The organism is Streptomyces sp. NBC_00223 (genome assembly GCF_036199905.1).
Lineage (GTDB): Bacteria > Actinomycetota > Actinomycetes > Streptomycetales > Streptomycetaceae > Actinacidiphila.
This window is the reverse complement of sequence record NZ_CP108109.1, coordinates 4,325,979-4,383,649: the sequence shown is the minus strand read 5'-3', so window position 1 is coordinate 4,383,649 and position 57,671 is coordinate 4,325,979. Positions and strand designations below refer to the sequence as shown.

The following is a 57,671-nucleotide window of genomic DNA, read 5'->3' as shown; positions in this document are numbered from 1 at the left end:
GCGCCGCAGCCGCAATCTGCTGCTGTTGCGGGCCCTGCGCGAACGGGCCCGCGCGGCGGAGCCGGACGGTGGCGGCGGGCGGGTGCCGGCGTATCTGGAGGACGGCCTCGATCTGCTGCGGACCGTACAGGCGCACGCGCCCGCGGTGTTCGACGCGGTCATGGACGACCCGATGACCGGTGCCTGGCTGGGCTGTTGGGCGCGGGGCGGCCCGTCGGCGGAGACCGCCGCGGAGGCGGCGTCGCTGGCCGCCGCGGCCGCGCACCGGGCGGGGCTGCGCTTCCGGATCGAAGTCCCCGTACGTTCCGGCGCGGTGATGCTGCCCGGACTGGGGCTGGCGCTCCCGCCGGGCGCGGTGGACACGGCCGAGGTGACCGGCGACGGCGCGCACTGCCGGGTGGACGGTCCGGCTGGCGGCGTACGCGTACCGGAAGGGGACCTTGCGACCCGGGACGGCGACGGCTGGTACGGGCTGCGCCGGGTGCGCTGTGTCGCGGAAGGTCGGACCTGGACGTTCCGTCTTGACTCGCTGAACCCCTTCCGGCTCGGCCACGATCCGGTGGAGCCCCGCCCGCTGGACGCCGAGGAGGCCGCCCGGTGGGAAGCCGAACTCGGCGCGGCCTGGCGGTTGTTGGTCAGCCGTCACCCGGCGCGGGCCGACGAGGTCCGGGAGGTGGTGAGTTCGGTGGTGCCGCTGCGCGGGGAGGGTCCTGCGGTCGACGGGCGCGGCGGCTGGCTGAGCGCGACCCTCGGCGACGCGGTGGGTCTGGTCGCGCTGGCCCCGCACCCCGGCACCCGGACGCTGGCGGCGGGGCTGGTGCACGAGGTCCAGCACTCCAAGCTGTGCGCGCTTCTGGACCTCGTCGACCTGCTGGAATCCCCGCCCGGTACGCGCTGTTACTCGCCCTGGCGCGAGGAACCGCGCCCGCCCTCGGCCCTTCTCCAGGGCGCGTACGCCTTCATGGCGGTGGCCGCGTTCTGGCGGGACGAGACGGCGGCCGTACGGGCCGGGGTGGCGCCGGTCTCCGGTACGGCGCCGGGCCCGCTGCCGGCGGCCACGCAGGAGAAGGCTCCCGACGACCCGGCCTCAGCGACGAGCGCGCCGATCGGGCTCCCGCCGCAGGCCGGGCCCGGGGCTCCGCTGGTCGCGGCGGCCGAAGCCCCGGCCGACGCGTCGCCGGAGACGCGGTTCGCGCACCGGTACCGGCAGGCACGCGCGGCCGTCGCCGAACTCGACGCGTCCGACTGGCCGACCGGGGACGGCCGACGGTTCCTGACGGCGATGCGGCGCACTCTCGACTCCTGGAAGGACACCGCGCCGGGCCCTCGGCACCTGAACCGGGCGGTGGTCGGCGCGGCGGAGCACCGGGTGCGCTGGCGGCTGCGCCATCTGCCGCAGCCCCGGCCGGCGGTGGAACTCCTCGTCTCGGCACGGGCGGCGGGCCGGCCGGCCCCGGTGGCGGCGGCCGCGCTGCTGCGGGCGCCCGGCACTCTCCCCCCGGACTGCTGGGAACTCCCCGCCGCGCCGCCGCCCCCGGACACCGCGGGGACTGCGGCGGAGCTCGAAGCCCTGCTGAGCGTGCCGGACGCGGGCGGCCCCGAGCAGTGGGCAAGGCTGGCCGCCGCCGCGCTGCTGCTGGCCGACGACCGCGCTCCGGCGCTGGCGGCGATGCCCGAACTCGTCCGGGCCGTGCACACCGCGCTCGGGCCCGCAGCGGGTCAACCGGCGCCGGGGGCGCGGGGATCGGGGCCGGTGGGAGCGGGGACGGCCTGGTCGCCGCTGGACCTCGCGCACTGGCTCCTGCCGGTCGTGGCGGCCTACCCGAGCGCGCCGGGCGCCTGACGTCGGCGTCGGGGCGGCGCCGACAGCAAGGCCCCGGGTACCGAGCCGGCAGCACGGCGCCGGGCCGTTCCCGCGCCGACCCCGTAACCCTGCCGGGACAGCCCCGCGCCGCCGCCCCGCGCCGAACGCGTAACCCTGCCAGGACAGCCCCCCGCCGCCGCCCCGCGCCAAACGCGTAACCCTGCCAGGACAGCCCCCCGCCGCCACGCCGCGCCGACCGCCCAGCGGCGCCCGGCCCCCGACGCCCGGCCGAAGCCGCGCCGAACGCGTAACCCTGCCGAGACGGCCCCGCGCCGCCGCGCCGCGCCGAACGCGTAACCCTGCCGGGACAGCCCCGCGCCGACCGCCCAGCGGCGCCGGCCCCCGACGCCCGGCCGAAGCCGCGCCGACCGGTAATCCGCCCGCCGCGAGGCACCCGGCCCCCGCCCCTCAGATCGGCGGCGGCTCCAGGTCGCACTCCGCGCGCAGCCCCGCCAGCGCGTTCCGCGTCTCCGGGTGCTGGTCGCCGAGCGTCGTCCGGTAGCGGCGGCGTACCTTCATCAGCAGGTCCTCGGACCCCTCCTGGTCGCCGGTCTCCTCCAGGTCGAGGGCGAGATTGCGCAGGGCCGCGAGCGTGTGCGGGTGGCTGTTGCCGTACTGGGCCTCCAGGACTTCCGCCGCCCGCCTGCCGAGGACCGCCGCCGCGGCCGGATCACCGGACGCGGACAGGCCCGTGGCGAGGTTGATCCGGGCGATCTGCACCCACACGTGCTCGTCCCACAGCGAGCCGACCAGGCCCGCCACCGTCTCCTCGTCCAGCCGCTTGGCCTCCAGGAACTCCCCCGACGCCCGCAGCGCCGCGGCCTGGTTGACGGCCGCGATATACGTGAAGGGGTGCGTCGGGCCCAGGACCGAGCGGTAGGCCCGGAGCGCGTCGGCGCCGGCCTCCCGGGCGCCGTCGGGATCGCCGGTGAGCCGCAGGTCGTTGGCGATGTTGGCGCGGGCGGCGAGGGTGTCCATGTGGTCCTCGCCCAGCACCGCGCGGTAGTTCGCCAGGGCCTCCCGCTCCAGCTCCAGTCCGCGCTCGCGGTCGCCGGCCTTACGGCAGCTCACCGAGAGGTTCTTGATCGCCCGCAGGGTGTGCGGATGGGTGTCGCCGTAGAACTGCCGGTACAGCGCGACCGTACCCTCCTGGAGTTCCACCGACTCCGTGAACCGGCCCAGCTCCCGCAGATCGCGCGCGACGTTGTTGACGGCCAGCAGCGTCAGTTGCGACGCCGGCCCGAGCGAGCGCAGATAGATCTCGTTGGTCTTGCGGTCGAGTTCGTAGGCCTCGGCGAACCGGCCGTTCATCCGCAGGCTGACCGAGTAGTTGTGGCCGGAGGTCAGGCTGGCGGGGTCGTCCCTGCCGTAGAGCCGGACGCTGTGCTCGAAGACATTGCGGTCCAGCTCCAGCGACTCGCGGAACTCGCCGGTCACCCGCAGGTCCGCGGCCACCAGCCCGGCCAGGGCAAGGGACTCCTCGTGGTCCTCGCCGACCGTGCGACGGAGGCGGTCCAGGGTGGTCCGGTTGAGGGCGCGGGCCTCCTCGTACGAACCCTGCGCCCACAGGGCCGCCGCGAGCCGGCGGTTGGCGCCGAGGGTCTGGAGGTGGTCCTCGCCCAGGCGCGCGGTCCAGGTGCGGACGATCTCCTGGCACAGCTCGATATTGCTCTGGAAGTCGCCCTTGGCGAAGAGGTACCTGGCGACGTTGAGCACCGTCCAGCGGGCCTCCTGGTCGTCGCTCTCCAGCATGCCGGAGGGCCGGATGTGCGGCAGCAGGTCCTGGTACTTCTCCCAGTTGCCTGCGGCCTGCGGGTCGCCGGGGTCGTGGGCGACGAGCGCCTGGTGCACCCGGAACCGCATCTCGGCGGCCTCTTCCGCCGTCAACTCGTCCTGGAGCACGCTGCGCAGCAGGCGGTGGAGCTGTACGGTCCCGACGTCGGTGGTCAGCAGCGAGTAGCGGCCGGTCTCGGCGATGGCACGGCTGCGGGCGATCCGGTCCCGCAGCAGTGACGCCAGCGGCTCCGGGAAGCCCAGCAGCCGCGCGTCGTGCAGGAAGGACTGCTGCACCGGGTCGGGGCCGAAGAAGGCCAGCAGCCGCAGGAGTTCCAGTGCGCCGGGGTTGCGCTCCTGGAGGTCGCGCATGGAGACCTTCCACACCGCCGCCACGGACTGGGTGCCGGGTGCGGTGCTGGCGTTCTCCCGGCGCACCCGGGCGCCCTGGGTCTCCAGGAGGTCCAGATACTCGTCGACCGTCAGGCCGCTCTTGACCTTCATGGCCGCCGCCTGCTCCAGGGCGAGCGGCAGGTCGCCGAGGGCGAGCGCCATCCGCGCGGCCTCCGTGTCGGAGATCCCCGGGGCGCGGCGGCGCAGGAACTCCACGCTCTCGCCCCGCGGGAAGACGTCGACGCGCAGAGACGGGACGGAGTCGGCCCAGCCGGAGTTCCTTGACGTGACGATCACATGGCCCAGGCCGTCCGGGACCCCCGCCATGTACGGGAGGTAGCGCTCCACTTCCTCCGGGGAGCCCGCGTTGTCGAAGACCAGCAGCCAGCGCTTCACCGGCCGGCCGGACTCCAGTGCCGCGATCACCTGGTCGACCGCGGTCCGCGCGTCGGCGTTCGGGATGCCCAGGCGCGGGGCGAGGGCGGCGAGCGATCCGCGGATGACGGCGGGCTGCTCGGCCTGCACCCACCAGACCAGCTCGTAGTCGCCCGCGTACCGGCGTACGTACTCCAGCGCCAGCTGGGTCTTGCCCACGCCGCCGAGTCCGTAGAGGGCCTGCGGCAGCAGCGCGGCGCGGACGCCTTCCTTGAGCGCGGCGCGCAGTCGGCTCAGCTCCTCCTCGCGCCCGGTGAAGTACGCGCCCGGCCGCGGCACCCGTCCCGGCTCGGGAAGGTCGCCCGGGGCGGACGGCGGCGGCACCGAACTCCCCGGCCCGGCGGGGGAACCGCTGTCCGGTCCGGCCCCGGGGCCGGACCGGCCGGTGTCCGTGCCGACCGGTTCCGGGCCCGGCTCCGCCGTGTCCGCGTCGGGGCCGGCGGTCTCCGGCGAGAGCTGACGGGGGGCGGCGCCGTCCATGGCGGGTGTCCTCTCCGGGGAGGTGTCCGTGCCGCCCGCGGTCACGGGGTCCGCTTCCGTGGCGGCCGGGTCCAACAGGTCGGTGTCGGCGGCGTGTTCCGGCCGGGCGGGGACGACCCGTTGCCGGTCCCCAGTGTCCTCTGCCCGTGCCACGCTCCGGGCACGCTCGGCCATATGGGTGTACGCCGAACCGAGGGCGGCGAGCGCGGGCTGCATGGCGCCGATCAGACGGCGTTCCGGCGACGACAGGCCCGCGCTGTGCACCTCGTCCGGCGCGCTCAGCAGCCGGCCGGCCAGGTCGTCCCGCACGCCGAGCACCTTCGCGGCGACGGCGGAGGCGACCGGCAGCGCGCGGAATATCTCGGTGCGGCCGAGCCCGCCGAGCAGATGGGCGCGTACGCCGTCGACGAACTCGAAGACCGGTCCGCGCTCGCCCTTCCGGTCGCCCGAGGCGGGACCCGGCGCGGGGCCGACCTGCTCCAGCAGGCCGCCCAGCATGATCTCGGCGAGCGGCAGGAGTCCGGCGTCGGGCAGCAGACTCGTCCGCTCGGCCTGCATCACCCGGAGGGTGAGCGGCACCATGGCGAGCCGGGTGGCCAGCCGCTGTGCGGCGGGCGAGGCACCCGTGAGGAACCGCCGCACCAGCTCCGCGGGCGTACCCGGCGCGGTCTGCTCACGGCGCTCGGCCGGCCAGGGCATCCGCAGCCCGTCGTGGTCGACGAGCAGGACCGAGGCGGGCGTCCACCCGGCCGACGCGCCGGCCACCATCCGGGCCCAGCCGGTCAGCCACTCGGGGTCGATCTCCAGGACGGGGACGGGTACGGGTCCTTCGCCCGCGCCCGTACCGGTGTACGGGGGGCCGCCGCGCATGTCGAGCCGCGCGTTGGGCAGTCCGCCGGCCCCGGCGCGCAGCCCCACGTCCACCGGGACGCTCTCGGTGTCGTTCCACAGCCGGCTGGGCAGCGGGTTGAGCACGGCGACCGGCTGGTGCCTGGCCCAGGTGCGCAGCATCCGGGGAACGGCTCCGCCGGCCCAGGAGTCGGCGACGCAGTCGCTCAGCACCAGCACCAGCCGCCGGTGTTCGGGGTGCAGCAGCTCCGCCGGGTCGTGCACGGCGGTGCCCTGCTCGGAGTACAGGACGGCTTCCTTCGACCCCCAGGTGTCCAGCCGCCACACCCGTACGTCGCGGAAGGCGCCCTGCCGGTCCAGGAGTTCGGCCAGGGAACGGCCCACGCCGCGCCACAGCAGCATGGAGGCGCTGTGCTCCACCACCAGGGCGACATCGAGCCAGTGACCGGGGACCTGGTGCATCACCGGGTCCCAGCGGCCCAGTTCCACCGAGCGGACGGCCGTGGCCTCCTCGTCGAAGGCGCGCTCGTGGGGGTGATACCAGCGGCGGTTGAACGGCCGCAGCGCCCGGCCCAGCGCGAGGGTGTCCCGTAACCCCGGGTGGTCCGTGGGGACTTCGGCGGTGCCGGCCCTGACGGTGGCCGGGTCCCGGCGGGCGGGCGGCGTCCGCGCGCCCGCGTCCGGCGTCCCGGCGGCCACCCGGGCCGGTGGCTGGGAGGGTACGTCGGCCGGTTCGCGGGCGGCGGGCGGCCGGTCGTCGGCGGGTACGGGCGTCGGCTGTCCGGAGTCGTCGGGCGCGGGCGTCGGCCGCTCCGGAGCGGCGTCCGGCCGGCCGACGTCGGGCGGGTCGGCGTCCGGCGGGTCGGCGGCGTCCGCGCCCATCCGCCGGCGCAGCAGTAACGCCTCCGCCCACTCCCGCGCTGTCGGGTCGCCCGGCGGCTCGTGGTGGCGCGCGCCGGCGCTCATGCCGACGGGTCCTGGGCCGCGGAGTGCCACAGCGCGTCGCACAGCCGGTCCCAGGACTCCCGGTCCGGCATGGCCTCGCGGTTGGACAGCATGTGCACGGTGTTGAGCAGCCGGTCGGCCGCGAGCGTCCCGCCGTCCCTGCCGCGGACCAGGAACGACCTGATCAGCTCGGCGGTCTGCTCGTCGCGGCGGCCGAAGTGGGCCTCCACCATGGCCGCCAGCCGCTCCGGCCCCGGATCGGGCATCCGCACCTCAAGGCAGCGGCGCCGGAACGCGGGCGGGAACTCCCGCTCGCCGTTGCTGGTGATCACGACGATCGGGAACTCGCGGCAGCGCACATGCCCCTTGGCGACCGTGACCGGCTCGCCGTGGTCGGCCGTCAGGACCGGCACCTCGGGCTGCCGGCCCGCCACCCGTTCGAGTTCGCGGATCCGGAACTCGCCCTCCTCGAAGACGTGCAGAAGGTCGTTCGGGAGGTCGATGTCGCTCTTGTCGAGTTCGTCGATGAGCAGGACCCGGGGCCGCCGCCAGGGCAGCAGCGCCGTACCCAGCGGACCCAGCGTCAGATACGCCCCCACGTCCGGGAGCGGGCCGACCGGCGCGTCGGGGCCGCCGCCGGGCGCGTCCTGCACCCTGCCGATGGCGTCGTAGTCGTAGAGGCCGTCCCGCAGGGTCGTACGGCTGACCACCGGCCACCACAGCACCGGGCCCAGCCGCAGTTCCGCCGCGATCTGGTGGGCGAGGCTGGACTTCCCGGTGCCGGGGGAACCGGTCACCAGCAGCGGCCGGCGCAGATGGACGGCCGCGTTGACGATCTCGACGACCGAACGGTCCAGCGTCCGCCCGTGTGCGGCTCCGAGCCGCCGTGCGCCGTCCGGGGCCGTACCGTCCACCGGCGGCTCCAACGGCTCACCGGCCGCGCCGCCGCCGAAGGCCCGCCACGGCGGCGGAGGCGGCAGTTCCGGCTCGGGCCCCTCCGGCCCCGGCGGCGCCCCGCTGTCGCGGAAGACCCACCAACGGGGGGCTTCCGGCTCATCGGCCGGGCCGGACCGCCCGTCATCCGACTGACTGTCCATCAGGCTCCAACCCCCAGCTCTTCGGCTGCCTGAGCGCTGCCTTGGTCCGTTTCAAGCCCTCCGGGCTGTCCCACAACAGGGAGACATGCCGATCGAGGTCGAGGGTGTCGGTCCGGTGACCGTTCGACTCCCTGACCCGTGTTTCCCGTCGCAGGGCCCATACCCGCTCCGGAAGATCCTTGAGCGCGCCGCGCAGACAAGTTTCCATTCTCCGCCGCACCTCGTCCTCGGCGGCGGGGCCGCGCACCGCGAGCACCACCGGGATCCCCGTCTCCATCAGTACGGGGAAGTAGTCCACCAGGGCGTTCCAGGTGTGGCGCGGAGGTTCGAGCAGGACGTAGACCACCGGTGTCTCGGCGGTCCCGTTGAGTTCGTAGAACAGCTCGGCGGGCTCGATCCGCTGCTGTGGGCTCACCCATACGACGGCTCCCTCGTGGTCCTCCACGGCGTGGTTCTTCAGCCAGTTCCAGCGCTTCTGGAGCGCCGCGTGCCACTCGGGGAGGCGCTGCCGCTCGGCGCTGCGCACCACGACGTTGCGGTGGCTGCCCAGGGTCCGGCCGATCGCGCCGTGCGGCTCGATCACGGTCTGGTCCACGGGCAGCCAGATCAGGTGCCACGGCAGCAGGAACTCCACCCGCATACCGGGGGCGAGCGCGGCCAGGGCTTCGGACGCCTGGTCGTGCAGGGCGTTGACGCACCGGTCGAGCTCGGCCTGTCCACGCGCCCGCAGGGCGGCCTGGAGCCGGCTGGGCTCGCGGCCGCCGCGGCAGAGCCAGGCGTCGATGTCGTAGACGTCGGGGGCAGGGGCGCGTGAGTGGATCTCGATGAGCAGACAGCTCTCCTCCGGAGCCCGGCCCACCTCCATCGCCGCCCGCGAACGGGCCTCACGCATCAGGTCCACCGGCCAATTCTGACGCATGGTCAGCTTGCCGTTCCACCAATGGAGTTTTTCGCGCAGATATGTGTCCTCGGGCGCGGCGGCCGACTCGACGAAGGCCGTCAGCGGATGGATCTGCCCCGGCACCTCTGGCGAGTCCTCCAGCACCGCGACCAGCGCCGTCAGATCGGTCTCCGCCCGGCGGAACCGGGCGCGCCGCCGGGCCAGGCGCTCGCCGAAGCCCTCGTCGTGCTCGACCGCGAACCTCAGCAGGTCCTCGATGTTCGAACGCGCGAGATTCCGCATCAGTTCGAAGAGCCGGTCCCGTTCGCCCGGAGTGAGCAGGGGCTCGGGGTAGTTCTCCCGCAGAAAGCGCTCGGCGGCCAGCCACGGCCTCGATCCGCGGTAGTCACCGCCGACCGCGTCGAGGAGCTGGTGCAGTCCTCCCGTGAATTCGGCGGCGGCCTGGACCATGCCGAGCACGTCGAGCAGCATGCGGTCGCTGCGGGGCGCCGAGGCCAGGATGTTGGGCTGTCTCCTGGCCAGCGATCTGACGACGGCCTGCCGCCCGGCCGGCTCGCGCATGTGGTCGAACCGGGTCAGGAGTTCGGCGAGCCGGCGCTCCAGCGCGTCGTCGGGGCCGGGGTCGTAGCCGTAGGGCTGGGGGTCGAGGCGGTACGCGTCCTGGGCGTCGCCGTATCCCTGGCTCCGGGATGCGACGCGGTACTCGTCGGGGCCGTCGCCGTATCCGCGGCTCCGGGGGACGATGCCGTACGCGTCCGGGCCCGGGCCGTCGCCGTACCGGTCGCGCTCGACGCCGTGACCGGTCTGACCGCCGTACCCGCTGTACCCGCCGTGTCCGTCCCGGTCGTACCCGCTGTACCCCTCGCGCTCGCGCTCGTCCATGTCAGCCGCCGTCCGGGCGTAAGGAGAGCCAGACGGCGTCGAATTCGGCCATGGGACGCGAGCCGCGTTCGTACCAGCGGGCCGCCGCGGCCAGGCGGTCGATGCCGTCGTCGTACTGGAGGCAGAGCGAGACCAGGGCCCGTACGTCCTGGAGCAGTACGCCCGAGCGCTCGGTCAGCAGGGCGATGTCCTCGCCGGTGTCGCGGATGACGCTGTTGCGGCGCTGCGGGTCCTGGATGCTGGGCAGTCGTACGAGGGCGTCGGCGAGGCGCTGTTCGGCCCGCGACGGCCACTCGGGGAAGGGGTCGGGGGTACGGGCGGCCCTGTCGGCGGCGTCGGTGGTGACCGCGTCGGCGAGGAGCGGGCAGTAGCGCAGGACGGCCTCGACCGGGATCATCCACGCGGTGCCGGGGCCCTCGCCCCGCGCGGCGGCGACCACGATGCCGCGCACCGAGCCGTCGGCCGCGTCCACCACGCCGGCCCCGCTGTAGCCCCGGCGGACGCGCTCGCCCGATACGGTCAGGAGGTCCATCTGCACCCAGTCCGGGCTCAGGCCACCCGGTCCGACCAGCACGGTCCTGGCCCAGGCGCCCGTCCCGGCGGCGGCCTCGCCGTAGACCCGCACCTGGCGGTCGGCGGCCGGCCCGCAGCGGCGGAGCGTGGCCGGTGCGGTGTCCGCGGGCGGCGCGGAGTCCAGCTCCAGTACGGCGACGTCGGCGCGTTCACCGGTCCGCGGGGCCCAGCCGCCCGGTACGACCCCGGCCGTACGGGTGCCTCCGGCGAGCGAACCGGGGAAGTCGACCGTGACCGACGCGCCCTCGGTGACCTGGCCGGCGTCGTCGCCGAGCGCGCTCTCGACCACGTGCGCGCAGGTCAGCACTCGGTGACCGGTCAGCAGCACCCCCGCGCCCACTGGCCCGTCCGGCCCGTCAGGTCCCAGCACACGGACCCGCCAGGGGTCCTCAAGACGTTCCCGCACCCCCACCCACACCCCCGTTGTGCCGCGGCCCGACACCGTCGGCGGGACGAGCGACACGGCTCACTTCATTCACCGTGTCGAACCACACGGTACCTACGGTGTACCCCTCCGCGGGCGGACTGCACAGGCAGACACCCCATAGCCCCGAAGACGTCACGACCCACGGAACGGTTGCCGTTTTTCGCCCGGGGGCGGCGCGGCAGCGGACAGCGCCGGCCCGTTCCGGGCCCACCGCCGCCCGACGGTGACGAGCGGGCGCCGGCCCAGCCGTTCGTACCGCGCGGGCGGCCTGGCGCCCGCGGAGCTTCCTCGGTGCTCGTGCCGAGAGCGCGACCATCACGACTTAAAGCACCCGTCCGACTCCGAAAAGTCACCAAGCTTGGCCCACTGTGCTAAATTCGCACACATGGAGATCGGTGCGCGCGTCGCTGAGGCCAGGTCGGAACGCGGAGCCACCCAGGCTCAGCTGGCGGCCACCATTGGGATGGACCGCACGGCCTTGGCGAAGATCGAGTCGGGCAGCCGCGGTGTGTCCGCCCTGGAACTCGTCGCGATCGCACGCGCGCTGGGGCGCCGCGTGGAGTGGTTCGTCGACGAGACCCCACCCGCGCTGGCCTCGTACCGCGGGGCGCATCCAGGGGTGGCCGTTCAGGCCATCGACACCGAGCTCGACTCGCTGGTCCGCGAGGTCGAGTTCGTCACCTCTCACTGCCCGGAACTGGTGACGGGACAGCCGGAGCCTTTGCCGCACCCGGCCACGCCGGAGGATGCGGAGGATCTGGCCGCCACTGCCCGCCGGCTTCTCGGGCTGAAGCCGGGGCAACCGGTACACGAACTCTCGAGACTGGCCGCCGCCATAGGACTGTTGGTGTTCAGCGTGGACCTCGGGGAAGGTGCGGACGCCGGCACGGTTCTGTTGAGGCGTGGCGGTGTCGCACTCATCAACGGGCACTGGCGGGTGGGCCGCCGCCGCCTCGCCGCCGCCCATGAACTGGGGCATTACCTCGTGGCCGACGAATTCGCTCTTGACTGGCGGGTGGCCGCGACAGAGGCGAGGGGAATCGAAGCCAGACTGGATCGCTTTGCACGAGCCCTGCTCCTGCCCGTTGAAGACCTCCGGCAGCGCTGGGCGCAGTGGCTGACCATTCCGGACGAGACGTGGCGTGATGCCGCAGTGCGTGCCGCCAGTCATTACGGAACGGACATGGCGACCCTGGCACGCAGACTGGTGGAAATCGACTTGGTGGACAGGAGCCGTTCGGACGAGATCCGCCGGGTGCAGACCAAGCAGGCCGACATCGTGGAGAAGAACCTCGTCGTCCGGGATGAAATGGCGCCGGTGGCACTGCCACGCCCCTACGAGCAGGCTGTACTGAAGTTGTACCGACGCGAAGTGATCACCGCCGATCGGGCCCTCGGGCTGCTCCGTGGCAATTTCGACCTCGACGCTCTTCCCACCCTGCCTCCGGCGCCGGAGGCAGAGATGTGGGAAGTGACGTCGTGACCGAGACGCAGACCACGTACGTACTGGACACAGGTCCGCTGAGTCATTTCGCACACGCTCAATGGCTGGGGGTTCTCAAAGTCGTTCTGAAGGACTGCCGAGTACTGATCCCCGATGTGGTCGCGGAGGAGTTGCGCAACGGAACCGAGCAACACCACCACTTGCGTCACGTGCTCGAGGCCGACTGGATAGAAACCGTTCCTCTCAGAACTTCGGCACAATTAGCGGCGTTTGTCCATTACGAGCGTCGACTGGTCGGTCCGGACGGACGCAACATCGGCGAGTGCGGCGTACTCGCCTTGGCGGAGTCACTGCCGCATGCCGTGGCGGTCGTCGATGATCGGGTGGCCGTGGAAGCGTCCCGAGGGCGCCCGGTCACACTGCGCCGCACCTTGGGTCTGCTGTGCGACGCCATTCGCGCCGGACTCCTCACGGTACCGCTGGTGTCCGCGCTCGCGGACGATCTTCTCCAGAGTCACTATCGGCTCCCCTTCAAGCCGGGGGGATTCGCCGAATGGTGCGCCAGGGAGGGACTCTTCTGAGCCGCGAGCAGTTCCAGCGCCTCTTCCCAGCGAATTCGGTCCGCACCGCCGCCTGCTTCGGGGAGCCGGTCGCCTCGCGCGGACGTGGGCGGTCTGTGGCGCGTTCGGAGTTCTCCGACGTGGCCCGGACGGCGTCGGGCGTCTCGCTGGAGGCCCTTCGGTCCGGCCAGGGCGTCACCGCCGAGCGGGAGACGGACGTCCCGTACGTCCGCTGAGTGCGGTCGCGCGGCGGCAATTCCGGGGCGGGCGTTGGGGATTTGCGGGGGCGTTCTACCAGGTCGTGGCGAGCCAGGCGGTTGTCGCCGCGAGGGCGATGAGCGTGACGTTGAGGCCCGTTTCCTTGACCTCACCCCGGGACAGGTGCAGGCCGGTCGCCAGGAGTTGGAGCACGACGAAGCCCGGGAATCTCGCAGCGCATGCTGACCCGTACGGTCCGGCACCTTGAGCGCGACGGGCTCGTGGCCCGCACGGTGTACCCCGAGGTCCCGCCACGGGTCGAGTACGAACTCACCGCGACGGGACGCACCTTGATCGAACCCGCCGTCGCGCTCGCCGAGTGGGCCGTCGACAACAACCCCGGCACCGACCGCAGCCAGGCGGCGTACGACTCTCAGCGCCCCTGAGCCTGAGCCACCGCCGGAGCGGCGCCGCCCCCGGCGACGGCCTCAGACCGTCGCCGTACGGAACGGGCGGAAGAACGCGCGCAGTTCCTCCGCGTACAACTCGGGCTCCTCGAACGCCGCGAAGTGCCCGCCGCGCGGCGGCTCGCTCACGTACACGACGTTGGCCGTACGCTCCAGCCACGCGCGCGGCGGGCGGACGATGTCGCCGGGGAAGAGCGAGAAACCGGACGGCACCTCGACCCGGCGGGCGTGCTGCGCGGGCGGGATCGCGGCGTTCGCGCCGTACATGCGCATCGAGGAGCCGATCGTCCCGGTGAGCCAGTAGAGCGTGACGTTCGTGAGGATCTCGTCCTTGGTGAAGCTCCGCTCGACGTCGCCGCCGCAGTCGCTCCACGCCCGAAGCTTCTCGACGATCCACGCGGCGAGCCCGGCCGGCGAGTCGTTGAGCCCGAAGGCGGCCGTCTGGGGCTTCGTACGGTGCACGGCGGCGTACGCGCCCTCGCTCGCGCCCCAGGCCGCGGCGCCCTCGATCCACGCGCGCTCCTCGGGCGCGAGGTCGGCCGGATCGCCGGGGAAGACGGGTACGCCCGCGTCGGTGCGGTGGACGCCCACGACCCGGTCGGGGTGGTCGAGCCCGAGGTAGCGGCTCACGTGGCTGCCGATGTCCCCGCCCACCCCCGAATCCGCCCTCTGCCCTGCCTGCTTCGACCGTTACGCACCGACCAGCGTGCGGCGCGGGTCCGCGTGGCGGCGCGGGCGACCCTGTCGCGGCCCGGGAACGGGCCCAGCGACTGCCGCTCAGCGCGTAACAGGGCGTTCGGCGCCCGTGGTTGGTGTGGCCGCCGACATACGGGTACGAGACGCCGTGCACGCCGCACCCACCTGGGCGCCCGACCGACGGTCAGGCCCCGGCCGTACCCCGCCCGGCCCGGCTGTCCGGGGGAACCGCGTTCCTCAATCGCCCAGTTGGAGCTGGTCGAGGGCGAGGAGTGCGTCCGCCGCGGTGCTGGAGGCGGGGTGGCGTACGCCGTACGCCGTGACGCGGTCGCGCTGGGACGGCAGCCAGCGGACGATCATCCGGGGGTCGCCGTCGAACCACCAGTCGAAGTCGAGTTCGTCGCGCAACACGTCCGTGGCCCAACCGAGGACCAGGCGGACGACGCCCGCGTCCGCCCCGGGGCCGCGCAGCGCGCCCACGTGGTCGAGCCACCGCTCCAGGCCGCCCGTCGCGTGCGCGATCCCCTCCACGAGTTCGGTGACCTCCCACGCCGGCCGGCCATCGGTCACCGCCACCGTCAGCAGCGCCCCGAAAGCCCGCTCGACCGCGACGTGTTCGGCCGTCGGCCACTGCTCCAACCGCGCCCCGAAACGGCCGAGACGGCCCATCTCCAGCGACGTTGTCCCGCCGGACCCGCCTTCCGGCCCCCACGAACGCAACGCCCGGGGCAGGAGCCGGCGCCACAGTACGGCGTACTGGTCCGCGTCCCAGTGGGCGACGGCCTTGCGCATGAAGGACCCGAAGAGATCGTCCGACACCGCGGCAGGGTCACCGCTGAGAGCGAGCAGGTCCGATTCCGCGAAGCAATGCGTGCATCCCTTCACCGGACGGTCCGGCCCGGGAATCCGGGCGAAGACCCGGTCCGCCTCGGCGAGCGCGTCACACCACACGGCCGAGGGATCGGCGGCGTCAGAGCCGGACATCACAGTGCCTCCGGGGGTTCGTGATCGGACGGGGACCCTCCGCCGGGCCGCCGTCGCGGGGGTGAACCGACGTGCACCCCCGTTGCCGCCGCGACGGCGGTTGGCGGGGGTGGTGAACGGGCCGGGTCGGTCGGGGCGACATCGCCGGGGCGAGGGTACCTCCGGACGGACGGCCGGCGCGCATACGCTGGGGTCCGTGCCCGGATCCCGTCTGCATCGCGTCGCCGTCCTCGTGCTCGAAGGTGCGAAGCCGCTCGACGTAGGGATTCCCGCGCAGGTGTTCACCACGCGCGCGAGCATGCCGTACGAGGTGCGGGTGTGCGGCGCGGCGCCCGGTCTCGTGACGGGCGGCGACGGCCTGTCGTACCACGTCGCCCACGGACTCGACGCGCTCGCGTGGGCCGACGTCGTCTTCATCCCCGGCTACCGCTTCCCGGACCGCGACGTCCCGCCGCCGGCCGTCATCGACGCGCTGATCGCCGCCCACGCCGGGGGCGCGCGGCTCGCGGCCATCTCGACGGGCGCCTTCGCGCTCGCCGCCACGGGCCTGCTCGACGGCAAGCGCGCCACGACGCACTGGCACTACACGCGGGCGCTCGCGGCGGAGCACCCGCTCGTCCGGGTGGACGAGAACGTCCTGTTCGTCGACGAGGGCAGCGTGCTGACGTCGGCGGGCGCGGCCTCGGGCATCGACCTGTGTCTGCACATCCTGCGCGGCGACCTCGGGGTGGCCGCGTCGAACCACGCGGCCCGGCGCCTGGTCGCGGCCCCCTACCGCAGCGGCGGCCAGGCGCAGTACGTACCGCGCAGCGTGCCCGAGCCGCTGGGCGAACGGTTCTCCGCCACCCGCGAATGGGCGCTGCACCGGCTCGGCGAGCCCCTCACCCTCAAGGCGCTCGCCCGGCACGCGGCGGTGTCGCCGCGCACCTTCTCGCGGCGCTTCGTCGAGGACACCGGGTACACGCCGATGCAGTGGGTGATGCGCGCCCGTATCGACGTGGCCCGTGAGCTGCTGGAACGTTCGGAGCGCGGCGTCGAGCAGATCGCCGCCGACGTCGGCCTGGGCACCGGTACGAATCTGCGGCTGCACTTCCAGCACATCCTGGGGACCACGCCGAGCGAGTACCGGCGCACCTTCGCCCAGGGGGAGTAGCACGCCGACCCCGAGTCACCCGCGCCCACCGACAGCGACCACCCAAAAACCACCCGACGGCGACCGCCGGTGCCCCCGCACCGTGGCGCGATCCTTTCGAACCCAGGCGCTCACGCCGCTGCCACCGTCGAACGCCGCGCGCGAACCTGGGAAGCGAACCGAAGGGACAGGGACACCACCATGACTCGTATAGCCATCAATGGATTCGGCCGCATCGGACGCAATGTGCTGCGCGCGCTGCTCGAACGCGACAGCGACCTCGATGTCGTCGCCGTCAATGACCTCACGGAGCCCGCCGGCCTCGCGCGGCTGCTCGCCTTCGACACGACGGCCGGCCGGCTCGGCCGCCCGGTGAGCGTCGACGGGGACGTCCTCGTCGTCGACGGCCGTCGTATCAAGGTGCTCGCCGAGCGCGAGCCGGAGCGGCTGCCGTGGGCCGATCTCGACGTCGACATCGTGCTGGAGGCGACCGGCCGCTTCACCTCGGCCGCCGCCGCACGGGCCCACCTCACCGCGGGCGCCAAGAAGGTGCTGGTCGGCGCGCCGTCGGACGGCGCCGACGTCACGCTCGCGTTCGGGGTCAACAGCGACGCGTACGACCCGGCCGCGCACACAATCGTCTCGAACGCCTCCTGCACGACGAACGCGCTCGCGCCGCTGGCCGCGGTGCTGGACGAGCTGGCGGGCATCGAGCACGGCTTCATGACGACCGTGCACGCGTACACCCAGGAGCAGAACCTCCAGGACGGTCCGCACCGCGACGCCCGCCGGGCCCGCGCCGCCGCCGTCAACATCGTGCCGACCACGACGGGCGCCGCCAAGGCGATCGGCCTGGTGCTGCCGAACCTCGAAGGCAGGCTGTCGGGCGACTCGATCCGCGTGCCGGTCCCGGTGGGCTCGATCGTCGAGCTGAACACGACCGTCGCCCGCGACGTGACGCGCGACGACGTGCTGGCGGCGTACCGCGCCGCGGCGGAGGGCCCGCTCGCGGGCGTACTCGAATACTCGGAGGACGCGCTCGTGTCGTCCGACATCACGGGCAATCCGGCCTCGGCGATCTTCGACTCGGCCCTCACCCGCGTCGACGGCCGCCACGTCAAGGTGGTCGCCTGGTACGACAACGAGTGGGGCTTCTCGAACCGCGTGATCGACACGCTCCAGCTGCTCGCCACCCGCTGACCGGCCACCGGGGCGGCCCCCACCTCGGGAGGCCGCCCTTTCTCATTGCGCCGACCCGGAGCCGGTGACGGATCCGCGCGCTGATCAGCCCGCCGGCACCGGCCGCCGCAGCAGATACCCGGCCACCGCGCCCGACATGACGATCACGCACGCCACGAAGATCACGCCCGAGCTGCGCAGGCCCACGGCCAACGCCAGCGCGCCGATGCCGACCACCGGCAGCGAGATGCCGACGTAGGCGGCGACGAAGAAGGCGGAGATCGTCGCGCCGCGCTGCTCCGCGGGGGCGAACCGGCTCACCGTGGCCATGGCGCCGCGGAAGCCCAGGCCCTGGCCGAGGCCGCTGACCACCGCGCCCACCACGAGCAGGGCCATCGACTCCACCAGGAGCGAGCAGCCGAGCAGGACCAGCCCCACCATCAGGACCAGGCAGCCGAGGGGCAGTGCGCGCGCGTGGCCGAACCGGCCCATCAGCGACTGCCCGACCGTCGAGGCGATGAAGACGGACAGGACGACCGCCCCTGAAACGGCGAGATTGTCCACGTGCAGGTACTGGGCGACGAAGGACGGCGCCACCGCGGTGAACAGGCCCAGGACCGAGAACCCGGCGAAGGCGGCGAGCGCGGCGGGGACGAAGACACCCCGCACCTCGGCGGGCACGACCATGCCCTGCGGGCGCAGCGGCGGCCGAGGGTCGGGGCGGGTCACCGTCTCCGGCAGCAGCCAGGTGATGACGCAGGAGACGACGAGCAGCCCCAGGTGCACCAGGTACGGCAGCCGCAGGGGGTGGGGCGCGTACTGCGCCAGCAGTCCCGAGAGCAGCGGACCGCAGCCGAGGCCGCCCATGTTGGCCACCGTCGCCGTGAGGGCGGCACGGCCGCGTTGCCCGGGAGTGGCCAGCTCCATGACGGCTGCCGTGGCGGTGCCGCTGAAGAGCCCGGCCGAGAAGCCCGACAGCAGACGTCCCACGAACAGCAGCGGCAGCCCGTGCTCGAACACGAAGCAGACCGCGCTCAGCATGGACAGGCCCAAGCCGAACAGCAGGATCGGGCGGCGGCCGAGCAGGTCGGAGAAGTTGCCGGCGATCAGCAGCGCGGCGATCACCCCGCACGCGTAGACGGCGAAGACCACCGTCACCATGAACTCGGAGAACCCGATCTCCTGGCGGTAGAGCCCGTACAGCGGTGTCGGCAGCGTGGTCCCGGCCATGCCCACCGCGAACACCACGGCGGCCAGGGCGTACCAGGGCACGGCCCGGCGCTCTCCCGCGCCTGGAAACGTCATGATCACACCGTAGGCCGACATTTGGTATGGAAGCCGTCATGACTCCCCCTTGTCGCACCTCGCTTCGCCCGCACCCCCCGATCCTGGCCTCGGCCCACCCGAACAAGCCGCGAGCCCGAGCCGCGGACGTCGTACAACCCTTGCCTCAATGTCCGATTTCATACACTACGTGATAAATAGGCTTTTTAGCTGATCTGGACCGATATTCAGACGATTGACTCACGACATCAGAACCCGCCGCGGACAGCGCCGCCACGAAGCCGTCCATTGCTCCGCGCGGCCCCTTTCAGGGCTGTCCCGCGTGATGCGCGACATAGGACGTAAATCACCTACGAAGCCGGGTAGTGCATGGGCCGGACGCCGTAAGTCCACTTTTCGGTCCGGGTGCGACAGGACACAATCACGTCTACTAAGCGGCTTAGCACAAAGGGCAATTGTCGATCAATTTCCCTGCTGCTAACAATGTGCTCGCCGCAGCACACCGCTAATCGAAATGCGGGTCGGGACAGACGAGGGGGGCCGGCAACTGCGGGCAAGCAATCCTGGAAGAGGTCCGCACCATGCCCAAACACGCCTTCAACCGCTCGATCGGATCGCGTCTGCTCTCCGCGCGCGGCGCCGTCGTCGTCGGCACCTTCGCCGCCCTCACATGTGGGGGAGTCATGTCCGGGACGGCCCAGGCCGCCGACTCCTCCTCGGCCTCCACCACCACCGAGAAGACGCCGGGCCAGTCCGTCGGCAAGACCACGTACACCGTCAAGTCCGGCGACACCCTGATCGGCATCGCCGGGTCCCAGAACGTGACGGCCGGCTGGCAGGCCATCGCGTCGGCCAACAAGATCTCCAGCCCGTACATCATCTACCCGGGCGAGGCCCTGACGCTGCCGACCGGGTCGGCCTCCTCGACCTCCTCGACCTCCTCGTCCACGGCGACCGCGGTGACGGCGTCGGCGACCACGGCGACGGCCTCGACGACCACCGGCAGCCAGACCTACGCCGACAACCTGGACGGGTGGATCAACCACTCGCTGGCGATCATGAAGCAGAACGGAATTCCGGGAAGCTACGACGGAATTCACCGCAACATCATCCGTGAGTCCTCGGGCAACCCGAACGCGATCAACCTGTGGGACTCCAACGCCGCCGCCGGTCACCCCTCCATCGGCCTGCTCCAGGTAATTCAGCCGACGTTCACCGCCTACCACGTGACGGGCACCTCGACGAACATTTACGACCCGGTCGCCAACATCACCGCCGCGTGCAATTACGCGTACCACGTGTACGGCTCGATCGACAATGTCAACGGCCCCTACTGATCCCTCCCGGCCGCTTTTCTGATCCAACCCGTGTCCCGAGCAGGGGCAGTTGACCCACGGTCCGACCGTGGGCCTTCCGTACGGGCGCGAGCGAGTTCCCCGGGCCGATTCCCGGCGCGGGGAACCGCTCGTTTTCCGCTTCCGGCCAACGCTCCCCGGTTTACCGGGCTTTCGGCCCACCGAGTGCGCCGAGTGCGGGCCGAGTGCTCCGACGCCGACCGTGCCCGCCCGAGCGGAGCCGACCGGAACGTACGGCCTGCGGCAGCCGCGTACCGTCCGCGCGAGGCGCCGAAATCCGTCCTCCGCCGAGGGCGGCGGTCCTATCATCGCCTGCTACACGCCTCGGACATCGGTGTGCGCGGCGGACGAGCGGTGGGGGAGGGCGTGCCGACGATGACGGCGCACGCGGGGAACTGGTCACTGGCGATCGACTTGGGCGCGCGCCACGTCGCGGCGGCCACGTCGACATCCGCACGCGAGGGGGGCAGCCCGACCGCCACGGTCCTTCCGCCGGCGAGCGGTGGGACGTCCATGCCCTCCCTGGTCTGTCTGGACGACAAAGGTCTGATCCTCACCGGCGAAGCCGCCCGGAAGGCCGCGGACCGATCGCCGGAGCGCACCGAACGGGCCGTCGTGCGGGCGCTGGTGGAGCAGGAGCGGACGCTGCTCGGGGGCCGTACGGTGTCCACCGTCGACCTGGCGGCCGCGGTGCTCTCCGACGTGCTCGCGCGGGCCAGGTCCCGGCACGGCGGCGCCCTGCCGGGCCGGACCGTGCTCACCCATCCCGCCGACTGGGCGCCTACGCGGCTGGCACGGCTGGGCGCCGCCGCCGAGGCGGCCGGGATCACCCGGCCCGCATTCCTGGCCGAACCGGTCGCCGCGGCCCGCCATTACGCGGCCGACCCGGGCCCGGGGGGTCTGCGCGACCTTCCCCAGGGCGCCCGGTGCGCGGTGTACGACGTCGGCGCTGCCCTCAAGGTGTCCGTTCTCGCCTGGGACGGCGCGGAGTTCACCGTCGTGCGCACGGCGGGCGACCCCGATCTGGGCGGTGACCAACTGGACGACTGCCTGCGCGAGTTGCTGGCCGAACGAGTGCTGGACCGTGACCCGGGACCGTGGCAGGAGCTGTGGGAGGGCGACTCCCCGGACGCGGCCCGGCAACGGGCTTCCCTGAGCCGCGCGTTGGTCGCGGCCCGGGAGGCACTGTCCGGCAGCGCGAGCGTCGACGTACGGGTGCCCGGCTACCCGGAGCCGTTCCTGATCCGCGCCCATGAGTTCCGTACCGCCGCGCGGCCGGTCGTCGAGCGCGGCTACGAACTGCTCGCCGACACCGTGCGGTTGGACGGCCGGGAACCCGCCGATCTGCCCGCCGTACTCATCGCGGGCGGCGCGGGCCGTACGCCCCTGGTCTCCGACCTGATCGTGGAACGCACCCATCGGCTGCCGCTGTTGGCCGCCGCCCCGGAGTCGGCGGTGGCGCTGGGGGCGCTGACGACACCGAGGGCCGTTCCCCACCGGCCGCAGCCGGCCGACGAGCAGCCCGTCCCGCCGCCCGAGGCCAAGTCCCCCGGTAGGCCGGCCGGTTACTTCATCCCGGACGACCTGGGCTTCGAGTTCTGAGACCACCGAGGCCACCGGGACCGCTGTTCCCCGCCGTTGCCGCCCCGCGAGTGATTTCGCTCCGGGGCGGCACAGTCCGGCCCCCGCCGCCGTCCAACGTGGGTGCCCGTGTGTTCGGCACGAGGCTTTCCGTACGTCACGAGGAACCCCATGGACATAGTGATGCTCGGCCACAGCGCGGCAGGCAAAACGACCTATGTCTCCCTCATGTACGCCGCCATGCGCGAGGGCGTCGAGGGGCTGAGTCTGCGGGCGGAGGACCCGTACGCCCACCGGTCCCTCATGCGCGCCGCCGAAGCGGTGCTGCGGGGCCACTACCCCCCGGCCAGCGACCAGCGGGCGGTGTTCGACCTCGTGCTCCAGCACAACGGACGCGATGTCTTTCCGTTCCGCTGGCGCGACTACCGGGGCGGGACGCTGCTGGAGCGGGCCGGCACCAGTCCCCAGGCGGCGCAACTGCACGAGGATCTGACCCAGGCCCAGGGCATCATCCTGTTCGCCGACGCGCCACGGCTACTCAACCACGCCAGTGCGGCCGGCGAAGTACGGCGCATGACGGTGCATGTGCTGCGGGCGTTGCAGGCTCGCGGGGAGGCCCTGACCCCCGTCGTGCTGACCCTCACCAAGTGCGATCTGGTCGACATGGACGACGAGGGCGTACTGGCCCGACTCATCGAGCCCTTCCAGCAGTTGATCGACGGCATCGCGGCCACCGAGCACCTTTTCGGCGCCCTGGTCCCGGTGTCCTGCGGTCCCTCCCCGGTCAACGTGGCCGTCCCGGTGCTCTGGAGTCTGCACTTCGGCGTCGTCGGACGGGCGATGCAGCTCAGGGCGTCGGCCGACGAGCGGTTCACGGCGGCGCGGCAGGCGGCGGCCAAGGACACCCTGGGCGACCGGATCAGCAGCTGGTGGAAGAGCGAGCCGTCGTGGGCGGCGATCAGCGCCCGGCACCAACTGGAAGCACAGGCGGAGCTGGCCCGGCTGGAGCCGCTGGCGGAGCCGGCCGAACGGCTCGGGTCGCTCCTGGAGGACGTGGCCAGCTTCTGACGCCACGTCACTCCCGCTAAATCCAGAGCCAGTTCCGCACCCAGGACGCCAGTCCCCGAGAGGAGAGGAAGCACCACGATGGACATCCCCCGGATCACCATGACCATGCTGGGAGCATCGGGCTCCGGCAAGACCACCTTTCTGCACGGCATGTACGCCGTACTGTCGTCGGGAATCAGGGGTTACTTCATGTACACCTCGGACCCCGACGCCGATCTCGACCTGTCCGACGCGTGGCGGGACCTGTGCCTGAAGGGCACGCTGCCCCTGCCCACCGCCGAAGTCCCCACCGGCCACGAGTTCCGCTTTCTGCACGGGGTGCTTCCGCTGCTGGAGATCGACTGCGTGGACTTCCGGGGCGGCGCGGGCACCGAACGCGGCAACCGTGAGGACTCGCCCGCCGATGTGGCGCAACTGCGGGCACGTATCGCCGTCTCGGACTCGGTCTTTCTCGTCCTCGACGGCGAGCACGTCGCCCAGTGGATCGCCGACGGCGCCCTCCCCCACCGCAACCCGGCCACCGACCCGATGCGGATCGCCCACTTCTCCCGGGCCATCAACGGCGTCATCGGCGACCGGCTGGCGGCCGACGAGCCCGCTCCCTCGCTTGTCATCCTGATCACCAAGGCCGATGTGATCAGCGGGATCACCGGTATGACGACCCGGGACGCCCTGGCCACCGCCGCGAAGAACCTCGGCAATCTGGTGCCGGTGGCCATGGCCCAGGGGGTCGACGCCATGCTCTGCCCCGTTCAGCTGGGCTCTTTCGGCCAGACGAAGAGCAAGACCGTCGATCCCGGCAGTGTCAGTCCCAAGAATCTGCACAACCCGGTCATCTTCGCGCTACTGCATTACCTCACCGAGGGCATCGACCGCAATGAGCGGCAGATCCGGCAGATCACCGGACAGATCGGCACACAGAGCCAGGAGTTGGCCGGGCTGAGCGCCGGGGGTCTCAGCAGGATCTTCACCGGCGGCCGCAGGCGGGAGGGGACCCAGAAGCTCCGGGACCTGGAGGACCAGGCCCGTTTCGTCGAGGAGCACGTGGCGGAGGCGCGCAGGCGCGCGGAGTTGCTGGCGGAGGAACTCCGCGGCCTGGCCATCTACCGCTCCGGGAAGCTACAGGAAGGCTGACAGGCGACATGGACATCGGCGAGGCGAAGTACGGCGGCTGGTCCGCCGTCGTGTACGGACGCACCTACTACGTGGACCGCTGGTGGCGTGCCCACCCGGACGGACTGGGCGAGAAGAGCCCGGTGGGACAGGCCGTCCGGGCCACGGTGGCCGGGGGGAAGCGGCTGGACGCGGGCCCGCGCTTCGTCCTGAGCCGAGGGTCCCATGGACTGCTGGTGGGCGCGGCCTGTGCGCTGTCGGCGGTGACCGACACCATGAACGAGGACGAGCACCACCGCCCGCTGTACGGGTTCGTCGGGTGGCACATCCCTGATCCGTACGCCGCTGTGCCGTCGCTGGACGCCCTGCGTACGGGGTTCGCGGCCTGGGCCGGGCCGGTCTACCGCGAGTGGGCGGAGCCGGCGTGGGAGGAGTTGTCGGAGGACGCGGCGGCCGCGCGGACGAGCCGGCCCGGCCCGGCGCCGTGGGAGGCGCCGGCCGCTGACCCGGCCGAGGCCGTCGGCGAACAGCCCCGTCCGGTCGGGGAGTTCGCCGCCCCGACCTCACCGCCCGACCCGGACCGCGCCTCCTTCCAGTCGGCTCCGCCGCCCGGCGCCGGATCCTCCTGGCTGCCCGCCGAGCACTACACCGTCCACCTGCTGCCATCCGACGCCGCGGACCACCTGTGGGCGGCGGCCGCAGCGCACCCGCACAGCCGGGTCGTCCTGGTCACCGGCTGGCGCGAGACCCGCGACGCGGACCTCACCGCGCTGACCCACCTGTGCGGGGACGACATCCGGGCGTACCGCCGGGAGCAGTTGCCCCTTCCGCCTCCGCCGCCGCGCCCTCCGCACCGGACGACCAGGACGTCGTCGGAGTCCCACCGCTGGCGCCCGGGCGCGCGCCGACCCGAGAAGGACAAGGACAAGGAGAAGGAGAAGCCCCCGTCCGGTCCGTCCGGGTCGTGGCTGCGGAGGTCCCTCATCTCCCCGATCGTGGACCAACTGCGGGACGTCGGCGAAGAGTTCGTCAAGGGCTTCGAGGGCCCGCCGCCGACGCCGCCGTCCCCTCCCTTGAGCGGATTGCGCGGGCAGCGCGCCTACGACGAGGAGCCGTCCGACGGGCGCCGCGGGTCCGGCGAGGCGCGGGGACGCGGGGACGAGCGGGGACGCGGGGACGAGCGGTACGGAGCGGCCGGGTGGGCGGCCCCGCGACGCGAGGAGCCCACCGGCCCGGCCGACCCCAGACGGCGCGAGACGCGGTACGACGACGCCGAGCCGGGTACGGGCCCGGCGTCGACGGAGAACGGTGCCTGGTCGCGTACCCCGGCGGCCGCGCCGCCCCCGCCGCTGTTCGGGCACAAGCGCGAGGTCGACGCCGCGAGCGCTTCGTACGACGGCTACTTCGGCGGGTTCGACGACGATCCGCCGCCGCCGAGCCGTACGGAGCCACCGGCCGACGAGGCCGCTCCTGCGGCTCCGGTGGGGAACGCCCAGGACCGTACCGGCGGCCACCGGACCGACGAGGAGGGCGACGCTCAGGCGACCCCCGACACCGGCGGGGCCGACCCGATCCGCGACACCCGCGCCCCCGCCGACCCCCGCGCGAGCGCCGACCCCCGGGAACCCCGCGACCCCCGTACTCCCCTGGACGACGACCGCCCCGACCCCCCGGCAGGAGTGGACCGATGACCACACAACCCGTACCGCCCGGGCAGCGGTCCCGGCATCCGCTCGAATCCGCGGTGCTGCGGCTCGCCGAGGACGCCGCCGGGGTGCTCGAAGCCGCCGCCCGCGCCACGGGCGGCGGACGTGGACCGGGCGCCCCGGACGACCCGACCCCCGAAAGCGGCCCCGCGCCCGTAGGCGACTCCGCGCCCGAGAACGCCGCGGTCTCCCCGGAACTCGCGGCGGCCGTCCGCGCCGAGGCCGCCCGGGTACGCGCCGGGGCCGCCGTACTTGTCGTCGTCGGTGAGAAGAAGCGCGGCAAGAGTTCGCTGATCAACGCCCTGGTCGGCCACCCGGGGCTGCTGCCCGTCGAGGTCGATGTCGCCACCGGGGTGCACCTGGTGGTCCGTCACGCCGACCGGGCGCAGGCCATGGCCTTCCTGGAGGGCCGGGCCCAGGGACATCCGATCCCGGTCGCGGAGATCAGGGAGTACGCGGCCCTGGACCCGGTCTCCCAGCAGGCGTACCGCGACGACGTGCGGTACGTGGAGGTGGGGGTGCCGTCGCCGCTGCTCGCCTCGGGTCTCGTCCTCATCGACACGCCCGGCGTCGGCGGTCTGGTGTCCGGCCACGCCCGGATCACCATGGCCGCCCTGGCCCGCGCCGACGCCCTGGTCTTCGTGGTCAACGGCCAGAGCGAGTTCACCGCGTCGGAGCTGCGCTTCCTGGAGCAGGCGACCGAGCGCGTCGAGGAGGTGATCTTCGTCCTCACCCAGACCGACAAGTACGGCGGCTGGAAGGAGGTGCTGGAACGCAACCGGGGGCTGCTGGCGGAACACGCGCCGCGCTATGTGGGCGCGCCCTGGTTCGCGGTCAGCAGCCGGGCGAAGGAGGACGCCGACCTGGCCGTGGCTGAGGGCCCGACCGAGAACGCCGCCCCGGAACGGCTGTCCGCGAGCGGCTTTCCCCCGCTCCTGGCCGCCCTGGACGAGCGCGTCGCGGGTCGCGCCACGGAACTGCGCCTGGCGAACTGCCTGCGCGCGGTCACCTCGGCGGTGGCACCGCTCGCCACCGCCGAGGAACGCGCACTGCGCTCCCTGCGGCAGGACCCGACGCTGCGCGAGGAGGTACGCGAGCGCCGTGACGCGCTGCGGGCCCTGCAAGGCGAGGACGCGACCTGGCGCAGGACCCTCACCCGGTCCGGCCGTGAGCTGGAGCGCCGGCTGCGGCTGGGCTTCCAGCGCAATGTCAACGACCTGCGGCAGATGGCCGAGGAGAAGATGGCGTCCTCGCCGCCCGACGTGCTGGCCGCCGAACTGCCCCGCGATCTCCAGGCCGGGGCCGAGGCGATCTGGCTCGACCTGGACACCGCCGCCCGCCAGGGGACCGCCGAGCTGATGGCCACGATGGAGCAGGCGTGCGGCGCGGACGCGGGCGGCACCGCCGGTGCCGAACTCGTCCTCGCGCGGCCGCCGCGGCTGGAGGCGCTGCCCGAGGTGGTGCACACCGACGACCTGAACGGCGGGTGGCTCGGCGTCGTCGAGCGGATCATGCCCGCCTGGGGGGCGGGGGGTCTGGTCGCGGGCATCACGGTGCTGTTCACCAGCAGTGTCGTGGCCCCGCTCGCCGCGGGCTTCGGCATGGTGGCCCTGCTGTCCGGCCGCCGCAAGCGGCGTCAGGAGACGGTACGGGCGCGCGCGGACGCGGCCCGCTACACCAACCGGCTGGTGGCCGAACTCACCACCGAGATCCCGCCGCAGATCAGCAGTTCCGTCGAAGCGGTCACCGACCGGCTCGCGGAGCAGCTGACCGAGCGGCTCACCGCCCAGCGGGCCGCCCTGGAGGACGAACTCGCCGTCCTCCAGCGGAATCTGACCACTGCGTCCGAGCAGCTCGTCCGCGCACGCGAGCGCAGTCGGCGCCGACTGGACACGCTCGAATCCCTCCTTGCGCGCGGCCGCGAGCTGACCGCCCGGCTGGACCCGCCCGCCGCACTGGAACCCTGATGAAGATCGTGATGCTGGGCCACAGCAACGCCGGCAAGACCACGTACATCGCGACGATGTACGGGCTGATGCGCTCGGGGTACCGGGGCTTCCGGGTCCGCGCCACGGACGAGGCACAGGACCGGGATCTGGCCGCCAGCGCCCGCGCCATCCGCAGCGGCCGCTACCCGCCGCCGTCCTCGCGCCGGGACGAGCACTCCTTCGAACTGACCTACCGGGGACGGCGGATCGCCGACTTCACCTGGACCGACTACCGGGGCGGCGCGCTCGGCGAGCGGGCGAGCGACGCGGAGACGGCGGCCGTCCTCGCCGAACTCGGCCGCGCCGACGGGCTCGTGCTCTTCGTCGACGCCGCCCGCCTCGCCGCGGCCACGGCCGGCGACCACGAGGTGCGGCGGCTGACCGTACTGCTGCAACGGGCGATCGGCGCGCGTTCCCGTACCGTCCCGGTCGTCCTCGCCTGCACCAAGGCGGATCTGGTGTCCGGGGCCGACGCGTGGAGCCGCGCGGTCGCCCCCATCAGGGAGTTGGCGGGCGCGATCACCGGTTCGCCCCGGGTGGCGGGCGTCACGGTGGCCGTCTCCTGCGGACGGACCCCGCAGGCGGTGCATGTCCCGGTGCTGTGGTGTGTGTTGCAGCATCTGTCGGCGCGGGTCGCCGAGTTGCGCGCCGAGGTCGAGCGCTCCCGGCGGCTCAGTCTGGCCGCCGGGAGCGGGGCCGGGCTGTGGAACAGCCTGGTGTCCACGCTGGACGGCTCGGAGAGCGAGCACCGCCGCCATGTGCGTCTCGCGCGGGAGGCGCGGGAGCGGCTGGGGGAGCTGGAGCCGCTGGAGGAGCCGGCCGGAAAGCTGATCACCGCGCTGCGAGGATCGCGGGCGACCCTTGTACCGCCCTTCACCGCGGGGCTGCGATGAGCGCCGGCGCCGGCCCGGCCGACGGGGAGCTGTGCGGCCGGGTGCTGCGGCTGTGCGAGTCGGCGCAGCCACTGCTGCCGCCCGGGCCGGCGGCCGACGCCGTCGCGGCCGTACGGGAGCGGCTGGGCGAGCGGACCTTGCGGATCGCGGTCGGCGGCCGGATGAACGCCGGGAAGTCCACGCTGGTCAACGCGCTGTTGGGGCGCCGGCTCGCGGCCACGGCGGCCACCGAGTGCACCATGCTGGTCGCCTGGTTCCGGCGCGGTGTGCAGAACCGTGTCGAGGTGCGCCGTACCGACGGGCGCGTCTACCACGTGGGCGGCGCTCCCGGCGGGGGCATTCCGCGTGATCCGGCGCTCCTGAAGTCCCCCCGTGAGGAGATCGAGGAGATCGTCGTCGAGGTCACCGACAGTCTGGGGGCCGACGATTACGTCCTCGTGGACACCCCGGGCATGGACACGTTGAGCGGCCTGGACGACGTGGCGATGCGCGCGCTCGGGCAGGCCGACGCGCTGCTGTACGTGATGCCCCACCCGGGCGCGGGGGACGCGGAGGCGTTGCAGGCGCTGCGGATGAAGGCGGACGCCCGGATGACCGCCCTCAACGTCGTCGGTGTGCTCAGCCGGATCGACGAACTCGGCAGCGGGGTCGGCGATCCCTGGCCGGGCGCGCGACGGCTGGCCGCGACGTACACCCGCCGGCTGACCGGCATGGTCACCGAAGTCGTCCCCGTCGCGGGGCTGTTGGCGCAGACCGCGCTCGGCGACGACTTCACCGAGCGGGACGCCGTGCTCGTACGGCGGCTCGCGGACGCGGACCCCATGGAGCTGGACCGGGCGCTGTACTCCCCGGACGACTTCCTTCGCTGGGAGAACGGCCCGCTGTCCGCGGACCAACGGCGGCGCGTCTTCGAACTGCTGGGACGGTACGGGATCGCGACCGCCGTGGCGGCGGTCGCGGAGGGTACGACCGGCGCCCGCGCACTCCTCGACGAACTGCGGCGGGCCTCGGGCATCGACCCGCTGCTCGACCACATCGGGCGGCGCTTCGTCGACGCGGCGGACCGGCTGCGCGCCTCGGCGGCGCTCGGCGCGCTGGAGAGCGCGGCGGCGCAAGGGGTCGCGGCTGCCCAAGAGGGCGCGGCGCAGGGGGTGGTGGACGAGTTGCGGGCCGGGATCGAGGCGATCCGGCGGCATCCGCTGATGCGGCAGCAGGAACTGGCGGGCGCCCTTGCCGACTTGGCCGGCGGACGCCTGGACCTGCCCCAGCCGGACAGCGCCGCGCTGATCGCGCTGGCCACGGGCACGACGGCGGCGGCCTGCCTGGCCCTTCCGCCCGACGCGCGCCCCGCCGCGTTGGCGGCGGCCGCCGCCCAACAGGCCGCGCACTGGCGCCGTTTGGAGTCCACGGCCCCTTCCCGCCCTGCCCGCACCCACGCCCGCACAGCCCGCGAACTCTGCGAGGCGTTCCTCTTCGACTCCGCCCAGTAACGCCTGCGACGCGCCCCCCGCCCACCACCGCCCGCAGCCCTCGGCCCCCTTCCCTGCGGCAACCCGCCCCCGTCGGCGAGCAGAACCGCCCGGCCGCCCGCACCCCCCGGCCGCCAGGCCCGGCCCGGCCGACCGCCACCGACGCCCTCGCGGAGACCACAACGACCGCCGCTGACTACCACTCACGCGGCACGGACGCCGGTCCGCCGCCGCGGGCCCGATGCTCGACGCCGTATGGCGTCCCAATAGGGCGTTGATCAGGGCGGACCTCCCGGTGTCCACCCGCCCGCCCACGCGCAACCCGCTGCCCGGCCCCGCGACACGGGATCGGCGGCCCCCGCCCACACCGACCCCCCCGCCCGCCCGTCGCGAAGCGCCCGGCGTTCGCCGTCGCAAGGGCCGACGCGCATCGCCGCTCGTCACCGCCGACGCGGTAGTCCACGCCCGTTGGGCGTGCCCGACCGAACCGCCCCACGTAACCCGGTGTCCGCCCGCCGCCGGGCGGAACCCGCCGGGCGCCGCGCGGGGTGCGGGCCGACACCGGGCGGCCCCGGGCTACTCGTTCAGGCTGCGGCGCAGGTCGCGGCCCTCCGACAGCAGGCCGCCCACGTCCTCGCGGGTGGCGCGGACTTCCTGGCGTTCGGGGACGAGTTCCGCGTCGCGGCGGGCGCGGTTCTCCCGGAGGGCCGTCAGGGCGTGTTCGACCTCGTCGCGGCGGTCGGCGATCTCCCCGTCCGCCTGGCGGACGAGATCCGCCTCGACGTCGCGCAGCATCTCCGTCACCATCGGCATCAGTTCGTCCGCGCAGGACTCCAGCAGCCGTACCGCCTCGCCCCGCGCCTGGTGCCGGGCGATGTCCGTCCGCTGCTGGGTGCGCACCTTCCACACCGTCGCCCCCAGGGCGACCACCCCGGCGGCCAGTCCCAGCGGCACCGCCACCCTGGTCAGGCGGTTCGCCGCCTGGTATGCCGTCCTGGCCTCGCCCAACGCCCGCCACACCATTTGCGCGGGCGTCCTCGGCGCGGACTGCCGTCCGGTGATCCGGTCCAGCCAGTTCGTCGGCGCGGCGGGCACCGGCAGGTTGTCCGGCGTCCGCGTCAGCGCGTCCATCACCTTCCTGGCCCGCTCACCGACCCGGCTGAGGTCGATCTCCGTGCCGACCACCCGGCCCTCCAGCGGCTCCTTGCGCCAACTGTCCAGCCCCGGCGCGGGCGTCAGCACCTCCAGCCCCTGGACGGCACAGTCCTCGGTGAGTTGGGCGGCCAGCTGACCGCACTCCCGGTACACCTCGTTCTCCAGTTCCAGCCGCAGCCCGTCCAGCCCGTCCCGTACGGTCCTGGCCACCGTCTGCGGAAGCTCCTGACCGCCTTCGGCGACCTGCGTCTCCACCGTACGCCGCAGGTCCCGCAGCGAACGGCCGACCGTGCCGCGCAGCCGGTGGTCCGCGGCCTCCACCCGGGTGGTGAGCCGGCGCCGCCAGCGGGCCTCCGGAGCGGCCAGCCGTTCCAACGCCCGCTGCCGCTCACGCAGTTGCTCGTCGTCGGCCGCTTCTGCGGAGAGCTCCTTCTCCCGCAGTTCGAGCGCGCGGTCGCGCTCGCCGAGCGCGGCCTGCGCCAGATCCAGCACGACGGCCAGCCGGTCACGTTCGGCACGCCGGACGATGTCCCCGCCCAACTCCTTCGCCAGCGGCCGGAAGCCGCTGCGCGCGTGCAACTCGTCGGCCCACGCCTGATCCCCGCGCTCCCGGGCCCGGATCCCGTCGATCCGGTAGCGGTTGCTGACGGGATACCAGGGCGCGCGCGAGAAGGCCGGGGCGTGCCGGGCCAGCAGGGCGTGGTTACGGGCGAGGACCGACTTCCACTGCGGGTAGGTGTCGATCTGGGTCAGTACGAACACCACCGTGACGACCTGCCGGGCGGCCTCCTCCAGGAACGCCAGCTCGGACTTGGTGAGTTCGCTGGAGCCGTCGACCACGAACAGCAGCGCGTCGGCCCTCGCCAGCGTGGCCATGGTGATCGTCGCGTGGCCCGAGACCAGGCCGCCGACGCCGGGTGTGTCGATCAGCGTGAGCCCGTCCTCCAGCAGGGCGGCCGGAACGCCGATCGCCACACCGGTCACCTCCGGGTGCAGGCTGCCGCGGGTCTCCGGATCGACGGCGGCGTACTCCGCCAGCCGGTCCAGGGGTATCTCCACGCCGCCCGGCCGGTCGTCGCTCAACGCCCGCGCGCTGTCGGCGGCCTCGTACCGTACGGACAGATGGACCGCGGTGGCCACGTCCGCGTCCACCGGCAACAGATCCGGCCGCTCCAGCAGGGCGTTGATCAGCGAACTCTTGCCGCGCTTCTTCTCGCCCACCACGACGACGGCCGACGGGGCCAGCCCGGCGCCCGCGGCCTCGGCGCGCAGCGCCTCCGCCCTTGGGGCCGCGCCGAGTTGTTCGACGGTGTCGGCGCACCGATGGACGTACTGGATGACGGCGGGGGCCAGTGGATGCCTTTCGGCGCTGCTCATGCGACGGTCCCTTCGTCCTGCCGGTGTGTCTTCCGCGGCGCTCACGGACGCCGCCGCGGACGCGCTGCCACCGCCGTCACCAGGCACTGTCGTGGTCGCCGCCGCTCACGGGGTCGGGCTCGTAGCCGTCGTCGCCCGCGATGTAGTCGGAGACGGAGGTGTAGCCGGTGTGGTCTGCGGCCTCGATCACGTCGTCCTCGGCGAGACGGCCGTCGTCCCAGGTCTGCCCGGTGTCGTCGGCGTAGCTCATGGGGAGGTCTCCTTCGTCCGGGAGGTGGTGTTCCTGGTGGTGCTCCTCCTCGATTGGACGTTCGTCAGGGCCCATGTGTGCCACGCCGGCGTCGTCGTGAGCCGGCCAGTCGGTGACGGGGTCGTGGTGAACGGGGTCGTGGTGAACGGGCGGGTGGGTCACGGCGTCGTGGTGGACCGGCGGGTCGGTCACGGTGTCCGCGACCGGTACGTCACCGCCCGCCCACGCGTGACCGCCCGCCGCCTCGCCCGGCGCGTCCCCCAGCAGGACACCGCCCAGGGAACCGTCTCCCAGCAGCACGTCAGCGGCCACCAGGGCGCCGCCGACCAGAAGGACTTCGCCGACCAGCCGCGAGACCCGCCCGCCGCCGAACCGGCGCCCGGACGACGGCTTTTCGGGTGCTCCGAGCGGTACGGGGACCCCGTGCGTCGGCGCGCTGATCCACGCGTCGGCGGTGAACCGCTTCTTCGGTATGGCGATCCGTACCCGCCGGAACTCGTTCGCGGGGATTCCCCCGGTGCCGGTCGCGAAGATGTCCGCGTAGAGGTCCGCCGACACGATCAGCGCCATGTCGCTGCGCTTGGCCTTCGCCAACTCCTTGCGCAGGCTGGCGGAATCCAGCAGCCGGCAGCCCAGCTCCACCGACCAGGCGACGTAGCCCAGCGGGGCGCGCTGCACCGAGCCCTGCGTCAGCGCGACCCGCAGCCGGATGCCCTCGCCGACGGCGGCACTGGCGTTGAGGGTGAACAGCGCGTCCCTGAGCCCGAGTACCAGCCCCGGGACCGCGCGCTCCTCGTTGACGTCCGTCGGAAGCAGCAGCAACTGACCGTCGCCGCGGTCCTGGAGTTCGCACGACGCGCGGGCGACTCCGGCGCGCTCGCAGGCGTGGTCCAGGGCCCGCGCCAGCGCGGTCTGCGCCCGCTGCTGCACCGGGTAGGGCTTTCCGCTGTACGCCTCGATGTCCACCACCAGGCACAACCTGCGCTGCCGCGGACCCGTTTCCTCGGTCATGACGCCATCCCCGGGGCCTCCCCGCCGACGTGCCCCGCCGCCACGGCCCGCAGCAGGGAGACGTCCCGGACCACGACCGAGCGGTACTCGGTCGCCACCGCGCCCGACGCCCGCAGCACCCGCAGCGCGCGCTGCACACTCGCCGGGGACAGTCCCGCCAGGGCGGCCAGGTCGGCGTTGCTGAGCGGTACATCGATCCGCAGGCCCTGCGGCGTCGGGCGCCCGTAGGACCGTACGAGGGTGTCGAGCGCGCGGGCCATCCGGACCGGCACCGTCCCGCCGACCGCGTCGATGCGGTAGCGGATCGCCGCGCGCAGCTTGCCGACGACGAAGCGCTGCATCTCGGCTGCCGCGTCCGGGCGTTCGCGCAGGAAGGCGCGGAAGGTTGTACCGCTGATGACCCGGGTGGACGTTCCCCGGGCGGCGACCACCGTCGCGGAGCGCGGCCTGCCGTCCAGCACCGCCAGTTCCCCGACGACGTCGCCGGGGGCCCGTATCGCCAGCAGCACCGAGCTTCCGTCCTCGGCCCCGACCGTCACCTTGACGCAGCCCTCGAGCAGGAGCACGACCACGGTGTCCAGGCCGCCTTCCACCATCAGCGCCTCGCCCGGCTCGTATCTGCGGAAGCTGCCGAGCCTCAGCAACGCCTCGCGGTCCGGCCCGCTGAGACTGGACATGAGACTGCCTCTCGGCCATCTCCGGGCGGGAATCTGCTGGCCGAACATGCGGCGCTCCTCTGCCGAGGACGGTGCTGGCAAGGGGAAAGTAGCGCAACGGGCGGGCCGGGTCAGGAGGATACGTACATCCTGCGGTTTGTCGCACCTCACGTCCGACGTCCGTCGCCGTCGCCTGTGGATCATTCGGCGGAGGAGGGGTGCCGAAGCGGCGCGAGCGGGCGGGATGGGGGGCGCCCGCTTGGTTCGCCGCGGGCTCGCGTGCTCGCGTGCTCGACGGCGGGGGCCGCCCCCTCAGTGCTCCGGGTGCTCCCGGCCCGTGTTCGTCATCAGCTCGCGCAACCGGCGCCGGCCGCGGCTGAGTCGGCTGCGTACGGTCGGCTCGCCGACCCCGCAGACCGAGGCCGCCTCCGCCGTGGTGCAGCCGATCAGATCGATCAGCGTGACGATCACCCGTTGCTGGTCCGGCAGACAGGCCAACGCCCTTGCCAGATCGACCGAGGCGACGACCGTGCGTTCCGGGCCGGTGAGCGCGGAGGCCGGCACCCTGCCGACGTCGACCGTCGCCAACCGGGTCTCCTGCGGCCAGCGCGCCCTGCGACGGGCCTCGTCGGTGGCGGCGTTGACGACGATCCGGTACAGCCAGGTGCGTACGTCGGAGTTCCCCAGGAACCTCTCCGCGCCGCGCCAGGCCCTCAGCAGCGTCTCCTGCCGCAGGTCCTCCGCCTCGACGGCGGTACGGGTCCGCGACGCGCACCACCTCGTCAACGTGGCCCGGTGCCTGGACTCCAGCAGCGCGAAGGCGCGTTCGTCGCCCCGCCCGGACCGGCGGACCAATTCCGCGTCGCTCAGCTGCGACGTCGCGGTTTCTCTTGTGGTTTCACGGTATTCCGTGGCTGTGGACACAGTCGGACTCCCCCCAGACTCCGCGCGGACATGATGGACAAATGCGGTCCATTTCCCGGCGCGGTTTCAGGGTAAAAGCGCAGTGCGTCACAAGACCTGATCACCGGATCAGATCTCGGCAACCCACCCGACTCAGGGGGCGCGTGGCCCCCTGTCGCCCCTGGTGAGCCGCAAGTCGACCCCCGGGTGGGCCTGTTCGGGGGCGGTTCGTCTAGGGCGGCCGACTGCGGGAGACGTAGGTTGGTTCGTTCATGAACGGGGGAATGGGGCGGGGAATAACGTGCCCGGCATGAAACGCAGTCACAGCCGAAGTCGCATAGCAGGGGCACTCGTCGCGGGGATCGCCGCGCTCGTATTGGTGGGATGCGGGTCGGCGGCGCCGGGTACGCCCGTGGACACGCCGACAGTGGGGACGACGTCACCGAGCGCGGCCCCGACGACCACGGAGGCGACGGCGGCGGCCGAGGTCGAGGCCACGGCGGCGGTGACGGCGGAGGCGCCCACAACCACGCCGCCGACCACACCGCCCACCAAGCCGCCCACCAAGCCGCCGACGACGCGTCCGCACACGACGCCGCCGACCACCCCCGCCGTCCACCACACCACCAGCGCCCCGGTCGTCCGGCGAACCACTCCCCCGCCCCCGCCGACAACGCGGGCGAGCGTGACGAAGCTGTGCAGCATCAGGTCCAACGCCGGCAACTGCTACCGCGCGGGCCAGTTCTGCCGCAACAGCGACCTCGGCAGGTCAACGACGGACGCGTCCGGCCGCTCCATCACCTGCGTCATGCAATCGGGCCGCCCCCACTGGCACTACTGACCCCCGGGGTGCGGACGGGCGCGTGGTCGGGGCGGCCGCGTGCCCGCCCGCGCGTCAAGGACGTGCCGAGCCGCCGTTGTCCGTGCGGTGGTGGGCTACTGGGCCGCGTGCGGGCTGTTGAAGGCGGCGCCGAAGCCCCACTGGCCGGCGCTGATCGAGGTCGCGCCCGCGGTCCCGCCGCCGAGGTTGACGGAACCCTTGGTGACGGGAGTGGCGGCGCCGCGGGCGATCCAGACGCAGCCGCTGTTGCCCTCGCCGGGGACACCGACGAAGACATCGGCCTTGCCGTCCTTGTTGACGTCCCTCAGGTCCACCGCGCCGCCGAAAGAGTCGTCGGTCTCGGCGGCGCCGGGCACATTCGCGGTGTTCTGGTTGTACGCCACGGACTTGTTGCCCGTCAGGCCGGAGGCGGAGCCGAACAGGAGGGTGGCCTGCCCGGCCCACCGGGCCCGGCCGATCCCCTCGAAGGGCGCGCCGACCAGGACGTCGGCGTAGTGGTCGCCGTTGGTGTCGCCCACGCTGAGCGCGTAGCCGAATCCGTCGCCCTTCTCCCCGGCGCCCGGGACCTTCGCGGTGTCCTGGGAGTAGATGTGCGGGGCCTGACTCGCGGTGATGCCGTTCTTGCCGCCGTACAGCACTTCGATCTCGCCGCCGATGTGGGCGTCGTTGGGACCGGTCGGTCCGAACTCGTCGTCCGGGGCACCGGTCACCAGGTCGCCGTAGCCGTCGCCGTTGATGTCGCCGACCTGGCCCTCGTAGCCGTGGCCGAGCGGCAGGTGGATGCCAGTGCTGATGATGACGTCGCCCGTGAGCGGCGCGTTGTCGATGTAGATGTCGCCGCGGGAGTTGCCGTACGTGTTCCCCGGCAGCCAGAACAGCTCGGCCTTGTGGTCGCCGTTGACGTCGCCCATCACCGCGCCCCGCGACTCGCCCGTGGAGAACTCGCTGCGGACGGCCGCCGCCTTGCCCGCCCGGGTGAACGGGCCGGTGTAGAGCACGCCCTCGCAACGGGAACCGACGGCGAGTTCCGGGTGGCCGTCGCCGTTCATGTCGCCGACCGCCAGCGAACCGCCGAATCCGCAGTCGTCGCGGCCCCGGCTGTAGCCCGCCGGTACGGAGATCGTCGCGGCGCCCTTGAGACCGGACGGGCCGCCCCAGATCACCGTGACCGTGCCCCGGCCCGCCGCTGCGCCGACCGCCTCGTCCGGTACGCCGACGACGAGGTCCGCGTAGCCGTCGCCGTCGAGGTCCGCGCTCGCCGTGGTGGCGCCGAAGCCGTCCCACGCCTCGGCGGCTCCGGGGACGCCCGAGGTCTGCTGGGTGATCACCGTCCGCTTGGACGAAGCGCGCACGCCCGACGCGGAGCCGTACAGGACGACCGCCGCGCCCGCGCCCTCCACCTTGCCGTTGGCCGCGCTGGGCGCGCCCACGGCGAGGTCGCGGTAGCCGTCGCCGTTGAAGTCGTCCTGCACCGCGGCGGTGTTGGCGCCCCGGTAGTGCGGGGCCGAGGCGGCCGAGGCCGACACCGGAGCCATCACCGCGGCGAACGTACCGAGCACGACCACGGTCGCGAAGGATCTGCGCACGAATTCTCCTGGTCCCCCGGGGCGACGGCATCGCCCATAAATTGAGCAGATCATACGACCGAGAGGGGCCCCTGCCGACGCGCAGAACCGCGGCCCTGGACGGGGGCGGCGGGCGATACGGCGCCGCCCCGACCACGCGGCCGACGCGGCGCGGCCCGGCAGGCCCGCCCGGGTACGGGCGCGGTGGCCGCGCGCCGGACGAGCCCACCGTGCCACACCCGCTCCGACCAGGGGGAACGGCCGGGCCGCCACCCGGCCGGACCGGCGCAGAGCCGAACCCGCGCGGAGCCGAACCCGCGCGGAGCCGAACCCGCGCGGAGCCGGACCGGCGCAGAGCCGGACCGGCGCAGAGCCGGACCGGCGCGGAGCCCCGCGCCGCGAGCCGCACCCCCGCACGCATGGCCATCGTGCGGCGGGCACGCGGACGCGGCGGTGTGCCGGCACCCGAGGCGGACATCCAGCGGCCACGCCGCCCCCGCGCTGTGGGATCGGTCACGTAGGGCGCGGACGGCCGGCGCCGACGGCGGGGCGGATCGGCGGGCGGGGCGGCGGACTTGGGCCGACGGGACGCCCCGGGACGGCTCCCGGAGGCAGCAGCCCATTTTCGACCGGCCATAGGGAGATGTGCCCCTCCTGTCGTACTTTTCCAGGATGTGGGCGAAGGGCCGCGCAGCGACCCCGCGCCCACACCGGCGAGCAGCGCCCCGAAGCGCGCCGCACGCCACGCGAAGAGCCTGGTCGGACCGGGCCGCGAACGGACAGGCACCGCAAGGGCGTCACCGTACGCACCCGACCCGACACCAGGCGTGAAACACGTCACTCGGGTTCTCACTGGAGGGGATGGACATGTCGGAGCGGAACCTTCCGGGCTCTCCGGATCTTCCGGACTCCCCGGACCGTCCGCGCTCCCAGGACCGTCCGGACGCCTCGAACGCCCAGCACGCCCAGGACCGTCCGGACGCCTCGGACGCCTCGGACTCCCCGGACGCCCGGGACCACCGCCCGGCGCCCGCCTCGCCGCGCCGCCTGGACCGCCGCGCGCTGCTGCAAGCGGCCGGCGTGGGCGCGGGAGTCTTCGCCGCCGGCGCCATCACGGCCGGCCGCGTGGCCATGGCGACCGGCACGCACGGCGCCAAGGCGAACGCCGCAGCGAGCGCCGACCTGCCCCTGACCGGTGGCCGGGACTTCCCGATCGGCCTGTACTGGCCGCCGCACCCCTTCGAGACCACCCTCTCCCGCTACCGGGAGATCACCGACGCCGGCTTCACCTTCCTGCTCACCGGCAACTACCAGCTCGACGAGGCCAGCGCGAACCAGGCACTGGGCATGGCCGACCAGGTGGGCCTGAAGGTGCTGGTCGCGGGGGACCCGCGGGTGGCGGCGATCGCGCAGCACATGACGGTCACGGACGACCGCAAGGTCCCGTCCTCGATCACCACCGCCGACGCCGCCGCGTGGGTGCGCTCCTCGGTGGCCGGCTACACCCGGCACCCGTCGTTCGCCGGGTTCAGCCTCTACGACGAGCCCGGCTCCGCGCGTTTCCCGAACCTCGGCGCCCTCACCGAGATCGTCCGGGAGACCGCCCCCGCCCTGCTGCCGTACGTGAACCTCAACCGGGGGAACGGCGCTCGTTACGCCAAATTCCTGCGCGCCTATCTCGATACGGTCCAGCCCTCGCTGCTCTCCTTCGACCGTTACCCGATCCTCACCGACCGTATCGACACGGACTACTTCGACACGTGGGCGATCGTCCGCGCGGAGGCGCTCAAGGCGGGGGTGCCGGCGTGGACGTACATCCAGTCCACCGGCTTCAACGGGCACGCGACCCCGACGGCGTCCCAGCTCGCGTGGCAGGTCAACGTCAGCCTCGCCTACGGCTGCAAGGGCATCCAGTACTTCACCTACTGGACCCCCGACCCCGCCCGTGGCGAGGGTTATACGGAGGCGCTGATCACCACCGACGGTCGGCAGACCCCGCTGTACGCCGCCGCGCGCACGCTCAACCGCACATGGCTGCAACCCGTCGGCCGCCAACTCAAGCCGCTGGTCTCGGAGTCCGTCCAGCACGCCAACGACACACCGCTGCCCACCGGCACGACGCCCTTCACGCCCGGCCGCCACCTCACGACGGCGACCGGCGACCCCGCCGTCCTCGCCCTCTTCAAGGGCGCGCCCGACAACGGCACCCGGCATCTGCTCGTCACCAATCGGGACCCCGACCGGCCCGCCACTCTGCGGATCGGTCTCAACCGGGCGACGGTGAAGGCCGTTTCGCGCTTCGAGCCGGCCGACGGCACGTATCCGCGGGCGGACCCGCCGACCACGCTGACCGTCGAACTCGCCGCAGGGGCAGCGGCCCTCTACCGTCTGACGCCCAACTGACGCCACACGCAGGTCAGTTGGGCGAACCGCCCGTTCGCCGGAGTACCCGCACCGCCCGGACCGGCCACGACAGCCGACCCGGGCGCATCCGGGCCACCCCGCCAACTCGGGTGACCCGTCAAGCGGTTACGCCGTCCCCACCTTGCTCTCGAAGATCCCGTCGAAGTAGTTCTCGGACTCGTCGATCTGGGCCTTCGTGTATTTGTTGATGAAGTTGTCGACCTCTTCCCTGAACCAGTCCTCGTCCCGCCAGGTCTCCAGTTTGAAGGGGGTCACGAACTTCTCCACCCGGAAGGCGAAGTGGAATTGCTGCGCGCTGGCGCAGCCGACGCTGATGTTCCAGGTCTCCTTGGTGAAGGAGGTGAAATACGCCCGGATCTTGGGAACGTACACCCATTCACCGTCCTCGACCTGGAACATCTCGTGCACGATGCCGACGCACGCGTACTGGTAGCTCTCGGTCGAACTCCCGCCGTAGATCCGCATGGTCTCGCCCTGCGAGGTCAGGAAGCTCTTGAAAGCGGCGAGTTGACCGCCCTCGCCGGAGACCGCGTCGATCAGGATGTTGAGGAACTGGGTCGCGATGTCGAGTCCGCGCACCGTCCGGTCGTAGGTGGTGATTTCGGAGGTGAAGCCGCCCATGAAGGGCGCGAACCCCTTCTCCATCGGCGTCGTCCACAGATCCGGCTTGTGCTTGGCCGCGTCGTCCGAGCCGGCCGCCTTGAGCACGGCCGCGGCGACGATCCCGGTCAGCCCCTCCAGCACACGGGACATCGCCACCCGGTCCTTGACCAGCTCCGGAGGCGGGTTGTTGGTGGTGGCGTTGATGTACGTGACGAGGCCGTCGCTGTCGTTGATGTTCGGGTCGTACGGGTCGTTGCCGAGCCCGAGCGAGTCCCAGTACGACTGCGCCTCGGACAACTGCTGGTAGAACTGCTCCTTCGTGACAGGGGGTGCGGAGGAGCCCGTCGGGGTGGGCGTGGGACTCGCCGTCCCGGTACCGCCGCTTCCGGTCGGGGTCGGCGTCGGGCTTCCGGTGCCGGTGGGGCCCCCGCTGCCCGTGGGGGTGGCGTCGGGGTGCGCGGCCGCGCCGGCGGAGGCGGTGGAGGCCGCGGCCAGTCCGGCGCTCAGAAGCGCGGCGGTGCCACCGAGGGCGGTGGCGGTCTTGAGGACTTTTCTACGGGTGAGCGATCGGTCGTCCGTCGGTTCCGGCATGGGGGTCCCCTCGGGTGGTCGGGTGGGGGGTGGACGTGGACCATGCGCACGAAAAACTGCGTGAAAAGCTGCACGAAGGCCGCGCCAAAAACTGACTGTGCGACGCACATGGATGTGCGAACGGGCACAGGATGGCGTACGTGATTCCGAACCGGAAGCTCTGCGGTCCCATTCACGCGGACGCGTGGCCGTATTCCGCGTGGAAAACACGGTGGTGGGGGCCGGGACCGCGTATGACGGTACGGAGCAAGGGTTTGCGCCGCAAGACCACAACCGGACATCGGGGTCCGAAAACAGCCGCAGCGAGCCGGGGGGCATTGTTGCCCAATGGGTTCATGGTCGCAAACGGAGGCCCTATGAGCGGCGCAATGCATTTCCGGCCATGATCGGCCGCCCGCGATTTCGGACGTATTCCGGGCCGACCGTGATCGTAAGCCCGGTCGTGGCCGTAAACCCGGCCGTGATCGTAAACCGGCCGTGCCCGTACCCCCGGTGTTCCCAGGTGCTGAAACGGCCCCGAGGGGTCAGGCTGGAGATACGGGTGCGGCCGCCGTACAACCCTGCCCGCCGCCCGACGACCGTACGACGCCCCGCACGCGCGTCACCCGCTCCGGCCACGCCCTCCCGGAAAGGACCGGAAAGGAGAAGCCGTGGAGAACGACGAGACCGACCGTTTCGTACGCGTCCGGGGCGCCGCCGAGCACAACCTGCGGAACATCGACGTCGACCTTCCCCGGGACGCGATGGTCGCCTTTACCGGTGTCTCGGGCTCCGGCAAGTCCTCGCTCGCCTTCGGCACGCTCTACGCGGAGGCCCAGCGCCGTTACTTCGAGTCCGTCGCGCCCTACGCCCGCCGGCTGCTCCAGCAGGTCGGCGCGCCGCACGTACGGGAGATCACCGGGCTGCCGCCGGCCGTGGCCCTGCAACAGCGGCGCGGCGCGCCCAGCTCGCGTTCGACGGTCGGCACCATCACCACGCTCTCCAACCTGCTGCGGATGCTCTACTCCCGCGCGGGCACGTATCCGCCGGGGGCGCCGCGGCTGGAGGCCGAGTCGTTCTCGCCCAACACCGCGGCCGGCGCCTGCCCGCGCTGCCACGGGCTGGGGGTCGTGCACGACGTCAGCGAGGACCTGCTCGTCCCGGACCCCTCGCTGAGCATCCGCGAGGGCGCGATCGCGGCCTGGCCGGGCGCGTGGCAGGGCGTCAATCTGCGCAGCATCGTGAGCGGGCTGGGGATCGACGTCGACAAGCCGTGGCGCCGACTGAGGAAGAAGGACCGGGACTGGCTGCTCTACACCGACGAACAGCCGTCGGTCCTCATCAAGCCCGAGCGCGACCGGGTCGACTACGGCTACCACGGGACGTTCTGGAGCGCCCGCAAGCACGTCATGCATGTCCTCGCGGATTCCAGGAGCGAGCGGATGCGCGAGCGCGCGCTGCGGTTCGTGCGGAGCGTGCCCTGCCCCGACTGCCACGGCAGCGGACTGCGGCCGGAAGCGCTCGCGGTGACCTTCGCCGGGCGTTCGGTCGCCGAGGTCAACGCGATGCCGCTCACCGAGGTCGTCGCGCTGCTGCGGCCCGTCGCGGAGTTGTCCGGCGCGGGGGCGACGACGTCGACCGCCCGGTCCGGGGAGACGACCGAGGTCGCGGTACGGATCGGCGCCGACCTGGTCGCACGGGTCGAGGTGCTGCTCGACCTCGGCCTGGGCTATCTCAGCCTCGGCCGCCGCTCGACGACGCTCTCGCCCGGCGAGGCCCAGCGCCTGCGGATCGCCACCCAACTGCGCTCGGGCCTGTTCGGGGTCGTCTACGTGCTCGACGAGCCGTCCGCCGGCCTCCACCCGGCCGACGCGGAGCCGCTGTTGGACGTGCTGGACCGGCTCAAGGCGGCGGGCAACTCGCTGTTCGTCGTGGAGCACGACATGGACGTCGTACGGCGGGCGGACTGGGTGGTCGACATCGGGCCCGGCGCGGGCGAGGGCGGCGGGCGCGTGCTGTACAGCGGGCCCGTACCCGGGCTCGAACGGGTCGAGGACTCCGCCACCAGCACGTATCTGTTCGGGCGCGCGCGGCCACCGGACCACCGTCCCCGTACGCCTCGGGGCTGGCTGCGGCTGCGCGGGGTCTCACGCCACAACCTGCGTGACGTGTCCGTGGACGTGCCGCTCGGTGTGCTGACGGCGGTGACCGGGGTGTCGGGCTCCGGGAAGTCGACGCTGGTCACGCAGGTGCTGGCCGAGGTCGTACGCGGGCACTTGGGGCTGGCGCGGGAGGAGGAGCCGGACGAGGAGCCTTCCGACGAGGGGACGCTTTCCGTCGACGTACGGGACGCGTCGGGGCTGGAGTCGTTCGACCGGCTGGTACGGGTCGATCAGCGGCCCATCGGCCGTACTCCGCGCTCCAACTTGGCCACGTACACCGGCATGTTCGACGCCGTGCGCAGGCTGTACGCGGCGACGGACGAGGCGAGGGCGCGCGGGTACGCGGCCGGGCGGTTCTCCTTCAACGTCCCGGAGGGGCGGTGCGAGACGTGCCAGGGCGAGGGGTTCGTCGCGGTCGAACTGCTCTTCCTGCCGGGGACCTACGCGCCCTGTCCGACCTGCCACGGCGCGCGCTACAACGCCGAGACGCTTGAGGTGACCCGGCGCGGCAAGAACATCGCCGACGTACTGGCGATGTCCGTCGACGACGCCGCCGCCTTTCTCGCCGACGTCCCGGCCGCCTCCCGGAGCTTGTCCACGTTGAGGGAGGTGGGGCTCGGCTATCTGCGACTGGGCCAGCCGGCCACGGAGTTGAGCGGCGGCGAGGCCCAACGCATCAAGCTGGCCACCGAGTTGCAGCGCGCCCGCCGCGGCCACACGCTCTACCTCCTCGACGAGCCGACGGCGGGCCTGCACCCCGCCGATGTCGCCTTGCTGCTACGGCAGTTGCACCGCCTGGTCGACGCGGACAACACGGTCGTCCTGGTCGAGCACGACCTCGACACCATCGCCACAGCCGACTGGGTCATCGACCTGGGCCCCGGCGGCGGCACCGCGGGCGGCCGCGTCATCGCCACGGGCCCTCCCGCCAAGGTGTCCCAGTCCAAGTCCAGCGCCACGGCCCCCTACCTGGCCCGCCGCCTGGCCTCCGCTTGAGAGGTCCCGGGGGCCGGCCTGTCGGTGGGCGCGGGTCAGCGGACGGTGTGGACGTCGTGGCAGTGGCCGGCCGCGTCGACTCGGACGGCGAGCATGTCCAGGTCGCCGAAGTCGAAGCAGATCTCCAGCTCGGCGGGAGAGGACACCGTGAACCCTTCCAGGAACAGGCGCTCGGCGAGCGGTGTCGCCGCGACCTCCGGGTAGGCGTGGTGCGGGGCGCTCGGAGCGTGCGCGACCACGTACGCCTTGATCCCGTCGAGTTCGGCAAGTGCCGTACGTACGCGGGCAGTTGCCATGTCCAGGAGGGCGTCGAGTGCGGCGGCGCTCAGCGCGGGCGCGGCGCTGATCAGCACCTCGGCGTCGGTCTCGCCGTTCTGCCGGGCCGCCCGGATCGCGGGGTCGACCTCGATCGTGGCGATCAACCAGCCGTCGCCGCAACGCCGTACCACGCCGAGCCAGGCGTGATGCGCCACGGGTTCCGGCCGTATCGAGTCGGTCATGGCGTCGTCAGGCGGTCAGGCGGCGGGCCATCAGGACGTCGTCGACGTAGCTCCCGTCGATCCAGAACTCCTCCTCGCACACGCCCTCGACCGCGAAGCCGCAGCTCTCGTACAGACGCCGGGCAGGCGCGTTGTGGCCGAGGACCCGCAACGTCATCCGCCGCGCACCCTCCTCGCGGGCCGCCGCGCACGCCGCCTCGACCAGGGCCCGCCCGATCCCGGCGCCGCGGACCGCCGGGTCCACGGCGAGCCCCTGGATCTGCCGCACATGCTGGTTGCTCGCCAGCCGCGTGGGCGGAACCTGGCGGATGAAGCCGACCACCACACCGTCCCGTTCGGCCACCAGAACCTGGCGCGGCGGCAGCGACTCGGAGAAGAAGGCCTCGCCCGGGTCGGGACGCGGCTTGACCTCGCTCAGCCAGGACCAGGCGGCACGGTTGAGGTCGGCGAGAGCCCCTTCGTCCGCGAGCGTCGCCTGACGGATCGTCACTTCACTGGTCGGCATGAACGCCATGTTAGTGAGCCGTTCACCCGCGAACCGGCCGGTGGCCGGACGGCGTTCGTCCGCTCCCGGCCCTGATCCTCCGAGACGGCCGTACGGGCGGGGTGGTACGGCGGCGGGCAGCCGTACGGCGAGGGTGGGAGGGGCGGCGGACGGCCGTCGTGACCGCGGCGATACCGTCCACCGCAGCCCGCTGAACTGCCGCTATCATCCCTTCGAATCGAATCGAACACCTGCGCCGGAGGGCCGATCGCATGAGCACCAGACCCGATCTGATCGGCGCCGTCGCATCAGCTCAAGCGCTCGGTTCCGTGGCGCTGCTGGCCGGGGGCGCCGGCTCCCTGCCCGTGCTGCTCGGGCACACGGGGTCGATGGGCGGCACGACGGTGGCCGTACTGGCCCTGGTGATCTTCGCGGTGCCCTTCGCGTGGTTCGCCGGCCCCCGCCGCGCCTGGTACCGCGAACGGCTCGCCGCCGCGGGACCCGCTCCCCGCGACGCCGTCGTCATAGCGGCGGACGATACGTTCCAGCGCGTCACGCGTCCGCTGACGCCCGTACTGGTCGGCGCCGCCGTGATCGAACTGCTGGTCGCGTACGGCACCGGCGTCCCGATCGGGCTGGCGCTCGCCGGAGTCGGGGCGGGCCTGCTGAGCCAGGCACGTTGGCTCGCCCGGCAGGAACGGTCCCAGGGCATCCGGCTCCTCTGCCCCTCCGCCCCGGGCCGGGTCGCCGCCGACGACCCCCACCTCGACGAGTACCGGGCGGTGCCGTTCTACACACTGTCCGAGGACCCGTCCTCGGACCCCTCGACCAGCTGACCCAACTCGCTGGGCCCTGACCGTCCTTGACGGACGCGCGCCGGGGGTGCGCCTTCGCGGGAACGCGCACCCGAGGGGGTACGGGGACCATCCCCGCAGGCGCGGGGAGCACATCAGGCCGGGCGCCTGGCTGGTCTCCGCCGCGGGACCATCCCCGCGGGCGCGGGGAGCACGGCCGCACGTACCCGCGGACCCACCCGGTGACGGGACCATCCCCGCGGGCGCGGGGAGCACTGGCACCGGGCGCACACCTGCTCGGGGCCGTAGGGACCATCCCCGCAGGCGCGGGGAGCACGCCGGCTACACCCGCGACGCCAAGAGCGACCTGGGACCATCCCCGCAGGCGCGGGGAGCACCTCGTCGCGGACCCGGCCGACCCCAACCCGTGGGGACCATCCCCGCGGGCGCGGGGAGCACGACGGAGCGCACGAGGTGCGCGGCGTCCAGACGGGACCATCCCCGCGGGCGCGGGGAGCACCTCGTTCTTCAGGGCTTCGTGCAGCTGAGGGCGGGACCATCCCCGCGGGCGCGGGGAGCACCGCTACGTCAAAGCGCTGTGCCCGCAGCAGAAGGGACCATCCCCGCGGGCGCGGGGAGCACCCTAGATGACCAGGGCGTTTACAGGCCGAGAGCGCCGGATTCCACCACTTTCACCGAACCCGACGTACAGACTGAATCAACCACCCCCACGCCTCAACCCCCACGCGCAGGCCAACCACCCCGTAGGCCGGCACCGCCATCTGTGGGCCACCAGCGGAACTCTCTGACCTCAGAAGCTGCCGAGTCCGTCATGGTTGTTCCCCAGCGCGGGACAGACGGATTTCCTGGGCCAGCGTTAGCCGGTGACGCCGGCGGGGAGCTTGGGGTGCACAGGTCTGCCCAGGTCCTTGAAGGTCGTGGTGACGGTGGGGCTGCCCCCCTTCTGCACGGCCTTGACCACGACGGCCGGTCCGGAGATCGCGACGTAGAGAGTGACGGTGCCGGTGGAGCCGGTCTGCGTCAGGGACACCACCTGCCTCCCGGCGACGGTGAACGGACCGCGTTCCTGCTTCAGCCCGTCGAAGTCCGAGGTGACGTTACTGATCGCTTCCGGCAGCGAGCACATCGAATCGACGTCGTAGGCGCCGAGCTGTGCCAGGGACCCCTTGAGCCACCGGTTGGAGAGGAGGCGGGCATCGTCAGGGTCGCCCTTTCGCACCGTGGCCCACGTCCAGAAGGCGGCGTCACCTTTCAGGAAGGGAGTCGAGCCGATGTGGATCACCTGTGCCTGTCCGCCGCCGGCGGAGACGCGTCCAACGCAGTCGCCGTTGGCGGCGACAGAAGACTCGGCGCGAACCGGATGGCCCTGCTCGTCGCGGAAGGCGATGGTCAACGACGCGGATTTCTGGCCTGCCATCACCGCCGAGGTCCGTTGCCACAGCTCCAACGGTGTCAGTTGCAGGGTTGGCCCGGTGGGCAACGGCTCGGCCGGGGTGCTGCTCCCGGGGGTCCCAGGGGCACCGGTCGGCACATGGATCGAAGCAGGATCGGGAGCCGACGGCAGGACCTGCGCGGGTGCGGACTCCTTGACTCGCGCTCCCTGGTCTTTGTCGTCGGCAGCCCCAGAGCCACCGGTGCAGCCGGCGAGGACTACTGCCACGAGGCCTGCAATGACGGCGGTGCAGGTGGACTTGTGATTCACGGGTGCGCTGTTCCTCATCAAGTGGGGGTTTCGGGCACGCATACGACAAGCCCGAAGCGCGAATGGTTGCGCCCCTCGGGGACTGGACTCGCCAGCTCCGCGATGGTGTCTGACTGGTGCACGGAGGTCAACAGCGTCTTCCGCGGACGAGGAATCAGGATGTCGCGGCCACGAACTCAAGAGCCGTCGCCACGTTGGACGAAAGGTCGACCACCGAATCCAGCACCAACCGGTGATCGGCCCACGGAGCGAACGCCTCCCGCTGCCGCTCGACCGCCTCCCACGTCGGCTCCACGAAGCCCTCGATCCCGCGCGACCGGCCTTCCAACCGCCGCCGATGTGCCGCCGGATCCGAACACACGACCTCGATGAACGCCAGCGGTACGCGATGACGTTTTGCCAGCGACCGCCACTGCCCGCGCGCTGCCTCCACGGCGTTGACCGCATCGACGATCACCGTCTGCCCCAGGGCGAGCACACCGTCCGCCACGGTTTCGGTCACGACATACGCGGCGAGGCCGGTGGGTTCACCACGGCCCACCCCGGCACGCCACATCGCCGCCTCGATCGGGTCGACGGAGACGACCGGAGCGGCCAGCTTCCGCCCCAACCCCACGGCGACCGAACTCTTCCCGGCCCCGGCCAGCCCGGCCATCACGATCAACATAACGCCACCCTCGCACGCCACGAGCGCGCGCAGCACGACCCCACCCACCGGTCCCGGATCTCGACGTATGGCCCATCCCCGCGCGTACGGGGAGCACCCTAGATGACCAGGGCGTTTACTGGATGCGGATGGCGGATTCCACCACTTTCACCGAAACCGACGTACGGAATGAATCACCCATCCGCCGCCCCTCGACCCGTACGCAAGCCAACCACCTCCGCCGACCGGTGACTTGCGCCGATCGGTCCCGCCTCGCCTGGGCCGACGGAGACCCGCCCGGAGCGTCCGGAGGGGCCGGCGGTCGGCAGTGCGTCAACCGCGCTTCGGCGGGCTGGTCTCTGCCGGGATGGGTCCGGGGGTGAGGTGCGGCGCGCGGCCTGGGCAGGCGTACTGCGTCACGCCGGGGCCGCTCGCCCACTCGACGTAGCGCGCCGCGGCCGGGGCAAATGTCTGCCGCTCACAACGGCTGTTCCGGCCAGCACCGAGCGGCCCGTCCCATGCAGCCCGCTCAGGGCTGTGGTGTCGTGGCCTTTGGCGGTTGAGCTGTCAGCCGCCGTCGGCGGAGTCGCCGCCGACGAGTTCGGGAGCGTCCCCACCGGTGATCGGGCGGGTGTGGGCGCACCCCATCCGGGTGCGGTGGATCTCGTAGACCGGGTAGGTCACCGGTGCACCGTCCACCCGCCCCTGGAAGACGGTGGTGCGGGTGAACCCGGCCTTGGCCAGCACGCGACCGGAGGCGGGGTTGTCGGGGTGATGCTTGGCGCTCAGCCGGTCCAAGTGGGTGGCGGTGAACGTGTATGCGATGACCTGCCGGACGGCGGCGGTAGCATACCCACGCCCCCAATTGTCTTCACTCAAGATGTAGCTCAAGGTGGCGTGACCAGCGCCACGGTCCCGGAACTTGATCACCCCGACCAGGTCATCAGCGGCTGTGACACCGAAGCACCACCGTTCGCGGGGGCTCACCCGAGCCTGGGTGATGGCGGTGGTGACGTAGGCGGTGGCCTCCCCGATGGTCATGGGGTGGCCGCGAGTGAAGGTGACGGAAGCGCCACTGTAGATCCTCTGCACGGCCAAGACGTCGCCGGGGACCAGGTCCCGCAGCGTGATCACTGGATCTCCTCGATGAGGGTGACCAGGTCGGCGGCGGTGGGCCTCTCGTCGGCGTCCGGTGCCATGCACGCGGTGATGATCTCCTCGAAAACGGGGAAGGACCACGGCCGGGCGTCATCGAATGGGAGGCGCCGTCCGGCGGCGATGGCCCTTAGCTTGTCCGTCCGCGGGGTGTCGTCGGCGTAGGGCACGGGGCGGTGTCCGGTCCAGCACCAGAACATAGATGCGCCCAGTCCCCAGATGTCGGCCGGTGGTCGTGCCTGGATGTGGGTGTCTGCGGGGGTGGTCAGGAGGGCGTCGGCGATCTCGGGGGCGGTGGTGTGGGTCAAGGCGCCCCGGTACGGAAGACGACCAGTCATCTCGGGCCCGCACGACAAGGCAAAGTCGAAGATGGCGGCACGGTCGTCGGCGGTGACGAGGGTGTTGGTGGGCTGCACGTCGGCGTGGGCCCAACCGGCGGCGTGCAGCCCTTCAAGCTGCCCCGCCCAGGTTCGGGCGATGCCCAGAAGCCGGGACCGCACCGAGGGCTGATCGTCCTCGGGGCCGCGTGCCGGGGCCATGGAGTTCCACAGGGGGGTTCCCTCGATCCAACGGACCGCCAGCCACCGGCCGCCCTCCCATGCGCCGGCATCGACCCGGTAGCCGGGGCTGAGGGCGCCCGCGTCGGCGAGGGCGAGCAGGTGCCGGTCCTCCTGGGCCATCTCCGCGGCCTTGTCACGTCCGGATACGGCCTCGGGGTTGTTGGCCTTCAACGCCGCAGTGCCCCGGGAGCCAATGACCTTCCACGCGCGGGAGCCTCGCCGATCACTGAGCGGATCGCAGGTGACCGGACCCAACAACTGCTCCAGAGCTGCTACTGCCTCGACGGGAGGTGCTGCGCCCACAGTCTGATGTCCTTCCAGTCGTGCCCGATATGGCTGAACACGTCGCGACCGTCGTCCCTGGCGGACGCCACGGCCTCCGCCAGGTTCGGAGTGCGTCGCAGGAACCGCCCGTCACGGGGCCGGACAGCGACGCGTACCGGGAGGAACGAAACCGGTGGTGGCGGGATGCTCCGGCCCGTGTGGTCGGTGCGATCCTCCCCCGCAGCGAACTTGCCGACCATCAGCCCCACGGGCCCATAGGAGGGCCCAACCCCGAGTGTGCGGGGAGCACCATTCACGCCGAATTCCGGCCAGTTTCAAGCCGGGACCATCCCCGCGTGTGCGGGGAGCACGGAGCAGGTCCTGTAGGTCCTGTAGGTCCTGTAGGTCCAGCATGTACGCGAGGCCGTCGGGGACCATCCCCGCGTGTGCGGGGAGCACCGTCCTGCCACACCATGCGGTGGAGGAATTCGCGGCGCCCGTCCGTGGCTGCGTAGTAGCCGGTGGGACCATCCAGCACCAGGGCACCGCGGCGGCCGGGGACGACCCCAGGGGACCATCCCCGCGTGTGCGGGGAGCACGCGATGATCAAGGGTTCGGCGCTGGCCGGCGTGGGACCATCCCCGCGCGTGCGGGGAGCACCCCATGGCCTTGCCGATGTGCTGGACGCTGTCGGGACCATCCCCGCGCGTGCGGGGAGCACACGGTCAAGCTGTCCGACGGTCGTACGGTCCGGGGGACCATCCCCGCGCGTGCGGGGAGCACCCTACTGCTGGTGAGGATTGAGGGCCCGAAGCCGGGACCATCCCCGCGCGTGCGGGGAGCACCCTAGATGACCAGGGCGTTTACTGGATGCGGATGGCGGATTCCACCACTTTCACCGAAACCGACGTACGGAACGAATCTCCTATCCCCCGCATCTCCACGTCAACCGTTCCCGTCAGCCTACGGTTTGCCGTCCCGACGGGCGGCGGGGAGTTCGCAGGGGCCTTGGTCCTGCGTGCCGTTACTCGTTGCTTCGCGGCGGGTGGTGGGTGGTCCAGTCGTTGCGGGCTGCGGTGAGAGCAGGGGCGACGTGGTGGTCGAGGTGGTCTGCGTGGGTGCGTAACGCGGTGGCGAGGTGGGCCAGTTCGACGGGGCCGAGGCTGGTGATCCAGTGGTCGTCGATGATGCGGAGGTTGACGACGGGGGTGTTGGGTTCGGGGTGGTCGGCGTAGGGGACGCATTCGATGGTGCCGCTGAGGATTTCGTTGGGTTCGGCGGGGCCGGCGCCGTGGACGGCCTGGACGCACAGGCCGTCGAAGGGGGCGCGGTGGGTGATGTCGGCGAGCTGCGCGGACAGCCGGTCGAGCGGTACGCCGGTCTCGCTCGGGTCCTCCTCGGCCCAGCCGGGCAGGTGACCGGTGGCGGTGAAGCCGTTGGTCGTGGTGAGGGTCCAGGTTCCGGCGGGGGTCTCGGCCTGTCCGGTGGTGGGCGGCGTGGTCATGGGGTCCGCGGTGGTCGGGTGCTGTGCCGTGGCGGTTGCGCGTGCGCGTTCGAGGACGACCAGAGGGCAGTTGAGGGCTGCGGCGATTCTGGTGAGGTTGGCGGGGGTGGCGCTGCGCCAGCCGGATTCGATCTCTCCCATGAGCACTTCGGAGATCCCGATCTCCTGGGCGAGGGCGCGTTTGGTCAGTCCGGCCTTCTCACGGGCCCAGGTCACGGCCCCGGGTTCCTGATGCAGCGTGCGGGGCCGGGTACGCAGGCGGGTGCGGGTCATGACCGGACGGTCCTCTCGAACGAAGTGGGGGTGGGGGTCACGCCGTCTGTGTCCGGCGTGACCCCCGGGGGTGAAGGTGTCCCGCTGACCCCGCCTGTGGCGCCAGGCGGAGGACCGGGCGCGGGCGCGTGTGGCAGTAGGGGCCTGCACGGGGGTGGACCCGGCCGTGCGGCCCCCCGCGCCTGCCGGCATCCGGTCGGGGAGTCCTTCACCGGCCTCGGTCCCGCGTGAAAGGGGTCGGGACCGAGGGGTCTGGGGTGGTCTGGGGTGGTGGGGGCTGCACGTCCGGACGTGCAGCCCCCACCGTGTGGGTCTGTCCGCAATGCGCTCGCAGTCGGTGAGCGCAGAGTCAAGCCGGAATCAGACCCCCTCACCCGTGCGGGGCGAACCTCTTCTCCCGCACCGGCAAGGAACTCCGAAAGACCTCGTGGTCGACCCGGCACGCGACCAGGTCCTGCACGAGATAGCCGCTGGCGGAGTACAGCGGGCTCGTGGAGTCCGCCGGGTGGAGGGCGAGGTGTTCGCGGGCGTAGGCGATCCGGTCGTCCGGCGACAGATCCCCGGGCATGGGCGCGATACCGTCCAGCGTCACGCCGAGCCAGGACAACGCGTCCTCGGGCCGGTCGAACGTCGCCGCATACACACCCCGCGGCCGGAACACCCACTCCCGCACCACCAACGGAGAAACCGCAGACACCGCCAAGGGCCGGGCCGTCCCTGTCGACACCGACGTGTGCCAGTGCAGGCCGGTCACAGCTTCACCACCAGCGCGCCGAGCACCACCGCACTGGTGAGGAGCCCCAGCAGCCAGATCGTCTCGATGTGATACCCGAGCCACGCCCGCGCACCGCCCGGGGAACGGCCCCGGCGTTCAGACCTGGACACCGGCCCCCGCCTCCCCGCAGCACGCCACCGTCACCCGCGCCCAGACCCGCTTGCCCACGCCCTCGCGCTCGCTGACACCCCAGCCGTCCGGCCCGACCACCGCCGCAACCAGGAACAACCCCCGCCCGCTCTCCTCGTCCTCACCCGCCGCGTGCTGCACGGGCATCCGCTCGCCGGCGTCATGCACCTCAATCCGCACACCACCCGCCTCCCGCGCAAACCGCGTCTCGACGTAACGGTCCTCGACCTCGCAGTGCTGGATCGCGTTGGTGAACAACTCCGAAAGCACCAACTCGGCGGCCGACACCAGAGCACCCAGCTCCCAGCGCTCCAACACCCTCCGCAGAGAAGAACGCGCCCGCCCGACCGACAACGGCTCACTGGCCCACCGCATCACAACCAGCGGCTCGGGATGGGCGGTTACTGAAGCTGCCATGGGCTGGACCTCACTCTCGGTGCATCGCTGTGCTCACAGTCCGCGGGCCCGACGTCCGTCGGGCAGGTCGTCCGCCCATTTCCGCCGGCCCCGGACCGCAAGAAATTCGTGCTTCCTCCGGCCGCCGAACCGACATCCCGTACGTCACGGCGAACGGCGAACAAGCCCACCGGGGCGCGCAGTTGAGGCACTTACGGACTCCTCGACCACGTCGCCAACCGTGGCTTTCGGGGCACCGCCCGTTCCTCTCCGTAGTGAAACCACTACCGGGAGCCCTCAATGTGGCCTACAGTCAGGGATTGTTCAACTGGTCTCTGGCGAAAGTGCAAATAGAGGGAGGGCGCTTGAATCGTCGAACACTTGATCCAACAAAGTCCCCACACCATGCCTTCGGATCACAACTTCGCACCTCACGTGAGGCTGCGGGACTGACGCAAGGTCAGCTGGGCGAACGGATGGGGTACACGAACACGTACATCTCCGCCGTAGAAGTCGCGCGCAAATCGCCTGCGCGCAAGTTCGCAAGAGCTGCCGACAAGACTCTGGGCACCGGCCAGACGCTCGAACTGATGTGGATCGGACTCCGCCGCCAGGGCTTCATCGACGGATTCCCGGAGCACGCTTCGCAGGAGGCGCGTGCGGCCGAGATCAGGATCTTCGAGCCGAACATGGTCCCGGGTCTTCTCCAGACTCCCGCGTATGCCCGCGCACTTGAGGCGGCAGCGGTGTTGCGAGGTGGAGTGACGGCAGAGCAGGCCGAGGAACGCGTACAGTTCGTGGCTGCCCGGCAACGGCTCCTCAAACGGGCCGCGCCGCCGTTGATTCACGCCATCATGGACGAGAGCGTCATCCGTCGGCCGGTGGGCGGAGCTGCGATCATGCGAACGCAGCTTGATCATCTGGCCGAGATGGCATCCCGGCCCTATGTGACCCTCCAAGTAGCGCCCTTCACCATGGCCGAGCATGCACCCTTCAGGGCCTTCCTCACTCTGCTGACCTTTGCCGACCGGTCGGTGGTCGGCTACACCGAGTCGGTGGAACAGGGCTACGTGGTGCGGGATGACGAGACCGTACGGGCCTGGGAGAGGGCCTACGATCGGTTGCAGGTGGAGGCACTTCCGAGAGCCGCAACCCTCGAATTCATTCGTAAGGCACGAGAGGAACAGCACCCATGACCGACATAGACCTGTCCGGCGCAACCTGGTTCAAGTCGAGCCACAGCGGCAACGGCGGTTCCTGCGTTGAGATCTCGTCCGACTTCCCCGGGGTCATCCCGGTCCGCGACAGCAAAGTCCCCGACGGGCCTGCGCTGATTTTCCCGGCCGCAGGTTTCGCCGCCTTCGTCGAGGCGGTCAAGGCAGGTGAGTTCGGCACCGTCTGATGCCGCGACCACAGCGAGTGCCCCAGGGACCCCATCACGTGCTCTTGGCGTGATGGGGTCTCCCGCTTTGTCCAGCGGCATGCCCATACTGACGGCCGGTCACTAGTTACCTGGCCGGAGCCACCTCTCAGACAGGCTCCTGGCCGTGATCAGCCGGCTGCGAAAGGGCACACCGTGACGTCCGAAACCCCGCGTTGGTTCACGTCCTCGTACAGCGACAACGGCGGCCAGTGCATCGAGGTCGCCGCCAACCTCGTCGCCTCGCGCGGCATCGTCCCCGTCCGTGACTCCAAGGACCCGAGCGGCCCGGTCCTGAACTTCCCCACCGACGCGTTCACCGCCTTCGTGGCGGGCGTCACGGCAGGCGAGTTCGGCACCGCCTGAAACCCAGCGGGACCCCACCACACGACTTGGCGTAGTGGGGTCTCTCCTTCCCCCGGCCGGTGCCCGCGCACACAACCCCGCACCCCCACCCCGCGCGTGCGGGGAACACATGGCCTGGCAGCCCGGCGCTGGCTGCGGTCCCGGACCACCCCCGCAGGCGCTGGGGGCCCTCACCGCCGCCCAGAAGCAGGGCCTGGGGCCATCCCCGTGGCTGCGGGGAGCACGACAGCTACGGCACCACCTTCCACCCCGGCGTGGGACCATCCCCGCTCGCGCGGGGAGGCACGAGGTTCCCGGGGACGTGCTCGCGGTCGTGCTGGGACCATCCCCGCTCGCGCGGGGAGCACATGTCGGAGTCCTACCCCGAGGCCCTGGCCTGGGGACTATCCCCGCTCGCGCGGGGAGCACACTAACTGACCAGGGCGTTCGCCAGGCGAGAGTGCCGGATTTCATCACTTCCGCAGAGGCCGACGTACAGGGCAAACCGCCCAACCAGCACCTCCCCACCCCCTGCCTGAGCCCCAACCAGCCGTCAGCCTACGAGTCTCGGCCAGGTCAGCGCAGTGCAGAGTACGCACACTGTCCGCGCGGAACACTCCTGATACCGGCTCTTCAAACAGATGACGGCCTACGCGCGCCACCACCCTGGGTCCACTCGCAAGACGAGAAAGGAACAGCACCCGTGATCGCCACTGACCTGTCCGGCGCAACCTGGTACAAGTCGAGCCACAGCGACAACGGCGGTAACTGCGTGGAGGTCGCCGCCAACCTCGTCGCCTCGCGCGGCATCGTCCCCGTACGCGACTCCAAGGACCCGAGCGGCCCGGTCCTGAACTTCCCCGCCAACGCATTCGCCACCTTCGTAGCGAGCGTCAAAGCAGGCGAGTTCGGCACCGCCTGAAACCCAACCGAGACCCCAACACGCGTTCCCAACGTGGTGGGGGTCTTCCGCGCCAGCGAACGCGTCCGCCCGCCGGCGCCCACACCGCCCAACTCCGCGCCCCCAGATTTCGGCAAGCCCATTCCTGCGGGTACGGAGAGCACCGCCCATGGTGAGCAGCCGTCTGCGACGCCCTCGGACCATCCCCGCACGTGCGGGGAGCACGGGTCCCGGAAGTCCGAGCAGGCCCAGGGTCAGGGACCATCCCCGCACGTGCGGGGAGCACCCGTTGCTGTGGTCCCAGGCGGCCTGGAGGGCGGGACCATCCCCGCGCGTACGGGGAGCACTAGGGGCCGCCGCTGGACCCGCTGACGGTGACGGGACCATCCCCGCGCGTACGGGGAGCACCCTTCCTCTTCCAGGCGCCGCCCGGAGAAGTCGGGACCATCCCCGCGCGTACGGGGAGCACGTCGAGGCGATGCCGACGGTCGCCGAACCGACGGGACCATCCCCGCGCGTACGGGGAGCACAGCAGGGCATTCGTTCCGTTGACGGCACCCTGTGGACCATCCCCGCGCGTACGGGGAGCACCCAACTTCATCTTCTGGCTGGTCGGGGTCACCGGGACCATCCCCGCGCGTACGGGGAGCACCCTAGATGACCAGGGCGTTTACCGCGTGGGAGTGCCGGATTCCATCACTTCCGCAGAAGCCGACGTACAGGGCGAACTACGTATACCCCGCGCACCTCCACGCCCCCGCCCAGACCCAACCGGCTGCCAGCCTATGGCTCGCGTCCCCGACAAGCGCAACGCGAACTTCGTACAGCGTTCGCGCGACGCGCTCCCCGTGCGGGCGCTTCACCGGCGACGTACGCCGCCGCCCGCGCCCTCAAGTCCCGGCCGACGTACGTCAAATCGGCAAGTCCCAGCCCGGCCCGGCCTCCGTGCCCAACCACACCCGTTGGCGGGCGGCCGAAACCGTGATGCCGAATCCCTCCTGGTGAGGTTCGCCAGCGGCCTGCCAACTCCGCACCGCCCGTTCGACCCGGTCCCACAGCCGTTCCGGCCCGCGCTGTACGACGGTCCACCCACCACTGGGGTCGGGTGCCGTCCGGGCCTGCGAGCCGGTGGACACGTCCCAGAGGATCTGTTCCGCCCCCGCCCCCATCCGTTCGGCCGCGGGAACCGCGAGCTGCGCGACCCACCCACCCGTCCACGTATCGAGTTTCGCGGGGTCGATTCGGCTCGGCCGCTCCTCCCCCGGCAGCAGGGCCAACGTCGGGCGGGGCGGCCGGTCATGGGGGCGGGCGATCATAAAGCTCGTATAGCCGGGCAGAAACTGGCCCGTGGCCTCCCCCGGACCGTGCACGGTGAGCAGCGCAAGGGCGTTGGCGTAGCTCCACCCGGACAGCGTGACCAGGATCTTTCCGCCCGGCTTCACCTGGTGCAGCCAGGGGAGCGGGATGTACCGGACCGAGCACGTGGCGATGATCCGGTCGTACCGGCCCCCGCCTGGATCACCACGAAGCCCGTCGCCGATGATCAGCCGGGG

45 protein-coding genes, 1 pseudogene and 3 CRISPR repeat arrays (2 of these 49 cut by a window edge) are annotated in these 57,671 nt (G+C 72.2%); of the genes and pseudogenes, 21 read left to right on the top strand and 25 right to left on the bottom strand.

What is annotated here, in order from left to right; all coding sequences use genetic code 11:
- Nucleotides 1-1,843, top strand: partial view of an aKG-HExxH-type peptide beta-hydroxylase gene (locus tag OHA30_RS18485; protein WP_328914964.1) — the 3' portion only. Its footprint begins 110 nt before the window's first position; the window shows 1,843 of its 1,953 coding nt (coding positions 111-1,953); its start codon lies beyond the left edge, outside the window; it ends in the stop codon at nt 1,841-1,843.
- Between the two features lie 429 nt (nt 1,844-2,272).
- Here the strand turns inward: OHA30_RS18485 and fxsT are convergent, their stop codons facing one another.
- From fxsT to OHA30_RS18465, 4 genes are read right to left on the bottom strand one after another with little or no spacing between them, the layout of a single operon-like run.
- The gene (fxsT, locus tag OHA30_RS18480; RefSeq protein WP_328914963.1) at nt 2,273-6,760 is read right to left on the bottom strand and encodes an FxSxx-COOH system tetratricopeptide repeat protein; all 4,488 of its coding nucleotides are present in this window, start codon (nt 6,758-6,760) and stop codon (nt 2,273-2,275) included.
- Entirely contained in the window at nt 6,757-7,836 is a 1,080-nt protein-coding gene (locus tag OHA30_RS18475; RefSeq protein ID WP_328914962.1) for an AAA family ATPase, read from the bottom strand. Before OHA30_RS18475 ends, fxsT begins: the two co-directional genes overlap by 4 nt.
- Entirely contained in the window at nt 7,817-9,619 is a 1,803-nt protein-coding gene (locus OHA30_RS18470; protein ID WP_328914961.1) for a VMAP-C domain-containing protein, read from the bottom strand. The genes OHA30_RS18475 and OHA30_RS18470 overlap by 20 nt, the downstream gene beginning before the upstream one ends.
- A gap of 1 nt (nt 9,620) precedes the next feature.
- The gene (locus OHA30_RS18465) at nt 9,621-10,655 is read right to left on the bottom strand and encodes an effector-associated domain 2-containing protein (RefSeq protein WP_328914960.1); all 1,035 of its coding nucleotides are present in this window, start codon (nt 10,653-10,655) and stop codon (nt 9,621-9,623) included.
- A 349-nt stretch (nt 10,656-11,004) separates the two neighbouring features.
- Here OHA30_RS18465 and OHA30_RS18460 point away from each other — a divergent pair, with 349 nt between their 5' ends.
- The 3 genes from OHA30_RS18460 (at nt 11,005) to OHA30_RS18450 (ending at nt 13,267) form a co-directional block, all read left to right on the top strand.
- Nucleotides 11,005-12,102, top strand: coding sequence for a helix-turn-helix domain-containing protein (locus OHA30_RS18460; RefSeq protein WP_328914959.1), 1,098 nt, complete (start codon nt 11,005-11,007; stop codon nt 12,100-12,102).
- The gene (locus OHA30_RS18455) at nt 12,099-12,644 is read left to right on the top strand and encodes a hypothetical protein (protein WP_328914958.1); all 546 of its coding nucleotides are present in this window, start codon (nt 12,099-12,101) and stop codon (nt 12,642-12,644) included. Before OHA30_RS18460 ends, OHA30_RS18455 begins: the two co-directional genes overlap by 4 nt.
- A gap of 416 nt (nt 12,645-13,060) precedes the next feature.
- Nucleotides 13,061-13,267, top strand: coding sequence for a winged helix-turn-helix transcriptional regulator (locus OHA30_RS18450; protein ID WP_328914957.1), 207 nt, complete (start codon nt 13,061-13,063; stop codon nt 13,265-13,267).
- Between the two features lie 42 nt (nt 13,268-13,309).
- On the opposite strand, the pseudogene OHA30_RS18445 reads toward OHA30_RS18450, so the two are convergent.
- A pseudogene (locus OHA30_RS18445) lies at nt 13,310-13,942 on the bottom strand (alpha/beta fold hydrolase); the annotation flags it as partial.
- 279 nt (nt 13,943-14,221) lie between these two features.
- Nucleotides 14,222-14,968 (bottom strand): hypothetical protein, encoded by a 747-nt coding sequence (locus OHA30_RS18440; RefSeq protein ID WP_328914956.1) that lies wholly within the window; start codon nt 14,966-14,968, stop codon nt 14,222-14,224.
- A 196-nt stretch (nt 14,969-15,164) separates the two neighbouring features.
- Between OHA30_RS18440 and OHA30_RS18435 the strand changes: the two genes are divergently transcribed.
- Together OHA30_RS18435 and gap are read left to right on the top strand one after the other, a co-directional pair.
- Nucleotides 15,165-16,121, top strand: coding sequence for a GlxA family transcriptional regulator (locus OHA30_RS18435; RefSeq protein ID WP_328914955.1), 957 nt, complete (start codon nt 15,165-15,167; stop codon nt 16,119-16,121).
- A 180-nt stretch (nt 16,122-16,301) separates the two neighbouring features.
- The gene (gap, locus tag OHA30_RS18430; protein ID WP_328914954.1) at nt 16,302-17,300 is read left to right on the top strand and encodes a type I glyceraldehyde-3-phosphate dehydrogenase; all 999 of its coding nucleotides are present in this window, start codon (nt 16,302-16,304) and stop codon (nt 17,298-17,300) included.
- A gap of 84 nt (nt 17,301-17,384) precedes the next feature.
- On the opposite strand, the gene OHA30_RS18425 is transcribed toward gap, so the two are convergent.
- Nucleotides 17,385-18,584 (bottom strand): MFS transporter, encoded by a 1,200-nt coding sequence (locus OHA30_RS18425; RefSeq protein ID WP_328914953.1) that lies wholly within the window; start codon nt 18,582-18,584, stop codon nt 17,385-17,387.
- A 560-nt stretch (nt 18,585-19,144) separates the two neighbouring features.
- Here OHA30_RS18425 and OHA30_RS18420 point away from each other — a divergent pair.
- The 8 genes from OHA30_RS18420 (at nt 19,145) to OHA30_RS18385 (ending at nt 29,757) form a co-directional block, all read left to right on the top strand.
- On the top strand, nt 19,145-19,900 hold the full coding sequence (locus tag OHA30_RS18420) for a LysM peptidoglycan-binding domain-containing protein (protein WP_328914952.1): 756 nt from the start codon (nt 19,145-19,147) through the stop codon (nt 19,898-19,900).
- 531 nt (nt 19,901-20,431) lie between these two features.
- Nucleotides 20,432-21,520, top strand: a complete 1,089-nt coding sequence (locus tag OHA30_RS18415) for an Hsp70 family protein (RefSeq protein ID WP_328914951.1) — start codon at nt 20,432-20,434, stop codon at nt 21,518-21,520.
- A gap of 150 nt (nt 21,521-21,670) precedes the next feature.
- A complete protein-coding gene (locus OHA30_RS18410) occupies nt 21,671-22,567 on the top strand; it encodes a TRAFAC clade GTPase domain-containing protein (RefSeq protein WP_328914950.1) in 897 nt (298 codons plus the stop codon).
- Nucleotides 22,568-22,645: 78 nt separating this feature from the next.
- Entirely contained in the window at nt 22,646-23,701 is a 1,056-nt protein-coding gene (locus OHA30_RS18405) for a hypothetical protein (protein ID WP_328914949.1), read from the top strand.
- An 8-nt stretch (nt 23,702-23,709) separates the two neighbouring features.
- The gene (locus tag OHA30_RS18400; RefSeq protein ID WP_328914948.1) at nt 23,710-25,371 is read left to right on the top strand and encodes a hypothetical protein; all 1,662 of its coding nucleotides are present in this window, start codon (nt 23,710-23,712) and stop codon (nt 25,369-25,371) included.
- The gene (locus OHA30_RS18395; protein ID WP_328914947.1) at nt 25,368-27,353 is read left to right on the top strand and encodes a dynamin family protein; all 1,986 of its coding nucleotides are present in this window, start codon (nt 25,368-25,370) and stop codon (nt 27,351-27,353) included. Before OHA30_RS18400 ends, OHA30_RS18395 begins: the two co-directional genes overlap by 4 nt.
- Complete coding sequence (locus OHA30_RS18390) at nt 27,353-28,267, top strand: TRAFAC clade GTPase domain-containing protein (protein ID WP_328914946.1); 915 nt, start codon at nt 27,353-27,355, stop codon at nt 28,265-28,267. The genes OHA30_RS18395 and OHA30_RS18390 overlap by 1 nt, the downstream gene beginning before the upstream one ends.
- Complete coding sequence (locus OHA30_RS18385) at nt 28,264-29,757, top strand: dynamin family protein (protein ID WP_328914945.1); 1,494 nt, start codon at nt 28,264-28,266, stop codon at nt 29,755-29,757. The genes OHA30_RS18390 and OHA30_RS18385 overlap by 4 nt, the downstream gene beginning before the upstream one ends.
- A gap of 555 nt (nt 29,758-30,312) precedes the next feature.
- On the opposite strand, the gene OHA30_RS18380 is transcribed toward OHA30_RS18385, so the two are convergent.
- The 6 genes from OHA30_RS18380 to OHA30_RS18355 all read right to left on the bottom strand — a co-directional run bounded on the left by OHA30_RS18380 (nt 30,313) and on the right by OHA30_RS18355 (nt 37,515).
- Nucleotides 30,313-32,268 (bottom strand): dynamin family protein, encoded by a 1,956-nt coding sequence (locus OHA30_RS18380; RefSeq protein ID WP_328914944.1) that lies wholly within the window; start codon nt 32,266-32,268, stop codon nt 30,313-30,315.
- A gap of 76 nt (nt 32,269-32,344) precedes the next feature.
- Complete coding sequence (locus OHA30_RS18375; RefSeq protein ID WP_328914943.1) at nt 32,345-33,529, bottom strand: hypothetical protein; 1,185 nt, start codon at nt 33,527-33,529, stop codon at nt 32,345-32,347.
- A complete protein-coding gene (locus OHA30_RS18370; protein ID WP_328914942.1) occupies nt 33,526-34,206 on the bottom strand; it encodes a Crp/Fnr family transcriptional regulator in 681 nt (226 codons plus the stop codon). Before OHA30_RS18370 ends, OHA30_RS18375 begins: the two co-directional genes overlap by 4 nt.
- Before the next feature lie 291 nt (nt 34,207-34,497).
- Nucleotides 34,498-35,109, bottom strand: a complete 612-nt coding sequence (locus OHA30_RS18365; RefSeq protein ID WP_328914941.1) for an RNA polymerase sigma factor — start codon at nt 35,107-35,109, stop codon at nt 34,498-34,500.
- Between the two features lie 300 nt (nt 35,110-35,409).
- A complete protein-coding gene (locus tag OHA30_RS18360; RefSeq protein WP_328918109.1) occupies nt 35,410-35,793 on the bottom strand; it encodes a hypothetical protein in 384 nt (127 codons plus the stop codon).
- Between the two features lie 231 nt (nt 35,794-36,024).
- Nucleotides 36,025-37,515: an FG-GAP-like repeat-containing protein gene (locus OHA30_RS18355; protein ID WP_328914940.1), complete on the bottom strand. Its 1,491-nt coding sequence runs from the start codon at nt 37,513-37,515 to the stop codon at nt 36,025-36,027.
- Between the two features lie 846 nt (nt 37,516-38,361).
- Here OHA30_RS18355 and OHA30_RS18350 point away from each other — a divergent pair.
- Nucleotides 38,362-39,897: a hypothetical protein gene (locus OHA30_RS18350; RefSeq protein WP_328914939.1), complete on the top strand. Its 1,536-nt coding sequence runs from the start codon at nt 38,362-38,364 to the stop codon at nt 39,895-39,897.
- A 126-nt stretch (nt 39,898-40,023) separates the two neighbouring features.
- Here OHA30_RS18350 and OHA30_RS18345 read toward each other — a convergent pair whose 3' ends face one another.
- Entirely contained in the window at nt 40,024-41,112 is a 1,089-nt protein-coding gene (locus OHA30_RS18345; RefSeq protein ID WP_328914938.1) for a hypothetical protein, read from the bottom strand.
- Between the two features lie 650 nt (nt 41,113-41,762).
- Between OHA30_RS18345 and uvrA the strand changes: the two genes are divergently transcribed.
- Nucleotides 41,763-44,249, top strand: a complete 2,487-nt coding sequence (gene uvrA / locus OHA30_RS18340) for an excinuclease ABC subunit UvrA (protein ID WP_328914937.1) — start codon at nt 41,763-41,765, stop codon at nt 44,247-44,249.
- 35 nt (nt 44,250-44,284) lie between these two features.
- Here the strand turns inward: uvrA and OHA30_RS18335 are convergent, their stop codons facing one another.
- Together OHA30_RS18335 and OHA30_RS18330 are read right to left on the bottom strand one after the other, a co-directional pair.
- The gene (locus tag OHA30_RS18335) at nt 44,285-44,722 is read right to left on the bottom strand and encodes a hypothetical protein (RefSeq protein ID WP_328914936.1); all 438 of its coding nucleotides are present in this window, start codon (nt 44,720-44,722) and stop codon (nt 44,285-44,287) included.
- A 34-nt stretch (nt 44,723-44,756) separates the two neighbouring features.
- Nucleotides 44,757-45,263 (bottom strand): GNAT family N-acetyltransferase, encoded by a 507-nt coding sequence (locus tag OHA30_RS18330; RefSeq protein WP_328914935.1) that lies wholly within the window; start codon nt 45,261-45,263, stop codon nt 44,757-44,759.
- 242 nt (nt 45,264-45,505) lie between these two features.
- Between OHA30_RS18330 and OHA30_RS18325 the strand changes: the two genes are divergently transcribed.
- Nucleotides 45,506-46,069, top strand: coding sequence for a hypothetical protein (locus OHA30_RS18325; RefSeq protein ID WP_328914934.1), 564 nt, complete (start codon nt 45,506-45,508; stop codon nt 46,067-46,069).
- An 83-nt stretch (nt 46,070-46,152) separates the two neighbouring features.
- Nucleotides 46,153-46,669: direct repeats of the CRISPR family, unit length 29 nt; unit sequence GGGACCATCCCCGCGGGCGCGGGGAGCAC.
- A 235-nt stretch (nt 46,670-46,904) separates the two neighbouring features.
- Here OHA30_RS18325 and OHA30_RS18320 read toward each other — a convergent pair.
- The 8 genes from OHA30_RS18320 to OHA30_RS18285 all read right to left on the bottom strand — a co-directional run bounded on the left by OHA30_RS18320 (nt 46,905) and on the right by OHA30_RS18285 (nt 53,473).
- Nucleotides 46,905-47,750 carry a hypothetical protein gene (locus OHA30_RS18320; RefSeq protein ID WP_328914933.1) on the bottom strand — a complete coding sequence of 282 codons (846 nt, stop codon included), beginning with the start codon at nt 47,748-47,750 and terminating at the stop codon, nt 46,905-46,907.
- Nucleotides 47,751-47,904: 154 nt separating this feature from the next.
- The gene (locus OHA30_RS18315) at nt 47,905-48,417 is read right to left on the bottom strand and encodes an AAA family ATPase (RefSeq protein WP_328914932.1); all 513 of its coding nucleotides are present in this window, start codon (nt 48,415-48,417) and stop codon (nt 47,905-47,907) included.
- A gap of 546 nt (nt 48,418-48,963) precedes the next feature.
- Nucleotides 48,964-49,530, bottom strand: a complete 567-nt coding sequence (locus OHA30_RS18310) for a GNAT family N-acetyltransferase (protein ID WP_328914931.1) — start codon at nt 49,528-49,530, stop codon at nt 48,964-48,966.
- Nucleotides 49,527-50,414, bottom strand: a complete 888-nt coding sequence (locus OHA30_RS18305; protein ID WP_328914930.1) for a protein kinase domain-containing protein — start codon at nt 50,412-50,414, stop codon at nt 49,527-49,529. The genes OHA30_RS18310 and OHA30_RS18305 overlap by 4 nt, the downstream gene beginning before the upstream one ends.
- Before the next feature lie 530 nt (nt 50,415-50,944).
- Nucleotides 50,945-51,220: a CRISPR direct-repeat array (repeat unit 29 nt; unit sequence GGGACCATCCCCGCGCGTGCGGGGAGCAC).
- 179 nt (nt 51,221-51,399) lie between these two features.
- On the bottom strand, nt 51,400-52,152 hold the full coding sequence (locus OHA30_RS18300) for a helix-turn-helix domain-containing protein (RefSeq protein ID WP_328914929.1): 753 nt from the start codon (nt 52,150-52,152) through the stop codon (nt 51,400-51,402).
- Nucleotides 52,153-52,522: 370 nt separating this feature from the next.
- The gene (locus OHA30_RS18295; RefSeq protein WP_328914928.1) at nt 52,523-52,831 is read right to left on the bottom strand and encodes a hypothetical protein; all 309 of its coding nucleotides are present in this window, start codon (nt 52,829-52,831) and stop codon (nt 52,523-52,525) included.
- A 71-nt stretch (nt 52,832-52,902) separates the two neighbouring features.
- Nucleotides 52,903-53,037, bottom strand: coding sequence for a hypothetical protein (locus OHA30_RS18290; protein ID WP_328914927.1), 135 nt, complete (start codon nt 53,035-53,037; stop codon nt 52,903-52,905).
- Nucleotides 53,024-53,473: an ATP-binding protein gene (locus OHA30_RS18285; RefSeq protein ID WP_328914926.1), complete on the bottom strand. Its 450-nt coding sequence runs from the start codon at nt 53,471-53,473 to the stop codon at nt 53,024-53,026. Before OHA30_RS18285 ends, OHA30_RS18290 begins: the two co-directional genes overlap by 14 nt.
- Nucleotides 53,474-53,817: 344 nt before the next feature.
- On the opposite strand from OHA30_RS18285, the gene OHA30_RS18280 reads away from it, so the two are divergent.
- The 4 genes from OHA30_RS18280 to OHA30_RS18265 all read left to right on the top strand — a co-directional run bounded on the left by OHA30_RS18280 (nt 53,818) and on the right by OHA30_RS18265 (nt 56,139).
- A complete protein-coding gene (locus OHA30_RS18280) occupies nt 53,818-54,648 on the top strand; it encodes a helix-turn-helix domain-containing protein (RefSeq protein ID WP_328914925.1) in 831 nt (276 codons plus the stop codon).
- Entirely contained in the window at nt 54,645-54,854 is a 210-nt protein-coding gene (locus OHA30_RS18275; protein WP_328914924.1) for a DUF397 domain-containing protein, read from the top strand. The genes OHA30_RS18280 and OHA30_RS18275 overlap by 4 nt, the downstream gene beginning before the upstream one ends.
- Before the next feature lie 174 nt (nt 54,855-55,028).
- The gene (locus tag OHA30_RS18270; RefSeq protein WP_328914923.1) at nt 55,029-55,238 is read left to right on the top strand and encodes a DUF397 domain-containing protein; all 210 of its coding nucleotides are present in this window, start codon (nt 55,029-55,031) and stop codon (nt 55,236-55,238) included.
- A gap of 682 nt (nt 55,239-55,920) precedes the next feature.
- A complete protein-coding gene (locus OHA30_RS18265; RefSeq protein ID WP_328914922.1) occupies nt 55,921-56,139 on the top strand; it encodes a DUF397 domain-containing protein in 219 nt (72 codons plus the stop codon).
- Between the two features lie 173 nt (nt 56,140-56,312).
- Nucleotides 56,313-56,770: direct repeats of the CRISPR family, unit length 30 nt; unit sequence CGGGACCATCCCCGCGCGTACGGGGAGCAC.
- A gap of 259 nt (nt 56,771-57,029) precedes the next feature.
- Here the strand turns inward: OHA30_RS18265 and tgmC are convergent.
- Nucleotides 57,030-57,671 carry the 3' portion of an ATP-grasp peptide maturase system methyltransferase gene (tgmC, locus tag OHA30_RS18260; protein WP_328914921.1) on the bottom strand. 501 nt of this gene lie beyond the right edge of the window, so 642 of the gene's 1,143 nt are visible here — the last part of the coding sequence; the start codon falls outside the window, past its right edge — the gene reads right to left on this strand; its stop codon occupies nt 57,030-57,032.

What these genes read in the sequence shown, in the direction of transcription:
- fxsT (WP_328914963.1), bottom strand. Translation starts at nt 6,760, where the DNA reads ATGAGCGCCGGCGCGCGCCACCACGAGCCGCCGGGCGACCCGACAGCG.
- OHA30_RS18475 (WP_328914962.1), bottom strand. Translation starts at nt 7,836, where the DNA reads ATGGACAGTCAGTCGGATGACGGGCGGTCCGGCCCGGCCGATGAGCCG.
- OHA30_RS18470 (WP_328914961.1), bottom strand. Translation starts at nt 9,619, where the DNA reads ATGGACGAGCGCGAGCGCGAGGGGTACAGCGGGTACGACCGGGACGGA.
- OHA30_RS18460 (WP_328914959.1), top strand. Translation starts at nt 11,005, where the DNA reads ATGGAGATCGGTGCGCGCGTCGCTGAGGCCAGGTCGGAACGCGGAGCC.
- OHA30_RS18450 (WP_328914957.1), top strand. Translation starts at nt 13,061, where the DNA reads ATGCTGACCCGTACGGTCCGGCACCTTGAGCGCGACGGGCTCGTGGCC.
- OHA30_RS18440 (WP_328914956.1), bottom strand. Translation starts at nt 14,968, where the DNA reads ATGTCCGGCTCTGACGCCGCCGATCCCTCGGCCGTGTGGTGTGACGCG.
- gap (WP_328914954.1), top strand. Translation starts at nt 16,302, where the DNA reads ATGACTCGTATAGCCATCAATGGATTCGGCCGCATCGGACGCAATGTG.
- OHA30_RS18425 (WP_328914953.1), bottom strand. Translation starts at nt 18,584, where the DNA reads ATGACGTTTCCAGGCGCGGGAGAGCGCCGGGCCGTGCCCTGGTACGCC.
- OHA30_RS18420 (WP_328914952.1), top strand. Translation starts at nt 19,145, where the DNA reads ATGCCCAAACACGCCTTCAACCGCTCGATCGGATCGCGTCTGCTCTCC.
- OHA30_RS18415 (WP_328914951.1), top strand. Translation starts at nt 20,432, where the DNA reads ATGCCCTCCCTGGTCTGTCTGGACGACAAAGGTCTGATCCTCACCGGC.
- OHA30_RS18410 (WP_328914950.1), top strand. Translation starts at nt 21,671, where the DNA reads ATGGACATAGTGATGCTCGGCCACAGCGCGGCAGGCAAAACGACCTAT.
- OHA30_RS18405 (WP_328914949.1), top strand. Translation starts at nt 22,646, where the DNA reads ATGGACATCCCCCGGATCACCATGACCATGCTGGGAGCATCGGGCTCC.
- OHA30_RS18400 (WP_328914948.1), top strand. Translation starts at nt 23,710, where the DNA reads ATGGACATCGGCGAGGCGAAGTACGGCGGCTGGTCCGCCGTCGTGTAC.
- OHA30_RS18395 (WP_328914947.1), top strand. Translation starts at nt 25,368, where the DNA reads ATGACCACACAACCCGTACCGCCCGGGCAGCGGTCCCGGCATCCGCTC.
- OHA30_RS18390 (WP_328914946.1), top strand. Translation starts at nt 27,353, where the DNA reads ATGAAGATCGTGATGCTGGGCCACAGCAACGCCGGCAAGACCACGTAC.
- OHA30_RS18385 (WP_328914945.1), top strand. Translation starts at nt 28,264, where the DNA reads ATGAGCGCCGGCGCCGGCCCGGCCGACGGGGAGCTGTGCGGCCGGGTG.
- OHA30_RS18380 (WP_328914944.1), bottom strand. Translation starts at nt 32,268, where the DNA reads ATGAGCAGCGCCGAAAGGCATCCACTGGCCCCCGCCGTCATCCAGTAC.
- OHA30_RS18375 (WP_328914943.1), bottom strand. Translation starts at nt 33,529, where the DNA reads ATGACCGAGGAAACGGGTCCGCGGCAGCGCAGGTTGTGCCTGGTGGTG.
- OHA30_RS18370 (WP_328914942.1), bottom strand. Translation starts at nt 34,206, where the DNA reads ATGTCCAGTCTCAGCGGGCCGGACCGCGAGGCGTTGCTGAGGCTCGGC.
- OHA30_RS18360 (WP_328918109.1), bottom strand. Translation starts at nt 35,793, where the DNA reads ATGCTGCACAGCTTCGTCACGCTCGCCCGCGTTGTCGGCGGGGGCGGG.
- OHA30_RS18350 (WP_328914939.1), top strand. Translation starts at nt 38,362, where the DNA reads ATGTCGGAGCGGAACCTTCCGGGCTCTCCGGATCTTCCGGACTCCCCG.
- OHA30_RS18345 (WP_328914938.1), bottom strand. Translation starts at nt 41,112, where the DNA reads ATGCCGGAACCGACGGACGACCGATCGCTCACCCGTAGAAAAGTCCTC.
- OHA30_RS18330 (WP_328914935.1), bottom strand. Translation starts at nt 45,263, where the DNA reads ATGGCGTTCATGCCGACCAGTGAAGTGACGATCCGTCAGGCGACGCTC.
- OHA30_RS18325 (WP_328914934.1), top strand. Translation starts at nt 45,506, where the DNA reads ATGAGCACCAGACCCGATCTGATCGGCGCCGTCGCATCAGCTCAAGCG.
- OHA30_RS18315 (WP_328914932.1), bottom strand. Translation starts at nt 48,417, where the DNA reads ATGTTGATCGTGATGGCCGGGCTGGCCGGGGCCGGGAAGAGTTCGGTC.
- OHA30_RS18300 (WP_328914929.1), bottom strand. Translation starts at nt 52,152, where the DNA reads ATGACCCGCACCCGCCTGCGTACCCGGCCCCGCACGCTGCATCAGGAA.
- OHA30_RS18285 (WP_328914926.1), bottom strand. Translation starts at nt 53,473, where the DNA reads ATGGCAGCTTCAGTAACCGCCCATCCCGAGCCGCTGGTTGTGATGCGG.
- OHA30_RS18275 (WP_328914924.1), top strand. Translation starts at nt 54,645, where the DNA reads ATGACCGACATAGACCTGTCCGGCGCAACCTGGTTCAAGTCGAGCCAC.